Below are 56,410 nucleotides of genomic sequence, written 5' to 3' on the forward strand. Positions count from 1 at the left end.
CGTCGAGGCTGATGCCCCACGGCACACCGTGCGCAACGCCGCCGGCCAGGCGGGCACGTACCACCATCGGGACCATGCCTTCCCCGGTCACCGCGGGAGTCATGCCGGGAGGGAAAGCAGCATCGCGACGGCCTCATCGCGTCGTGCGGCGACGATCTCCCGCCAATCGACCACCGGGCCACCCGAAGCGGGTTCGGTGAGTGTGGTGGCGATCTGGCCGTGCCCGATCCCGGTCCGCCCACCCAGCCAGCCGGACCGGGTGAACTCGGTCAGCACGTCGGCGGCGAAGGCGTGATCGAGGTCCGAGCCGCGGCTCAGCTGCACCCAGGACTCGAACCGGGTGCCCGGCGCCAGGGTTTCGATGTCGTACCGCATCACCGGGGACCCGGAACCGGAACCGTCGTCGGTGGGGTCGGTGAGGTTCCGGCCGGTGGCGACGTCGTCGAGGTGTGAATAGGACTCGAGGGCCTCGATGTCGAAGCGGGACGGCAACGGGCCCGGATACTGCCGCCGCAGGATCGGGGCGGCTTCGGTGACGATCGGCACGACATGCCCGACCCGTAGGCAGCCGTCGATCGGTGCCGCCCCGACCGCACCGCCGAACACACTGATCTGCGGGATCAGCTCCCGCAGCTGCTGCAGGCGCCGCCCGGTGACCGGTTCCGCCGAGGTTTTCACGATCGCGCCGCCGTTGCGGAGGGTATGTGCGACCGCCAGGGGCAGCTGGTTCTCGTAACCGAGGACATCGCGCAGCAGCTCCTCACCGATCCGGCGCAACACCCCACGAAACGAGTTGCCGGAGATCACCGGAACCAACTCCACCGACCCATCCTGTTGCAGGATCTTCATCCGCCGGCCGATCGCGGTGGTGCCGATCAGCTCCCCGCGGTGCGAGATCGGGGATTTCGCGGTCATCTCGATCTCCCACACCCGGGACACGCTCACGACGCCACCCCGTGCTCGGTGCGGGCGGCGCGGACCGCGTCGGCGACGATCCGGGTCCGCAAGGTCAGCGCGGTCGTCTGATCGCGCATCACCTGCAGCACCGGCCGCGGCTCGTAAGTGAGCAGCACGGCCAGCTCGGCGCGTTGCTCGTCGGTGCGCGGGGACGAGCCGAGCCGGGCCGCCGAGGCGGTCCACCACTGGTGCAGATTCACACTGTTGTAGGTGGCCAACCGGATCCGGGTGGGCAGCAGGTTGTCCCAGTAGTCACCGCGGCGGGCGGCCACCCAGTTCCCCTCCGACCAGTCCACTCCGTAGTGCAGCAGCAACATCAACCGCTCCGCCACACGGGCGGCCGGATCCAACAAGGCCGGCAACTGCGGCACCGCCGCAAGCCAGCGGTCGGTCACCGAAATCGTGTTCTCCCCCGAGGTATTCATTGCTGCCGAGCGTAGAGAATTACGCGGGATTTCTCGAGTCGCCCACCGAACTGAACAGGGCGTCCCCACAGATGACCGCCGCACCCGGTGACCGGCACGGAGTCGTGCTCACCCTGCACCGGCCACACTGCTGTGCGCCGGGCAGATGCCAGCCCTCGCGTAGCGATGGAGGGTTCTGCGCGCCCGCGAGTAGATCACCAGGGTGCGGTATTGCTTCTTCACTCCTCATCCGGTTCGGTGGAGGGGTATCCCTCGGGTGGTTCTAATCGCTCCAGCATGCGCGCGTCTAATGAGGCGGCATCCCATGGCTTGTCGGTCGACAGCAAGCTCCGAAGCAGATAGCGGAGTATGAACCTGCCGGCATCGACTGCACCAAATTGGTCATTACCGAGCTTGAGAGTCCAATTCTTTGGCGACACCCCATGAGCGATACTGGATCGAATGCCATAGAACTGCTTTACCAGGCTGTAAGTGTCCCCCGGTGGGATGCGGTCTGCCAGCGCGACAGCGGCTCGCTGGGCCATACGGTGCGTCAAAGCGTCCTTTTCCTTACCGACGAGTGCTTCAATCCCAATGGCCACGTCCAGAACGATGTCCTCGGGGTCGTCTCGGAATGAGGTACGGCGACAGCGACGAGCCGCGATCAATACGTTTTTGGGCGCGGTCTTTAGGGCCTTCGCGATCTGTACTATTTCGTCGATTTCGGCTTTCGGGATAGGGATTCTCGCCTTATTCCATGCTCGATCAGTCATCAAGTCCTCGGGATACGCCCGCCCGGTCCACGCGGACCACAGCGGTGGCAAGTCCAGCCTCCACTCGGTGGCCCAATCCCGCGGTCGAATAAGGATCTGAGCATGGCCGGAGGGAACCTCGGCGACGATATAGACGGCTTCCGCCACCGCACGTGCGATGTCATCCGAGATTTCGGAAGGCAGTTGGCCTGGCGGCCAGGAATGCACGACATTAGTGAACTGGACGTCTCGCAGGACAACGGCGTGGGTGGCGGCGGCGGCGACGTATGGTGACACGTTATCCTGCCGCATCCATTGCAGCGCGCGGGCTCGGTGGTCTGCTTCGGTCATTTGCTCGATCCAGGCATTGCTATCAATGTGAACTGGCTCATCGGTGTCGAAGGACACCGCTACGAGAGGGACGATCACGTCGCCGGTCAGCTTCTTGCTGAATCGTGCCCTCTCGATCTGTTGGTAAATTGACCGGAGTTCCTCATCCGTCTCGGCATCAATAGCGTCCGCTCGGTTGAGTATCTTGCCAACCAGTCTCGCGGCAGTCTCGAACTCAACCTGCTCCCGTCTCTCTTCTCTTGTCTTCCCGTCCATCAGCGGTGCGAGACGACTGACGCCTCGCATCAGCTCGTCGTCGTCCATTGCCCGACGACTGACCTCCCGAACAGCCTCGGCCAACCGGGGAACTTCCGAGACCGGAATGGTCGTGCCGAATCCTCCGCTGAGCCCGAAGACCTCCGTCCAGTCCACACGGTCACTTTTCGGACCCCCGAGGAACCCATCGGAGGAGACGAGAGGCCAACCCGCGTCGCTCTCCGCATACTTGATCAAGGGCTGCATTGGAACGTGCCGACCGCTGCGTGCGTACTCGCGTCCGGCCTCGCGTGCAGCCCTGATAGCTGGCAAGAGCAGGTCCCACAGGTCTGGACGCAATAAATCCTGTTCGATAGCTGTCACACGCTCAGCATGCCCGGCCCAATCGGACTGACCGACATCGGTATCTACAAGCTGACGAGATCCTGCGCGACTGGATGCCCTCTATCGACTGGCACGCAACCCCACGTCGAACCATGGCCCGGCGTGATGCCAAGGGGTGAGATGGTTCCAGTCGTCGAAGACCTGCGGCCACTGGTCGGCGACGACCCGGCTCAGGACCGAGTAGGCCGGACTGTCATCGCGGAGCATGGTTTCGGAGAAGCCGTGTGCCCGCAGGCGGCGCACCACCTGCAGCCGAACCGCATCCGCTGCTGTCCAGCTCAGGGCCGTGTCGTCGACCGTGACCTTCCCCCACCGGGCATCGGGAAGTACATGTTTGCGGCCGGGCCGCAGCGGCACGAGAACCGCGGTGTCCGCGTCGACGACGGTGGAGAGCACCTGGCGCAGCTGTTGCGGGCCTGCGGGTGTCAGCGTGACGGGCGTGCGCGTGACGATATGCGCTTCGGTGCGCAGCGGACGGTGCCGGTAGACCCACACGCACACTTCGCACAGCTGGCGGCCGGCGAGATTCGTCCACGACTCGAACCCGGTGAACCGCCGCGAGATCACCCTCCCAACCGGGATCATCACCGCGGTCACCCTGCCGCAGCGCGCGCACCCGGTCTCCCGGTCATCGGGTGTGGCGACCTCGGTGGGTCCCTCGGCCGCCGTGAATGCGGCCAATGCCACGTCGGCAACAGCGGTGATCGTCATGGCCGGCACCGTAACCTGCCCACCGCGGTCGTGCCGGGCGCGGTCCGGGTGGCACGGTCACCCACACCGTGAAACTCGAACGCACGCCCATCTACACCAGACCAAAAAGAAAGCGGGTCAGGTGCACCATCACACCCGACCCGCTCCCTACCCTTGTCCGGCGGCCGGTATCACCGTGTCCGTGAAGGGGTCGACGCGTAGAGGACTGCGGCAAAGATACCTAGGAGCACCACGCCGATCGTCGTGGGAATCCAGGCGGCCACACGGTTGAGGCCGTCGTACCCAATTGCGATGAGACCACCGACGGCAGTGGCGATCGCCGCACTCCGCCAGAGCCACGGGTGAGCCCGATCTCCGGCCTCTGCCTCCACCACGCGAAACTGCGCGAATGCCGTCACACCGACCGCCACGATGACCGCGAATATGGCCCATTTGAAGCCCGGCAGATGTCTGGAGATATTGATCAACGCACCGGTGAAGGCGATGAACGCCAGCAAAGCTGACCCGGCCGCTGCGGCGAACCAACCGAACCCGTCTCCGTGCGACCGCTCCGCTTCCGATCCCGAGTTGGCCAGGGACAATGCGACCAGTGACAGTCCTCCGGCCGCAATCAGAATCAATGTCCACAGCATCCAGTGCCAATGCGACCAGTCGCTGAAATGATTGACTGCTACTTCCCCCACGATGATCTCCTCCCGAAATCGTTTTGAGTTGTCGCGCAGGACGCTATCGGTCACGACCGACACGTCGCTACCTGAGTTGCGGGCGACGACCTGCCCCATTCCAGTTCAGCGAGCGCGAATTCCGACGCATCCCCTGTCGGCATCCACGGGACACGGCGGCAACGCGGGGTGGGGCACGACTGCGCACCAGTAGCCTCGGAAACGTGGTGACAACACCGGAACCAGGACTCGACCTTGCAACGCTGCGAGGGATGCGGCAGGCCTCGACCAGATCCGGTCCGTCCTCGCTTGAACAGATCGGCACCCGGATCCGCGACCATCTCGCCCATCACGACGGGTATGTCGCGTTCTCCGGCGGAAAAGATTCACTTGTTGCGCTCGACCTCGCGCGCCGGGCCGATCCGGATGTGCCGGTGGTGTTCTTCGACTCCGGACTCGAATACCCCGAAACCTACGATTACATCCGTGAGCTCGCCGTGGCGTGGCAGCTCGACTTGCACGTCATCGCAGCCGAGCCGCCGCTCCTCGACGCTCTGGTTGCTTCTGGGCTGTGGGATCACTCAGCCCCGCATGCCGATGCCCGGATCGATCTCCACGACATCCTGATCGGTGCCCCGGCCCGACGCGCGCATGAAATGTTCGGCCCCGGTGAGCTGTGGGGTGTGCGGGCCGACGAGTCCGCCGGCCGCCGACACCTCTACACCCGTGGTGGCCGACGCGACGGAATCATCACCCGCACCGACGGGACCATCGCCTACGGGCCGATCTGGAACTGGACCACCCAGGATGTCTGGGCCCACATCTCCCGGAACCAGCTACCGGTCAACCCGGTTTACGACGTTCTCACAAGGATCGGCGTGCCGCCGGCACAGCACCGCCTCTCGCACCTGATCGACGGCGCCCATCTCGACCGCGGCCGGTTGACCTGGCTGCGCCGCGGCTGGCCACAGCTGTACGAACAACTCGCGGACGCGTTGCCGAGAATCCGGCACATGACCTAACCAGGCTGACGACCCGCCGGCCGACTACAGGTCCCGCTTGTCCGGCGGCAGGACGACGCGGTGGCGAAACTCTGACCGACCGGGCGGACTCTTGGTGCCGCTCGTGCCGGGTTACCGGCCGATTAGCCTGGCCGCCATGACTGAAGACGCCACTCCCCAACGCCTGCACTTGATCGACGGAAAGACCCGAGAGCATTTAGAACGACTTGTCCCCGCGATCAATCAATATGCGGACCTGTTATGTGACCATTCGAGTCCCCGGCCGGGTAGCGCGTTCGCGGCGGAAGAAGGCGTGCTCACTATCCGATCCCCGCGCGACGCGGTGACCGTGGTCGGGCTGAATGCGCTGGACCACCTGCACCTTGCCGCTACGTCGGTATTGAATAGCTCGCGTATCACGGCGTTTGCGACGTTTACCCTCGTTCGATCCGCGATCACGGCGGCGGGACTTGCGGGTTGGCTTCTCGCCTCGGATGATTCGATCGTTCGCCAGACACGGACGCTAAACCTCACCTACCACGAGCTGAAGAACGAGCGGACCGCCGCTCGTGAGTTGGTGGGGCAAGACAAGCCTGACCTGCCGGAGCACGCCGTCTACAACGCGCGGCACAAGTCGGCGTCCGCCGCGGTTGAACGACTTACGGCGCGCCTTGAGGACGTCAAGATGGACGCCGTACGGATCGGGGCCGCAGCCGATATGTCGAAGGAAGCGCTTCTGTGCGTCACCGACAAGCCCACCGACACGTCCATGATCGGTGAGGCCACCAAGTTGGTCCGAGCACAGGAGTACTACGAGGACTTTGGAGCAAAACAAGAAGTAGTGCGTGTCTGGCGGACAATGAGTGCCCATGCACACGGTTTGAGCTGGGCCGCCGAGATGACCACCGCCCGCGGGACTGATGCAAATGGCCGGGAAGTAACTCTCTGGAACCCGCAAGGGGAGGACCTCCTGCAGGGCATTCAAGTGGCGTGGGATCTCCTGTATGGAATGGCGGAGAAGTACATCGAACTCCTGGGCGCACGGCCTACAGAAGGCGAAGTTTCCGGGACGGATTAACGCATCGTCTCCCATCCCCCACGATGACCCTAACGGTTCCGTCACCAGCCAATTCATGAGGTGGCTCGGCCGGTAGGCGACCAGGCGGATCTCGCGATGCCTGGACCGGAGCAAGCGGTGGCCGCTTTGGCATTCGTGATCGGAATTCAGAAATACCAGTAGAGATCCGCGTGGAGCCGGTGGTGTGCCGGGCGCGCAGAATCGCTCGCCTCCGCCTGGCATAACGACGCGGGTTCGAACCAACGACGGAACCTCTGTGCGTACTACCCATGGCACGCACAGAGGTGAAATGGCGTGGGATGTTCCAGCAAAGCTACGATCAGTGGCACTGCAGATGCACTGGATGAGCCGGAGGCGTCACCCCTCTTCGGTGGGTACGTCTCCGGTCTTCTTTTTCCGCTCACGTTCTTCGGTCATACGTTTCTTCAGCTCCCGGCGGGCGCGTTGCTTCGGCGTCTCCACCGGCTCGGCGGCCGGGCTGTCGTCGACGGGCCGGTAGACGGCGCGGCCCAGGATGATGTCGGGGTTGACCACGAGTTCGGGTCGGCCTTTTCCATCGGTGAACAGTCCCATCAGCTGACCTTTCCTACTCCGGTGATATCGCGTAGCTGAACGATCATGCGGCGTCCGATCGTGCCGTCCGGTCGACGGTAGCGCCCCGGTCCTGCGGAGACGACCTCGAACCGCATCCCCCGGGGCAGCAGGTGCGCGGTGTCGTCGACCTTGTCCGAGCGCCCCAGGTACATGCCCCGGTCCGTCTCGATCTCGAACACGACGTCGTGCTCGGTCATCGTCTCGTCCAGCTGGTGGACAGCGTGTGTGGTCATGGTGAAGCGGTCGAAGTCGAGCATCGAACCCTGCTGCAGCGCGGCCGGCAGATTCGTCCCCGATGCGGGCACTGCGTGCGGAAGCCGGGCCGCGCAGTAGAGGACGTGTCCGCGGTCGTTGGCCCGTTCGGCGGTCTGGATCGCCCGGTCGATGCGTTGGACCTGGGTGCGGGTCTTCTCGTCGAGGTGCTGGGCGTCCCCGCGGGCCGCGCTCAGCGCCGTGCCGAGCTGCGACCAATGATCGGTATCGCTGATCAGGGTGTGCACCGCCTTGTATCCGACGGCCGGAAGCTGTGTCTGGGCGATGTTTTTGGTGACCGAGCGTGCCTTGCGTTGCCGCGCCGAGGGTGGGATCCGGATCGAGTCGGGGATCGGTAGCTGCCGGCGTTTACGCGCCGAGACGTCGGTGACGGCAGCTCTGGGGAAGGCGCGCTCGAGGTCCTTGCGGGCCCGGGTGAACGCGCTGTCTTCGACCATGTCGTCGAGCTCGCGGGCCGAGGAACGTTCCGCCGCCCGGTCCTGGTGACTTGCTTCGGTGCGGTAGCCGACCGGTTTGACCGCCGGCGAGCTCGACTGCCCGAGCTCGGGGTCGAGGTGTGCCGGTGGGCCGTCCGGGCTGGCGCTGTAGCCCACTCTGCATCTCCCCCGGATCTGTGTAGGCGGGCGGACCGACCGCGGAAAGTAGAGGGGCGTGGCAGACGGAAACGTTCCAGTTGGCGTCTGCCACGCCGGGCGAGGAACACTGGTGCCGGTAACCAGCCGGCGGCGCCCCCGCCCCGCAAGCATACCCGAGAGCCGCGAACACCGATCGCAGGAGACTACCGCCGGGGACATGTCATCTGCGCAGGTAGATTACCTATTTCGCAATCGCGCCATGTCATTTGGGGACAACGGGATCAGCTGAGGACGCGGGCTTTCCGGGCCGCGCGTAACCAGTCCGGGTACTCGCTGAGGAGTAGCTCGTACAGGGCTGTGTCGGTGAGCTTGTCGATGTTCTCGACCGCGAAGAACCCGGCGTTGTCGACGAGACGGCCGGTCAGGGTGTCGAGTTTTTCGAGGATCCCGAAGCTGGACTTGCCGATTCCGATGAACTGCCAGAACGCCGGCAACGCACTGGCTGTCCGCATCAGGGCGGTGATCTGCGCCCTGGCGTTGAATCCGCCGTCGGTGAAGAACAGCACCAACGTCGGGACCGCAGTGGCTTTGTCGAGGGTGCCGATGATCTCTTCCATGATCGGGATCTCGTTGTTGGTGCCGCCGATCGCATCGAAATCGATACCGCCGTGGCGGCCACGGAGGTGGACATAGGTGTTCACCCAGGTGTCGGCGTCGGCGACGGTGACGTCCGGCAGCTTCACGAACCGCTGGGCGTAGGCGTAGGCCTCGAGGTTTCCGTCCGAATCGAGCTGGGTCGCGACCGGCACCATCCGCTCGATGATGCGTTTGACCTCACCGGACCGGTACCGCTTGGACATCGACCCGGTGTTGTCCATGACCAGGACGACCCGGCCGACCGGGCTGGCGGCACCCTTGCGCAGGAGGACTTTCGCGACCTCCCGTTTCTGCAGATTCAGCTTCTCCCGCTTGACCAGGGAGAGCGTCGCTTCGCCGGGCACCGTCCGCACCCCCTCCCCGTCGACGGTCGCCGAAGTCGCCGCCGCGACAGCGGACTGTGCGGGTTCGGGTGCCTGTGCAGGGGTTTCGTCGACGCTGACACCGTGCTCGGTGACCAGGGCGTCGAGTCCGCCGCTCCAGCCGGCCGACCGGTTGCGGACCTTCCAGGACCCGTTGCGCCGGTACACCTCGAGCAGTACCGCGGACCGCTCGGTCGTGAGGCCTTCCGCCGGGATCGCGAACGAGGTTCCGCCCGCCTGGGTGAGAGTTACTGACAGGCCCGGGACCTGGGCGAGGCTGCCGGGCACGTTCTCATCGAGTGCGACGGCCACGGCGAGGGTGTCGATCGCCGCGGGCACTGCCGCGAGGTGCAAGGTCACCTGCCCGCCGGTGAGGGTGACCGCACCTTCCGGGGTGCTGGGGTTGTTGAAGAACACCAGATCGGCGTCGGTCCGGACCTTCAGATCGGCGCCGAGCTGGAAGACGAACAGATCGACCGTTCCCTGCCGGGCGCCGGTCACCTCCACCGTCGTGGTGGCCGTGTCGATCGGGCTGTTCGCCCCGCGTGTCAGAGAGGTCATGGTGTGTTCCGGCCCGCCAGGGTGGGGCCGAGTCCTTTCGTCAAGGGCCGCGAGGCGGTCGGTACGCCCGCGAGCAGGAGCCTAGTAACCGGATTCACCGGGTACGCACGTCGGCGCGCCCACAGACACGTGGGGTTGTGGGTGCGGGAGTGCCCGTGTGGGAGTGCCGGTGCGGTTACCGCAGCACCGCGACGTGGTTGCTGCTGGTGTAGCGCGGGCTGTCGTGTTCGATGCCGTCGTCATCGCGCAGACGCAGAATCCACACCGTGCCGCCGCGCGGTGACTCGGTGCACGGCTCCGTCCGCACACCGATCAGGGTGCGGTAGGCGCCGGTGCAGGTCTGCGGATCGGCCCCGGTCTTCGACCACACGCTCCGGCCGATGCAGCGACCCAGCATGACGGGTGGGACGACATTGTGCGTGCGGAAGAACTCCGCGAGCCGTGGATCCGTTGCCGGCAGCGGCGGATACGCGTCAAGCTCGGGCTCACCGAACTCGTCGAACAGGGCGGCATTCACGGTCGCGGCCCGGCAGGGTGCGGCTCCCGCGCTTCGGCGAGGACCGCGGTGTACAGGTCGAGGTGCCCGCACGGGTTGTCCCAGCGATCGCAGGTCAGCCAGTGGCCGTCCTCGTGGAACCTATGGCTCTTCGGGATACCGCGCGGCCCATGGCAGACCGGGCAGACCCAAGTGAGAATGACCGTGCGGATCTGGGGGTAGGCGGCGCTGGTCCCTCAGCCGCTGCGGTCAATGACGCGGACAGCGCGTTCAGTGAGGTCATGGTCTACGGGTACGGGCATGTCAGCCTCTTTCATGAAAGGGGGACGTGTCATCTACGCAGCTAGAACGGGTTTTCTGGATCTTGCTGCCCCTGCGGCGGGATTCAGAACCGGCCGTCCGCGATGGCCTGAAGAACACCGCGAGCGGCTTCGGCATCGCCGCGGGCCCGGTGGGCGGCGCCGAGCCGGATGCTCTTCTCGACCCCTTCTGCCTTGGCATCAACGTCACCGACCCCCGCGAGCACCCGGTCACCACATACACCCCGAGACGCACCGTCCACGACACCATGTCCCCGATCGCAGGTTCCGCCGGGACTGCATTCACTACCTGAACCATCGAAGTCCCTCTTTCGCTGCACTGCAGATGTTCCGTCACTTACCTTGCATCGTTACATTGTAATGTAGCAAGGTGTGAGTGTCACTGCTTCATCGACATTCCACCCCACCCCTCAGCCCCATACGTCACAATTCGGCGTTGCATGGTTGTCATCATGAGGGCATACCACCGCACCACGACACGAACGGAAGGGTTCGTTACAGCACGGCGTTGTAGGGTCTAGGGCATGGACACCTCACCCGGCGCGGCACCGGCACGCCGCCACCTTTGCCACTCGGCGCCGACGTCGCGGCGTGGCCGGTCTACACCCCTCACCACTACCGACCCGGACGGGAAGGTCTGAGAAACATGGTCAGCCCGCACCGCCTCACCACCGACCAAGTCATCGACCTGATCAAGGAGGAAACCGGCACCGAGCTCTCCATCTCGACCTTCCGCGGATATGTCTCACGCGGCCAAGCGCCCGCGCCGGTAGAAAAGATCGGCCGCACCCCACTGTGGAAGCGCTCGGACATCATCGAATGGGCGCACAACCGGCCCGGCCAGGGCGCCCGCACCGACATACCGAAGCGGCGGCGCCGCACCCAGTGACCGGCCGCCGCATTCCATCCCGTGTGGCCATGCGGATGGTGCCGGGGAGTTCAGGTGGCGGTGTCCACGCGCAGCCGCGGCAGCATCCGGTGCACCGCACGGGCATCGCGGCGCCGCAACGACCCCTCCGCCAGCAGCTCCCGCACCGTCTCGACCACACGGGCCGGAACGGTCACCTCGTGCTTGACCGCCCCGCCCAGCGCTTCGATCAGCGCCTGGTGGACCTGACCGGTCTCGAGTGAGAAGCTCACGTGATCGAGCGTCGGCGCCGGTAGTACGGGACGCAGTAAGGCAATCACCTCACGCGCAAACTTGTTGGCCCCCTCCATGCCTCGAGTGTGACACACCACACCGACACCCGCAGGTACTGCGCTGCTCCGCTCCACCCCGCGCGGCGCATATGCCCGAAAATCGGATCAACCGATCACCACTGACCGCCGCGAGCCGGCATGACCCAGGGACGTTCGAGTGCCCCGGTTACCGCCCCGCTGTGGAAACGGTCAGCGGACCACCTCTACGAGACAGCAACAGGTCGGGAGCTTCCGGTCAAGGAACCTCTAGCGGAATGCTCCGGTCAGGCTTCCGCCTACGGGTCACCCATCAGAAGCGGCTGACTCAACGACCGATTGCCAGCTAAGAGACCTGCGTGATGACGTCCTCGGACGCTTGCAGGGCGATGTGCTCGTCAATGAGTACACGGCGGCATCCATCGATCTCAATGAGTACCGGCAACGGTTCGACATACTCTGGCCCCGCTAGTGTCACTGTCGTGCCGGCCGTGAGGCTCGCGTCCGACGAACACTCGGTCGCCGGCGGGAGTGAGAAGAACGTCGGCCCCGGGCTGTCCTGGATGATAGTCCCGTCCGGATCGGTGGTGTAGCGACAAACTGCGCTGCCGACCCAGTACTGGTCGGCTAGAGGCGCTGATTACCGATTTTTGGCGTCACTCGCCGCGTGCTGCATCCCATCAGCTGTTGCAGCGAATCCGGCGTGTGGCGGACGTAGTGTTCGATCCGATCGACCTGGACTAGTTTTTCGATTTCGCGGAGTCCACCGATCTTGAGGAATCCACAGTCGTCGACAGGGTAGGACGGGCGTAGTGCGCGACCGTGCGCGTCGATCAACCACAAGTCCGGTATCGGTGCCAAACTCGCCGTTCCACAACTGTTCTGATCCAGACGTTGGCCCTCAGACGGGGCATTGAGCTTGTCGATAGCCGCAGCGAAGTCACCCTCCCATCGGTGCTCGGCAAAACTCCCGGTGAGATCAGCGGCAACCGAATTCGCGAGCCATTCGTCGCAGGTAATGGCGGCGACCGGCTTGAAATCCGACGGCACCGTTCCCGACCGCGGCGCCGCGTGAGGGTGGATGGAACCCAGTAGGTTCCGCCCACCCTCACGCTTACGGCAACAGGCTAGTGTTCTCGATCCTTACCGCCCCTGGGGTCTGAATCGGCTGATGTTGCTGCCCTTCCCCCCGATACCTCGGACGGCACTGCGCCAGTCGGCGGAGGCGGAAAGGGCTTATGACGATGGCCCCTGCCGTGAGCACGGCTTCCCGCTAAAGCAGGACCGAGGTCGACGGGCGGAGCTTCTGGCGCGGATGTCCCAGGGAACTCGAGGGGTCAGTTAGGTTGGCCAGGGTTGACACGGTCGGCCCGAATTACTGTGTTGGTCGGCCCGTTGTAGATGAGTCCACCTCCCACGAAGAAGCTCATCCTTTGCCCGACCGAGGTGAATCCAGCGGTGGTCGCCAGCTCATCCGAGATGGGATAGCCCATGGGTCCGTTTTCGTAGCCGAGTTCCGCCCACTTCTCGAAGATACGACCGCGTACCGACTGAGCTCCGATGACGGGATGCCAATAGATCCAGCCTCCTTGGAACTGTTGCCGCCGCCCCTTGCCGTCAGAGTTGGGAAGGTCACCAGCCACGGGATAGCCCAGTGGACCTGTCTCAAAGCCTAGCGATCCGAACTTGGTGAAAAACGGAGTCGTCATTATCTGGGCGCCGGTTGATGGGTGGAAATAGATGGCGCCTCGTTCGAAGCTGTTCATCCGGCCTTGACCGTCGGGAAGGACCTTCTCATCGGAGGTGGGATAGCCGAGGAGGCCGCTGTTGGTTTCAGCGCCGACCGTGTTCCACTTGGATCGGATTGCGCCGCCGATCGAGTAGGCCTCGTTAAGCTTCCAGTAGATGGCCGCGCCTTGGAATTCCTGGCGGCGCCCAACGCCGTCGGCATTGACAATCTCATCGGTCGTCGGATAGCCGATATAGCCGCCCTCGTAGCCCTTCCGCGCCCAGGCTGCGAAGAAGTGGTTGACCACGGGATGCGCGCCGCTGGCGGCGGACCAGTAGATCGGTCCGTTGACGAAGGTTTGGCGACGTCCGAATTGGTCGGGATTGACCAGTTCGTTGCTGGTGGGAAGAAGAAGGAAACTGGTCGAGCCACCGAGAGAGTCGTACTTGACCCGGATCGCACCGCAGACCTGGTACCTCCACTCGGGGAAGTAGGTCATGCAGTCCGTGGGGGCGGCCGCAGCTATAGCGTTGGTGGCTGTGGTACTGCTGCGCGCGTTCCGCGACTTCGATTCCGCCAGAATTCTTGCCTCGGCCATCTCGGCTTTGTCGGCGTCTTCCTTGGTGTAACCCTCGGGCAGTTCTTCGCGATCCGAACGCATCTTGCCCGGGACAATGGTCGCGTTGGGGTTCTCGGTTGGCTTGCCTGTGTAGGGAATCTTCTTCCCGTCGGTCGGCACCGCCTCTGAGCTCGATGCCGGTGGTGTTGTGGCTTCGCTCCTCTGAACCGAGCTCGGGTTCGGGGTGGAAGGGGCCGCCGGAGTGGTCGCCGGAGGGACTTCCGCTGTCTTGGTGGACGCGCTCGGCGTAACCCGCTGCGCCGGGACCTCGGCCGACGATGTCTCGGGCTGGAGGGTTGGTGGTGTGGTGCTACTCGAGCTGGGCGGTGTGGTCGGCGTTGTAGTTGTCGGCTGGGCGGTCGTAACAGCGGGGCAGACAAGAAAGATTAAGGCCACGGCTATGCCTTGGCCTATCCAGAACTTTGGTCGAGACACTCTAGTCATTAGCAGCCTTTTCCAGTTCGAGTGTATTCCTATGAACCCGATTTGCTAGTCCTCCGAGCGCCGGCAAAGTTCACCTTGTGCCGGAACTTCCTCGCCGGGATCGAGCGGATCACAGTGGAACATTGCGGTCTTTACCCCAGATGTTTGGTAATCGTCGTCGAGGTTCGCCGACCAGGCACGAACTGCGACTTCGATGTTCTGACCGGCATAGTTGACGTCGTTATCTATTTGGAAAGTTCCGGGGTTGTTGCATGAAAATGGATCACTGTTTTGGAAATCCATCATCACGCCGTTCACGAGGAGATACATCGTGAGATGCGTGTCATAGTCGAGGTAGGGGAACGTTTGGGTGATCGGTGAATACACGCACGTCCAGTCGACGACTGGACGTTTCGACGTCATCGTGACCCTGAATTTAAAGGTCAACCTATCCGTCAGCTCATATCCCCCGCCTTCGACCTTGAGGTAGGAAAGGAGCTCAGTGTTCATGTCTTTCCATGCCGAATCAGGAACCAGTGAGCCTCTGACAGGAAAGTTCGTTGGGGGGTAGTCCGGGTCATTAGTCGGGTCCGAAGGAATGACCGGAATTTGCTGCGGAACGGGACCCAGTTGCGGAGCGGGACCCAGTTGCGGAGCAGGATCCGGTGGCGGTACTGGCGTCTGAGGGGTCTCTTCGTCAGCTGTTGGATTCGGGGGCTCGGTCGGTGGTCCGGGGAAAACTGGCAGCGGCGGTGAAGGCTCGACGCCCGTTTCAATGTTCGGTGCAACAGGGACTGCGGGTGTAGTCGTCGGTGCATCTGGCGCAGCAGAAGCTATACCGCCACCGCTTATTGCCAGGACGATCGAAAGAGCTGGAGCAAGCCAAATGGCGCGATTGCTCGTAGCCCGTGACAAATTCCACCCTCGTGTGCGTACTGCCATCTGACACCTGTCTCTCTGAGGGGACTTCGGTCAGCGGCGGGCCCGTCGCTCTTTAGCAACCTAAACCAACCGTTCGCTATTTACTCAGCAGTCACAGATGTCACTTTGGTAACAAACTGGACGGCCGCTCACTTCTTCTCCAGTCATGGTTCGAACCTGGAGGCCCGACCGGTTGAGGAGCACAGACCGGGACTATGTGTCTGAGCGCGTGAAGCGTGTGCAATCCAGTGCGATCGAAGATGCGCGGTCAATCCCGATCTCTGGATATGCAATCGTGAAGACGAGCTCACTGGAGTCTTCTGGTCTGGGACTCAGGAAGTACGTGGCCCCCGTTTCGGATTGACGGCTGTAACTCTTACCGCCATACAACCAGGGTGTTGTGAGGTCGTCATCCTCTGGGGCCTGGGGCGGGGTGCATTTCTTGTTGGTGACGATCTTGCCGTCCGGAAGCACGATTCCTAGGTAGATGCGGTGTTTGAAGGGTCGGCGGATGCGATGGGTGAGATTGATTCGTTCGCCGATGAACGTGGCCTTGCCCTCATCTTGCTCACGTGCGATCAGATCGAAGCGGATCCCAGTGGGATAGACCCGCAGGCGGGACAAAATCAATTCCACATCCCGGTTCTGATCCTGAGCAAAGACGACTTCCTCATCGGACCAAGAGACCAGGGTGTCATTGTTACCTGGGGGCTTGCGTCTGGCCGGAACATCTTTCCGGGCGGCGAGCCGGGCTTCCTCGGCGGTTTTGCGCGCTTGTAGGCGCTCAAGATGCGCTTCGAACTCGGGGGTGTGTTCGAACCCTATTGCATAGTTGATCCTGGCCACCCCGGGATCGTCTGGGTTTACTCCTTCAACGAACTTCACCATCAATCCATAGTGTCAGCATCCCGAGAGGTAGTGCGCGCGGGTGGACGGCCGAGATGTGCCAGCCGCCCACTGTTCACCAGGGGTAGGTGATCACGACCCCGCTCGGTGGGATGTCGAACTCCGGATAAGACACGATCATCGTCAGCGACGAACTGATCGGTCGCGGGGAGAGGAAGTACTCGCCCCAGGTCGCCATCCCAGGGTTTCGGCGGCCGCTGCCACTGATCCCGCCGGCGAGCCACAGTGTGTCGGGGTCGTCCGGGAATGCGCCAAAATGGGCGGTGTTGGTCAGCAGAGTGCCGCCGGGCTCGGCGTATACGAGCAGACGGAGGCGATGAGGCTGGTCCGGCCGGAGCCTGTAGCTGAAGTTCATCACGTCGGCGCCGGGGCGGACGTCTCCTACCGGATCCGGCTCGAGCGCTTCGATGCGGAACAGGATCCCTCGGTCGTAGACGCGGAAGTTTCCGACACCGAGATCGAGTCCCTCCCGCTGGTAGATCGTCACCTGATGATCGTCGGTAGCGGTGGGAATCTCGGCAGGCTTGGGTGGGCGCCGCCAGTCGGGCAAGTCGCGACTGCGGATCAGCAACGCGCGCCGGTCTTCCAGTGGCAGTTGCTTCTCGCTGGCGAATTGCTCGGCCAGCGCACGATCGGGGATGGGTTCACCCAGGATATCCAGTGCTCGGGCACCCCACTCTCCGTGCCCGAACCAGCTGTCAGGTGTACCTGAGAGGGACACCACAGCGATGGAGGTCTGCTCCGCCATCCAGGTCCCTCCCACCAAGCGCATGAAAGCGGCGATCTTCAAAGCAGCGTATCGACGATGTCACTGCTGTGAGAACGAATCCACCAGACCATCGCTGTGCGAGCTCCAACGAGAATCGTCGACGTCCGAAAGCGGAACCAGCACCGGGACGAAGTGGTGCGTATGCCGGCGGCTGTTCGGTCCCGTTCCGTAAGCGGATCCGCATACGGAACGACCCGACTCCGGCCGGCCGCGCTGGGGCACCACTTCGTCCCGGTGCTGGTTCCTCTATCGGAGGCCGGGATTGTCGGGACTGCGACACGGAATGGATTTTGCAGCGCGCCATGCCAGAGACGGTCTGACTCACACGCGTCCTCGACGCCACGTCCAGACGCACCAGACGATCCCCGCTACGGCTACTACGGGGAGCACCTGCCTCGCCCTCCCCATCGTGACAAACCGGTGGTACTGCTCACTCGACAGGAATTGCATTCCGTGTGCGTTGTCCGGGGTGGACAGATCCCACCAGAAACTCCTCACTCCGCTCACTGCATGGGGCCACGCAGTGAAAGCGCCTACCGCGGCGGCGACCACGAGGCACGTAACGGGGAAGGCCACCCAGAACCAAGGAAACCCAGGGGCCCGCTCGAGTCGTGCACGCCTCGGCAAGACCACACGCGCGACCAATGCCACGACTCCGAGCGCAAGAAATAGCAACCACGCCACGACATAACGGTAGTGGTTTCACTCCCTGCCCAAGCCTCGAATGCCTTGGAGAACTTGAGCCGGCAGTTCGGAACGAACACGCAGTACGGGATTGCCCATCAGCGATCCTTCTCGGGGGCTCAGACTCGTACCCAGCGGTCGTCGCATCGTCGCCACAACGCTGGCTCGACCTCGACGTGAGCGACGTCGTTGTTCAGCCACCACGTTGCGTCCGGGTTCCACCCCCGGATGAGGATCCGCTTCCGGAACAAGCACCGACTGCCGTCACCTTGCCCCGGCGGTCGCGGCTCGCTCTTGGAACTGGGCTGGGGCGGAGTCATTGCCGCAAGCGGCGGAATCCAGTCTGGCTGAAGCTTTCGCGCACGGGCGGCGGCAGTCTCCGTCCGTGCAGGGGTTGCATCGAGGTTCGGGTGTAAACTCGCTCTCTTCGTCTCCGGATGGAGTCTTTGGGAGCGATACGCGATGCCCGAGCACAAGCAAATGCAAACGGTCGCGTGGCTGATGAGCCGCACCGCGGAACTCGAGAGTAGGGACCATGTGTGATGGCGTGGACCGAACACCCGCTCAGCTGGCTGCGGTAATACACGGCCGAAGTGACGTCGAGCTCGGACCAATGCGCAACTACCTGTCCGCCGTAACCGATCCCGACCGCACACCGGTGCATGAGGTCGGTCCGGCGTTCACCGCCCCGAGCGTCGAGATGGCCGACGTGCGCGTCACGGTGTCCCTGGGATGGCAGGATCCCCAGTTCCTGGGCACGTTCGACAGAACCGCCGCCACCCGCATGATCCAGGTGGCGATCAGCGCACGTTCCACCGGCAGCAGCGCGGAGGAACCCGACATCAAGTCTCGGGCGGTGGATCTGCCGGTAAGAGAGCAGATCGCCTGGGTGCGGGTGGTGTTGGGTGAGCTGGCGGACTACGCGTACCGAGTCCTCAACGACATGGCGCAGCTGCGGGTCCGTCCCGCGTTCTTCGCCGTGTTCGTCGATCCCCCCACCCCCCGGCTCGCGCCCAGCGACTTCAAGTGGCTCCTCGTCTGTGGAGGTCGCCGTGCCTACCCGGAGAAACTCGTCCCCGAGAATCGGGAGCTTCTCACCTACCTTCGCCGGCACGGCGACATGATCAACGCTGACCTGGTGCCCCACCCGCAAGCGCCCGCCCCCGAGGTGTGGGCATTCGAGTTCGTTTCCCAGCTTGCCGCCACCTTCGCCGACCGGCTCGGCCGGATGGGTGATCGCCGATGGTTCACCTTCGAGGAGGTGAGCCTGCACGGCCGCGACCGGGTCGTCGTCCGCTACACCTGGCATCTGGTCGACGGAGACAAGAAGATCGCGTTCGACATCGACCTCGACGGTCTCCGCGCACGACACCTGCGAGAGTTCGACGACCCTCGGGCAAGCATGGCGGCATATGCGGTCGGCTACACACCGTTCGACCAACCGCACTTCCCCTCTGCCACCCTGGTCGACGGGGTAACCTGGGTCCGATTCGGCGACTCCGACTGAACCGCGGAGGGATCCGCTTACGGAACGAGGTCCGACTGCCGCCGGCAGGCGCTGGGACGCCACTTTGCCTCGGTGCAGGTTCCCATGCCGGGCAAGCTACTAACCCGACGCAATCACCTGAGAGTGTCTGCCCGTTCGTCAGTGACGAGCTGTGTGCCGGTCAACTCGGCCAAGCGTTCGCGGGTAGCGGCCACGGCAGCGTGTTGCCGAGCCAGGTACGAGCGCCAGGCTGCTGCCGGACATGCGCTGGCGCCGACTATCGGGACCTGCCACAGGTTCCCCACCGGGGCGCTCGTCTTCGGAGGAGACTTGGTTGTGAAGCTTCTGAATCAAGGGGCGAATGCGGGGACAATTCAGGTCAATCGAGCCCGATGAGGACAACCTATGCCTTCGACTTTCGGTGTGGGCTCGTCGAGGTTCACCGAGAGGTCAGAGCAAGCAATCATCAAGTGCGGGTTCCTTTTCCACAGAGTGCGTGAGGTAAGCCGGGTGAATGTCACCGCGGACTGTTCGGAAACCGACTTTACAACGTAACGTTGTATAGAACAAGCGGGGAGACCCTGTCGTGCAGACGCTTCCACCCGGTTGCACTGTTTCGTCGCATTACTTCCCCCGCCGGTGCACGAGGTGGGGACGTGTCATCTACCCAGCTCAGCGGGCCATTTTGGAATCTCACAAGCCCTGGATGGCATCAACGCCTGAGGGTGCAGGGACACCGATCGTGGGATGTGATCGGGCGCTACCGGCCCCTGGGGTCTCGCGGCCGCGCTACCGTTCCCGGGTATGGGGACGACATTCCACGGGCCGAGCCCCTGGCCGCATATCACCGCGGCGATCAGAACGAAAGGCCTCCGCCGGGCCGCGATCGCCTACCTCGGCCAGGACGCCCCGACCCTGCTTCCCCTGCACACCGGGGACGTCCTGGTCGTGAACGCCTCGAAAGCGGCCCTGCGCGCGCATGCCACCTCACCGGCCGCGCTTGCCCACTACGTGGGCGCCGGGGTGCGGGTGCTGTCCTCACCGAACCTGCACGCGAAGGTGATCGTCACCGACCGTCGGGCGGTCATCGGCTCCGCGAACGCCTCGCAGAACTCCACCGTCGTCGACGAAGCGGTGATCATCACCGACGACCCGGACCTGCTCGCCGCCGCCGGCGCATTCATCGACGCAATCGACGAGATCACCGAGGTCGATGCGGCGTTCCTGGACAACGCCAACGCCGAGTGGGCGAAGGGGCGGGCGCTCACCATTCCCGGGGTGACCGGCCGGATCCGGCCCGAACCCGACTTCCTTCCCTCACCGGTGCCCCGGATGTTCGTGTGGCAGACCGAAGAGTACGACCCCAGCGCGTCCGAGCAACGCGAATGGACGACCCAACAACGGCGCCAGCGGCGTAACGCCGGACCGACCGCGAGGTACCAGCTCGAATGGTTCCGCCTCGACGAGCCCGGCCACCTGAAACTCGGTGACGTCCTGATCCAGGTCACCGACGACTGGGTTCATCCGCCCGCCGTGGTGCACTCCGAGGCCGTGACGATTCCCCGTTCCCGCGGCGCCATCGCGCACTTCCTCCGCACCCGCATCGATTTGGAGCCCATCGGGTTGTCGGACGCGGAGAAGACGCTCGCCGATCTCGGGCACCACAACCCGCGGCTGCGGACCGACCACCGCATCGTCTCCCCCACCCTGCGGGCCGCCCTCCTCCGGCTCTGGAACCTCTGACCGCTCCCCAAAGAGAAGGGGACGTGTCATCTCACCAGGTCAACGCACATTCGGGCCGACACGTAGATGTCAGGATCGTGGTGACCAGGGCTTCCACTGCCCCTCCGCGGGCGGTTGCACCGGCTGGCCTCGTATGACAGCGCCCCGGATAGGCTCCTCCCGAGAAATGGGGAGGGGACCAGTGCCGATGCGCGAGCGATCGTCAGTCTTCCGGGGGGCATGGACGCGGGAGGAAGTGGTGGGTGTCGTCGTAGGTGCTGCTGAGATGGCGGTGGTGATGGGTGCGCTCGTTGCCGGAATGGCCAGCGTGGCACTCGCGGTCGACGAAGATACTGGTGCAACCGCGGTAGTGGCAGCGTTGAGCGTGTCGGTTGTCGCGTCCACGGTGATGCTCGCCGACCACCGCAGCGGTCACCGGCTTCCGCGCTCTGCCGCATGGGCGCTCGGCGTGGTGGGAATGGCGGCGGTGTCTGCCCTCTACGTCGCCGCCCAGCTTCTCGTCTCGACCACCGGGTCGGATCTGCTGCTGCTGTTGTCCTCACTGCTAGCCACCATCCCTGGACTGCCCACCATCGTGTACGTGTGCGAGCTCCACACAATCGCCCAGCACGATCGCCTCAAACGCCCGGTCGCGATCCTCCAGAGCCGATCAGAGTCGCAAGTGGTCGAAATCCGTACCAGTGACGGCGCTCTGCTCGATACCTGGACACTGGATGCCGTATCCGGTGATCTGCCGACAGTTGCCCGCACCGCCGCTCGAACAGCGCTCAGGAAGCGGCGGTGGGCCCCTGTGGGGGCATGGGTTCCGCACGCAGATGGCTCGCTCCGCCAACGGGTCGAGCTCACCGCCCGTAGCCGCTGAAACTCAGTCCACACCGAGCGAACACCCACGTTTGTCATCATAATGTTGACAAACCTCTCTCTGGTCAGCAAAATGATGACGCATGAGTGGGATGGAAAAGCGTAGCGATACCGGCGACGTCACGCGCTTCAGCGGATCCGCGACGAACGAACAGGTCGTCGAAGCGCTCCGAACCCAGTACGAGGCCACGAATCTCGCCAAGTGGACACTGGGGCAGATCGTGGCCCTCGCCCGACGGCGGGGGATCAGCTGGGCTGAGATCGGCGAGGCGCTGGGCGGGATCACGAAGCAGGCAGCGCAGCGGAAGTATGCACCGGTGATCGCCGCCGAGCGGGAAACCGAAGAGCGCAAAGTTGCTGACCTGCTGCGACTGTCAGAGGACCACGCCGAAATCTTGCGCAGCTGGGAAAGCCCGACAGCCTGAACAAGTGCACCGACAACACACGAGGGGGAGACGATGGACGGCAACGGCAAGGAGAACGGCGATGAGTCGGCACCGGTGACCGGCAGCGGTCTCGAGCGCGGTCGGCCGGCTTCAGTGGTGTCATCGACGGAAGTCGAGAAGCTCATTCCCGGTATCTCCGAATATGACTATGCGACCAGCTACAAGCTCAGCGACCTGAAGCGGCTCGACCGGAGTTCGCTCACACCGGAACTGACCCGCAAACTCGACGAACGCAAAAAGGCTGGCGTCAACGATCACTGGGCGTGGGCGCCGAAGTCCGGGTGGGGAACGACCGCGGCCCTGGCCGTTCTGTCTCTCGTGTCCCTGCTGTGCGCCATCGCGATCGTCGCGGCGCAAGGGGAACCGAGTCCGCTGACGACGACCATTCCGTTCCTTCTTCCCACGGGTCTGGGCATCGCGGCCGCCGCTCGCGGTCGACGCGCCGCCCATCATCCCTTGCACCTGACCACGGACGAACGCATAGCGATCGAGGAGGCCTACAAGGGCACGGGTTTCCCGGCAGAAGCGCGGAAACAACCCCGCGACGCAGAAAAGAATCGCCTACGTCGCAGACCGAATCATCACCGACATCCGCAAAAGCGCAGCGTGGAAGTCGCCACTGCTCGACGAACACCGAATCCGGCTGGACCTCGGGCGGGAACGGTTCGAGATCGCGAGCAGCGCGGCACTCTTGGACAAGCAACAGCTCTCGGCCGCCATCGACCCGGAGGTTCTTGAGGATGAAGGCCCGGACGTCGAGCGCCTCCGCCGGGCAGTCGAACGCAGCACCGGACTGATCGACGAGATGCGGGCCAGCCTCGTGAACCGAGTTGCCGCCCTGCTGGCGTACCGCGACGAACTCGCACCGCTGGATCGACTGATCAAGCAGATGACGACCCTCGACCAGCTCGAAGAGCAGCAGGCGAGCCTTCACCAGGCGTACACGCAGATCACTCGCAACGAGCTCGCCACGGCCGAAACTCAAAGGATGGCCGACGAACTCACCGCGCTGCGAGCGAACCTGACCGCCCAGATCGAGTTCGTACGCGCGAACGTCATTAACAGCCCAGTCCTCGGCGCTGGACTCACGCTGACCGAGGGGACCCACATCGACCTTCCGCCCAAGAACGCGACCTCAGTGTGAAGCAGGCCTGCTAGCACCTCAGAGTGAGGCCATCGCGCAACATCCCGATCAAACCGGGCGTGACAGACACAGAGGGGGAGTATGAACACCGCATTTACGGTGGGGCTTGGAGTCTTGCTCGCCGGAGGTCTGCTCGGCGGACCCGTCGCTCAACGATCCAGCAACCCCTGGCGGATACGCGAATGGGCTCTCGCCCTCGTCATCGTCGCCTGCCCCATCCTGATCTACGCCGCGATCACCTCGGACGTCTCGACCATCCTCAAGGTCCTCCTCGTCGCCACCATGACGGGCCTGCTCGCGGTCGGCGCCTGGACGCTCCGACGCATCTCGCGGAATGAGGGATCAGAGGCGGGACGACTCAACGCCAACCGGCCGGACACGACAGGGAGGTCGTGAAGATAGACAACGAATACCGCACCGCGCCCGCCTCGGACGCGCTCAGTAAGGCGCAAAAGCTCGAACAGCTGCGTCGGAATATGGCGGCGATTCCCGCCCGATCCGACGGTACGGAACCGGCTATGCCTGCGGTGATGCTGCGGTCCGTCGACGAGCCGACACCGATTGTGGCCACCGCTCAGACCACGCTGCGATCCCGTGCCCTCTCCGATCGCGGAGCTTCTTCCGCGCGGAGGACTCGCACGAGGAACACGATCGGAAACTCCCTGGACAAGCTCGGGGAAACGCTGCAGATCGATGCCCCTACTGGCGGTCGCGCCTTCACTGGGGGATCAGGTCCTGGGACGTGTCATTCCGCAGGTCAGAGCATGGCTATCGGGTGTGGACGGTCGCTGTGAACCCGTAGCTCAGCGGTGGGCACAGGGCGAGGGAGGGCAGGAACGTGGGCACCTCCGGTCCCCACGCGTAGTACAGGTTGGCGGGAAATCCGAAGATCCGGCACACCATCTCCACCTGATGGGTATTCGCCGAACCCGGGGCACACGTCGACATGCCGCCGAGGACGAACCTGTGCACTGTGCACCCGGGTGCGTCGGGTGGTGGTGCTGCGCGTGCGTGGCGCGGTCAGGGACAGGGCGGCCGCGGTGGTCGCGATGAGGGCCGGGCGCAGAAACCGAGACAGGGGATCCTCCGGTGGTGCGGGCCCGACCCGCACACAATTCGCGCAGGTCAGTCGGCATCGCCGTGGCCAGTCCGGCGTCTTCGCTCGCGGCGGGCATGTCTGGTGATCAGTTTCTGCCGGTTGCCCGGAGCTCGGTACATCTCGTCGAGCATGCAGGTTTCGATGCCGGTGTGCTGGCGCAGGATGCGTGTGGCGGCCAGATACACCAGTTCCTGCCGGGTCGAGCCGAGCCGGCCGGCGAGGGCGTCGAGGTGCACCAGGAGTTCGTCATCGAGAGCGACAGCGATCCTGGCCTTGGGCGGCTCGGGCCGCAGATCGTGCACGGGGGCAACGGTGGTGAGGTCGGCCGCCAGGTTGCCTGGGTTGTCGAGGAGTCGGCGGATCCCCACGCGCACCAGCGCCGAGACCCGGCGGGGCCCGTACTCGTCGGCGAGCTCGTGCAGTCGGCGTTTGGTGTCCTCATCCACCAGGAACGAGTGCGGCTTCCCGAACGGGCGCCCCGCCGGGGACGGCGCCTTCACCGCTCCGGCGGGCACAGCGCCGGCCGCGGTGGTTTTGCGGCGTTCGTTGCGGGCTAGGAGCTGACCGCGGTTCGACTCCCCCCGGTAGATCTCCTCGGTCACCGCCTGCTCGAGGTCCCGCGGATGGGCCAGGAGCCGGTGGGCGGCCAGGCGCATCAGTTCGCCGCGATCGGACCCCAGTTGGCGGGCGAGGGCGTCGAGCTGATCGCGCAGTTCCTCATCGAAGTGCACATTCGTGCGCGGGCCGAAGACCTCCGGTGCCAGGTCCCGGACCGCCCCGATCGCGGCCAGGTCGGTAGTGAGGTCGCCGGGGTCGTCGAGGAGCCGGCGCAGTGCGACCCGCAGCGCGGCGGAGGTGCAGACGTCCCCGTTGCGGCCGGTCAGCCGGTCCAGCCGGTCGAGCGTGGAGCGGTTGACGTGCAGGCGGGTTCGGCAGGTGAGATCGCCGCGAGCGTCCTCCCGAAGCACGTAGGGACGGAATCGGCCCGCCGCGGCGAGAAAGCGGTGTGCGGCGACGCGGAGGATCGCGCTGCGTTTGGTGTGATGGGCCCGGGCCAGCTCCTCGAGGCGCCGGTCGGTTACCGGATCCAGATCGAAGACTATTTCCACCCGTGGCAGGCTCCGGGCGGCGGCGGAGACGCGACGGTACTCATCGAGTGCAGTAGGTACGCGGTCCGGGTCGGCGAGGAGGCGGTGGGCGGCCACCCGCACCAGAGCGCCGAAGCGACGCGGCCCGATCCCGGCGGCCACCTCGTCGAGTCGCTGCTTGACCTGCGGATCGAAGCGGAGCGGGATCGGATCGCCGACAGGGACGCGGCCCATGCTGGTGGTCTCGGTCATCGCTGTCATTCTCCGTGAGGATGGTTTGTCCGGAACTGGTTCGGAAGGGGAAGACCCAGCGCCGGAAGAATGGCTGGTCGATGGAACGCAATCCGCCCCAGCACCGGGGGCACTGGGGCGCGAACGCGTACACACACGCGGCTCAGCCGCGGCAACCGCCCGCACCCACACAATGAGTAACGGGGCCTTCGCCGTCAGAGGGGACAATCAACCTCGGCGGTCCGAGGGTGAGCCGTGGTTCGCAGCGGAGTCCTCATGTGCCGCATCAGGTAGACGGGTCCTCGACCCGAATAGCGCGACCTTGAAGTCGCGGCTTCGCTGCCGATCGTCCTGAGTAACTCGCTTTTCCTGCATTGATCCTCCGTAAGTGTCCTGGCTTCTCGATGGCTCGTGACTCATCGATCTCCGTCCAGATTTCCGGCGGGTCCTTTGCCGCCGCTGCGCAGATCCGGTGTCGGTGCCAGGGCGTTTAGCCAGGATGGGAGCGGGACTGCGCACGCATCACGGGCAGCGGCTGACCACTGAGCATCGGATCGGGATCTACTCGACAATTTGATTCACCCGGGGTGACGGGTGCGGCATCGGATACAGCTCCGCCACACGTTCGTTGCCACATCTGAAGCCGAACTGAACAAGCCTCAGGAAACTCCCGGGTGGGAGCGCGCGATCACAATATCAGCCGAATCTCTTGCATGCAGTGTGCTGCCGAGCACCTGAATAACCCCGTCTCCAGAGGCAGAGCCCCGCGCTCGCCGGTCATTCGCGTGGAGTCAGGCCAGGAGGATCACGCCAGCATCTCTTCCCTGCGGAAGCAGGGAGGGGCCATCCACGCACGTACCGGATTCGGCGCGGTCCTGCGCCGTGCGGACCGAGATGAGAGTGCGACTGACTACCAGACTTCCCCGATGAGTACGACAGTGACCAACGCTTGATCTTCACGACTCACCGTTGCCGGCGAGCCTCCGAGCAGTGACTTGAGGAGGCCGGGGTCTTCACGAACTTCGTCGGTGAGAATCGTTGTGGTGTGGGACGTATTTACTGGTTGCGCTTCGGCGCCGAGGTCTTGGTACATCGTCGACGTCGCGACGTCCAAAGCTTTCTGCAAGGCCTCCGGGACGGTGCTGGCCGCGGCCCAGCCCCAGTAGGCAGCGCGCTTCATCGATCAGCGTCCGTCGCATCCCGCTGCATCGGTACCGCAGCAGGTGTGTCGGCAGCAGGATCAAGCAGGACCGTTCGGCGGCCAGCGAGAACGTCCCCGATCTGGGGCGCGATAGCCAACCGTCGAGCGGTGTCGCTCACATGAATAGGCGTCTTGACGGGCAGCGGAAGCAGCTCCTCGGCGGAATGCGTTCTCGGGAAGCGGGAGCAGAGGTCCGCGGGATCTGGGGCGTTGCAATCGTTCGGAAGCATTTCGCTACTCCTGGTTGTTTGCCTGACACATTACCTTACATCGTAGCGTTGCATTGATACGCTGCCGGTCCACGCTGTAATTCCCAGCGCTCCAGTCCACTACAACCGCTGCGGCACTGAATAGCGTGAACCGCGCACTAGTCGGCCGTATCCCGCCCGCGAGACCACGCTTCGGCGTTGATGTCGGTCGAAGGCCCACCCTACGACCAATAAGGGGACATGCCATTTAGCCCGGTCAGAAGTTTATTACCGACCTACCGGCGGGTGAGGTTGGCGGATTCGACCCACAACCACAGGTCCAGCTGACTGCAGCCATTCGCTGAGCTGGCAGGCACACAGACTTGGGCGAGCCACCGCCCGTCCGCAATTCGGAGCCAGGCATGCAGGGTTCCGGGCATCGTGGATTCAAGGAGGATTCCGCCCGCGCGGACCCGGAGCGGAAGCGTGTCGGCGCGGGTGAAGCCTGCGGGACCAGGAAGGGTGTGGGCGATGTCGACGACGACCTCAGTGGGGGTGTCGAGTCGGCGAAGGATGGGCGCGCCGGGGAACGGCTCGGCCCAGTCTTCGAGGCCGCTTCGCCTGCTCATTGGGCGATCCTCAGTGTCGACTCGCGGTGTGATGCAGGGACCTCAGCCTCTGCGGTCGTCCATGCGGCTACACCACGACTACCCGAGATGGTTACCTGGGCTCGGTGCGGCAGCTGTCCGCGGGGTGTCGCTTCGACGTCGAGGTCGATGCCGGTTACGCGGCCGTGGGCCCGCCCGAGTCGCTTTGTAGCGGGAGACCTTCGCGCCCAGACGAAGGTCGACGTTCGGCCATTGCCCGTCGACCACGAGCACAGTGCCGTTGCGGCGAGCTCGGGCAGTGACCGCGCGGACGCGACTGGGTGGGGCGTTGAGATCTCCAAGGGACAAGACGACGAGATCGAGGCCGTCGACGAGGACCGCCGCAACGGCCACCGGATCCTCCCCTGGGTTCGGAATGACGGCGCAGCGGCTCAGATCGGCACCCATCTCGGCTGCGGCGAGCAGTCCGAGATCCGGGCATCCCACGACCGCCGCCCAACCACCAGCACCGGTCACCGATGCGATCAGGCCGGCCTTGAGGGACGCTGCGCCGGCGATCTGAACGACCGAGCCCCGCACGAGGCCGCCGTGCGGCAGCAGCTGCGCGAGCGGGGCAGGGACGGGAAGGGTCCGCAGCGACGAGGGCGGGGTCCGGGCGGGGTCCGGTGCGGCCGGCTCGACAGGAGTGAGCCGCGGTGGGCCGGCCGAGCGCGCCGGGATCGCATCCATGCGTCGACGCAATTGCTCGATACGGTCGGCCCTCGGGTCGACCGTTGGTCCGGCCCCCATGGCACCTCCCACACACGACGTATTAGAACATATGTTCCCATACTCCCGTAGTTCACTGCACCGACGCGTTTCGGGCAGCACCGGATGTCACCGCGGCCGCTCCACTCCGACTCCAGACGGCGATGGCGCAGAGCGCCCTTACAGGTCGCCGACCTGCACAGATGGCACGTCCCCTGGGCTATGCGATTGTGGGCAGCGATCTAATCCCACTGACGAAGGCCGACAGCATCAATTCGGGCTTGCCGGTCGCCCGAATTCTGGGATGGGCGGTGAACAGCTCTTCCAGCATCACACGCAATTCCATCCGTGCGAGGTTCATGCCCAAGCAGTGATGGATATCTTTCGCACCGAAGCCGAGGTGTTTGCCAGCGTTGTCTCGCAAGATGTTGAACCGGCCAGGGGCCTCGAAAACACGTTCGTCGTGGTTCGCGGATAGGTACCACATCACGACTTTGTCTCCCGCCGCGATCTCGGCTCCTCCGAGTTCGGTATCGACGGTCGCGGTCCGGCGCATGTAGGGCACCGGGGAGGACAGGCGAATGACCTCATCGATCGTGTTGTCGATGCGGCCGGCGAAGTCGGCGAGCAGCAGTTCTTTCTGATCGGGGTGTTCGCTGAGAAGATGCAGGGCCCAGGCCAGAGCTTGACGCGTCGTGTCGAAACCGGCGGTGATCAGCAGAATGACGAAGGAGCCGAATTCCGCAGGGGTGAGGTGCTGCCCGTCGACAGTGGTGGTCATCAGGCGCGAGGTCAAGTCATCGCCTGGGTTTGTCTTGCGCTTCTCCCCCAGCTCGAGTGCGTAACCGTAGATCTGGAGAAGGCCGGCGGCGCCGCCCGGGGCGGTCGCAAATTCCTGTTCGCTCCCCCCTGACACGACGTCGGCCGCTGATTGCACGATCATCGGCCGGTCGTTGTCTGGGATTCCGATCAGCTCGCAGATGACCTGTACTGGTAGTCGGGTTGCGACGTCCGGAACGAAGTCGAAGACCTGGTCGCGGGGGAGATCGGCTGCGAGTTGAATTGCGTAGGCGCGCAATCGATCGGTGATGCCGCGCACTGAGGCAGCGGTAAACGCGGATTGCACGATTCCTCGCAGGTGGTGGTGCCTGGGATCGTCCATCGCGATCATTGACATGGCGAACTCGCGGATCTCGGGCGGCACATCATCGATCGTGAAGCCTTCGGCCGAGGAGAAGACATCCGGATTCCGGCTGACCGCCACGACATCGTCGTATCCGACTACCGACCAGAACCCGGGACCGGCTCTTTCGGTGTGGAATTCGATTGCCGGTTGCTGCCGTAGCCTCTCGAACAGTGCGAGGCGGCCGATGAAGCTACGGTCCCAGAAGTCGCGTGCTCCAGGAGAGATGCCCTCCTCAGATGCAGAACTAGCCACCGGCCCCCCTCGGTCGTTCATACAGGTGCCTGTGACCCTACTGCGGGAAGCGGTTTTCAGCGGAATTCGAGGCACGCTACAGTCCGTGTTCGTCGCGTTCCCGCACTCTTGGTACACCTAGACCGAATCGGCGTCATCGCAGGTCAAAAGCTATGATTCGAGCGTTCTTCGGCATTGCGTCGGAGAAGAATCGGGGATTGTCTGTGACGTTGCGATTGCGGCTTGGTGAACCGCGAGATGTGCTCGATCATCCATTGGGCGTTGCCGAAATCGGCTTCCGGCCTGATCTGACCCAGCAGGAGTATCTGTCCCGAGGTCGTGGCCCATTTCCGGGCGACGTCGGCACCCACCCTGAACGAGAGTTGTTCGTCGCCGGTCCCGGTGATGTGGTCCGTGCAGTCGCGACCATCACGACGATCAGACCTCATGGCGACCAGTTCGTTGTCGATGGTGAGTTGGTCGCAGACCACGAGCGGGTGGGGACGACATTGTTGGCGCCCGCACTCAAGAACGTGTTCTCATGCGCCGATGAGGATTCAGCGTGGGCAGAATCGATAGAACGTGTGCGATGGCTGTATGTGCGAGCTTTGGTTCAGATCGCGACGGTCAAGACATCCTCCTTCGATCGCCGCTTCGACAGTATGGATTCGGCCGCTGATCCGGCGGAGCGCCTGGCCAGAGCTACTGAGGCAATGCAGGTAGTGCCCCGGTACGTGATGATTCACCGAAGCGGGAAGCTAAGACTTGGTGGACCGTTTGCTGATACCGCTGACTGGGACAACCATGTCGAGCCCTGGACGAACTACGGCTATGTGGACTGCCTGCGGATCGACGATGTCCTGGGAGACGGCGCCGACCCTGACGTAGACACGCTCCGAGCTCTCACCTCACGGACCGCCGCAGCTCAACTTCTCGCGTCGATGGGATGGGACAACGTAATCCGCCGCTTCGTCGACTCCCGCATCCCAGCGCCGTAATCCAGCCCTGTTACGCCCCTGAACTGCGAATATGGCCCGTCCCCTGAACGGAAATCTCAGGCGGGGGCAGCGGCGAAGTTAACCTGCGGCCACTGGGCGGCCCTCGACCGCGATTCCTCCAGTCACCAACCGGCTTAAGGCCCGCCCAGCACGAGATAGGAAACCGTCAGCATTCTTGCCCCCACAAGTCCAGACGTGCGGCGTCCTCGTTCGAATCTATCGCGCGACTCCGACGTTTCTGGGTCATGCCGACTTCGGATGCGACTCTGCCGCATCGATAGCGGCCACGCCTATGGCAGCGATGTGCGCGAGGCGTTGTTGCTGTTCTCCGATGCCGCGGCAACCCGCGAGTGGAGTGCGGGCGTGTGGGAAGACCGCGGTGACGATCCGGCTGTAGTCGCGACCGGAGGACGATCACGTCGTCGGTATCGAGCAAACCATGTGCAGCGGCCTGCTCGTGAACGGTGTCGGCGGTAATCGAGCCGAGCTCGCCCAGCCGCATCTCGTACGGGGCGGTCACGGTGTCGAGGTTGAGCAACCCGTGCAGCCCGGACAGGATGCGAATGTGCTTACGTGGGGTGAGCCGAACGGCCGCCTTCTGGCACAGCCGGTGGTAAGAGCCGAGGTAAAGGGCACCGGCCGGCATCGGTACAGCAGTCTTTCGTGCCCCACAAGGAATCACTACCAACGGGGGCCGGCTCACCCGCGGTGACAGGGACGACGCCGTGCGCCAGTCCTGTGGTGACATTCGTGTGGTGGTCGTGCATGACGTGGTCGGCGAGCGTCCAACCCAGCCATTCCCAACCCGGACGGTGCCGCAGGTCGAAGACGCCGTGTCGGTGACCGGCGATCAGAAACGGGGAATTCCAGAGCAGCAGATCGGTGTTCGGCAACCGCATCTCGATGCCGTCGTGCCGGCGCAACAGCGTGGTGGTCGGGCCGACGGAGAGCGGGACACCGCCGTGCTGGCCACCGCCCTTCGGGCCGATTCCGGGGCGGGAGAACACCAGGCCAACTTCCATGATCAGGGCTCCGCCCGGCGCGGGCGGAGTCAGAGTCGGGTCGGTGTAGCGGTAGGTCGGGCGAATCAGCGCAGGCATGGCGGGTCCTTGTCGGTGGCGGGAGGTGGGCGCGCGTCATCGGCGGCGTCGGGGTCATCTCGTCGAGGCCGGGCACGCGGTGTGGGGTTGGTGCCGTATGTCAGGCGGCGGGTTCGAGGGTGTCGAGCTTGGCGCGGGTGACGACGGTCTGGTCCTGGTCGCGGAACGTCTCGTGGTCTTTGACGGTGGCGCGCAGGATCCGCACCCGCTGGCCGGGCTCGTAGTCTCGCGCACCGGAGGCGAACCACTTGATCAGCTGGTTGCCGTCGGTGCGGAGAACGAGCAGGGTCTTGGATCCGTAATGGCCGTCGATGATGCGGGAGACGGTCACGGTGGCGTCGAGGTCGGCGACCTTGGCACCCTTCGGCGCGACGAAACCGGGGACGATGGTGGCGCGTTCAGCGGCGTACTGCTGCTGCCGGGCGTAGACCGCGACCAGCGATGCGGCGATACCCACTGACTTCGCCGAGACGTATTCTCCGGCGAGCAGGGTGCGCAGGTTCATCCCGTAATCGGTGGTCGGGTCGACGGTCTCGGCGGAGGCGAGGACGGCGTCGATCAGCTCGGGCTGCTCAGCCTTGATTCGGTGGGCCTTCGCTACGCCGTCTTCGAGTTCACGGCGCACTGCCTGGTTGCGGATGGACGCCAGTCCCCACACGGCGGTCGCGATGGTGTCGGCGGTTGCGGGAATCTCGCGGTCACGGGCTCTGGCACGGGAGATGTAGCCGCGCCCGCCTTCGGAGAAGGCCAGTGCCAGGGCGATGGTGTCGAGCTTGTGCAGCGACCGGTCCCCACCGGCTGCCGGTTCACCCCACTCCTGCCCGCCCAGGGCGGGCAGGTGCTCATCCAGGTCGTATTCGAGGGTCCACAGTCCGGCGACCTTCACCCCGAGGAACAACGTGATGCAGCTGGCGCCGACCTGCTTGATCTCACCGGTTTCGGTGTGGCGCAGCACGTACAACTTGGCGCGGCGGCGGGACTTGTCGCAGTAGTCGCAGTGCGGGGTCTCCGGGCGGCTCCATCCGTCCAGGTTCTGGCCGGGAGCGCAGAAGGTGACGTAACCCGCCTCCTCCTCGACCAGGCGGGCAATGAACACCCAGCCGCCGAACCCGATTCGCGGCGCGGACAAGGTCAGGCGCACCCGCTCCTGTGCGATCGTGATGCCGAGGGCGTTGGTCTCCTCGTGGGTGTAGGGGTCGAGGGCGTAGGTGAACCGTTCGGCGATGTTGTTGCGCGCCAGACGGGCGTTGGCCTTGTCGATCTGCTCTAGTGCCGCCGTCAGATTGGCCATCGGCAAGTCGTACATCACGTATCCCCCTCAGTAAGAACCCTTCGGCAGAACTTTACAATGCCACATTGTTATGTGCAATCCCGGCGCCATGCCGGGGGACCCGGAGTCATGGTGAGCCTCCACATCGGACATGGCATACGAGCCACTTCCCAACACAAGGGGTGAGCTCCTGCACACGCGTGCCATCGGCGGGCCCTCACGGACAGGGGTCACCGATCGCCCATCATGCTGATTTAGCTCCGCGAGCAGTATCGATATGGAACTACGCCGCCCCTGCCGACCCCGTGTGCTGCACGTACGCTTACCGGTATGTCCGCTGACCTCGGCAGAATCCACGCTGACTCTCACGAGTCGCTGCCGGACCTAGTAGCTGAGGACGGCGCGGCGAATCCACACAGTGTCACGGCGAGGGCTCGGACCGGAACGAATGTCGAGTTGCGCATTCACACGTCTACCGCACCGTTCGATGTCGCGGCCGAGGCGTGGGTTCCGGCGTCGGCCGGGACCGTGGTCACAGTCGTCGTACGTACCGTTGATGCGTCGACGGGACAACCGCGGCATCTGCCGCCGGCGGAGCCCAATGAGTGGGCTCGGGCAATCTTCTCGACCGTCGACTCCACGAGTGGTTACTTTCTCGGCGCTGTCGACCCGGATACCGGAACCCACCGGAGCGGACAGTTCGCGTATCGCCTTTACCTCGACACCGCCCGGCGTGCCATCCCGGTGCCCAGTCAGGTGGTCACCTGTCCGCACTATCCTCTGTCTTCCGTCGACGGCCAGCCCGAAACCACTGTCCCAATGGTCGACTGACCGAATCGTTGCGCGGGTATGTTCCGGATCCGGCGCTGCCTGCCTCGTCGACCAACGCAACAGCTGTGCCCATATGGGTACTTATCCGCTCTATGGGGGCTAGCGGCGCCTGCGGCGACTCAGGAACGTGTCGTATCCCCTGGTCAAGACCGCTTACCCTGTTCGGCCCAGGGTCTGTGGTCACCGGGTGTTCGGTGTTCCCGGAGGCCGGATCGCCGCGGCGGCGAGTTCGGCGGAGTAGCGGGGCTCGAAGAGCGGGTTCATGCCGGCGCTGTTCCAGTAGTCCTCGGCGGTATGGGCTGCGCCGATAAGCCCGCCGGCGATGCACGCGATGGAGTCGGAGTCGCCGTTGCTGGTCGATGCCCAGGCGAGGGCCTCGGGTCCCGTGAGGGCGGCCTCATCCTCTGCGGTTCCCAGGTCCGCGACCAGCAGGGCGAGAGCGACGGCGCTGGCCGACTCCCAGCCTTGACCGATTCCCGCACATGGGTCGCCGAAGTCGGCCGGCGGAAGGGTGCGTAGTTGTTCGAGGCGTTCCGCTGCGTGGGTGAGGATCTCGCAGGTGCCGTCATTCAGACCGTCTACCAGGTAAGACGACACGTCCCCGGTGATCGGGGCGAGGACATCGCGCAGGTAGGAGTCCTCGGTCCAGGTGCTGGTGCCGTTGTAGATCTGTGTGGCCGCAGTCAGGGCGTGTTCGAGGAACCGGCCGCGGCGTTCGGGGGCGTGGCGGGTTGCGTCGGCGAGGAGCAGCGCCGGGACGACAGCGCGCGGGTGCTTGTGTGTGATCACGGCCTGCAGAGCGGTCAGCCCCAGCCAGTAGGGCTCGGGGGCGAATGCGACTGGGACCAAACGCATCACTGCCCCGCAGCCGGCGGATTCGACGGCCCCGTCCGTGTCGTACCAGCGAGCGCCGGCGCGCAGGTTCCTCAACGAGGTCATGCAGGTGCGGCCGGGGGCGCGGGTGTTGTCGGGGTCGACCTGCCAGAGGAGGAAGTGCCGGGTGATCGCGTCGGTGACCGCGTCGATGTCGCCGAAGTCGGTGACCTCGACCAGCGCGTGGTGCACGGCGAGGGTCATCTGCGTGTCATCGGAGAGCACCCACTGCCCGGATGGCGGGGCGACCGGGTAGGCCGGCATCTGTGCGTAGCTGGTGAATTCGACCTGATACCCCCACGCGTCGCCGGCGGCGAGGCCGGTCAGTGCATTGGCGTACCGGATGGCACTGTCCTCGGTTGGTGCCGCGTCGGGGTTGATCGAGGGTGTCACTGTCACGGGGTCTCCCCCCGCGAGAGGGCAACCGCCGCTGACCGGATGGTGACGATGTCCATGAGGTCGAGGTCGGCGACGCGGCCGAGGTAGTCGGCGATCGCGTCGGGGGTCATGCCTTCATCGAGGTGCCGACGGATCTCGTCGAGCTGCTCGTCGTTCAGTGCGGCCATCGTGGGGTCCTTCCGTCTCGCCCCTCCGGGGAGGGGACGTGTCATTTTTGCTGGTACACGGCAGTTTATGCAGCCTTGGTGGCGGAACCGTCACCGTCTTCGGCCTCGGCGACTAAGTCCTCGGCGACCATATAGACCGTTGGCCGGCCGCTGATCCCGTGATGGTCGACCTTCACGCACCGCAGGTGGGTCCCCATCGGCAGGACGACCTCATCCTCGGACGAAAAGTTCGAGATGGACTTGACGGGCAGGCCGTCGCGGGTGCGGACGACCATCATGTACGGCGGGTGGCCGGCGAAGTTGTGGGCGGTGCTGTGGTTGGTGCTGAAACTGGTGACCTTGCCGATCTCCATCCGCGACCCGACGGTGAAGGCCGAGTCGATGTACTCCTCGGTGGTGCCTTTCCACCCGCTGGGAACTTGGGTGCCGCGGACCAGAGTCATCGGCGTCTTGTTCGGGTTGTGCGCACGGAACTTGTCGAACGCCGAGTCCAACTGGGACACCACGGTCTTCACGTGCCCGGAGGGGTTGGCATCGCGGCCGGTGATGGCCGCGTTGATCGAGCGGTAGCTGCCGCCGGTGTAGGTCGTCAGGGCACTGCGTTCCTTGTAGCTCAATACCTTCTGCACGAACGCCGTGTTGGAGGTGGTCAGCGCCCCGATGTTCGACGTTTGCACCTGGCCACCCGGCCCGACCTGGAAGCCCCACGACTTCAAGTCGCCGGCCCGTTGAGAGATCACGGCGTAGTCGTCGGCAGTCTCCCTGCCATAGGCGCGGATTCCGCTGCGCCAGAGGCTGGCGTGCTTGTCCGCGCCGAGACTCTGCGGTGGGATGTCGTGCTCGAAGTGCGGAATCGTGCCGCCACCGATTGTCGGTGTACCCAGAGCCCGCCGGTGGGCCTTGGCGTAGGCGGCGTCGGCCTCCGCCTTGTTGGCGCCATCGGCGAGGGCCTTCGCGCGTGCCTGCTCGCCCGCCTGCACTGCAGACTGTTGCCGTAGCGTCCGCCGATGCCGTTTGATGCCGTCGTGGATGTCCGCGCGGACCGGGCCGCCCCCGGCGGAGTCGGTCAACTTGTCCTTCGCCTCGGCCATCTCCTCGTCGATGACGGCCTGCTGCGCGGCCGGAGTCGACGCATATCCGTCAACGGCCTTGCGGGCGACTTCGAGCCCCACGTCGCCCTTCATCGCGTGCGCCTGTTTCTGCAGCTCGGTGGCGTTCGCGGGCAGCGGATCAGGATCGGTCAGTTTCGGGATGCGATTGGCCTTCGCGAGCGCATCGTTCTTACCGGTGGCCTGGCCCACCGGATGGTAGGCGTCGCCCTTGCGCTGCAGGATCAAGAAATCCGAGGAGCCGCGCCGGTAGATCGCGGTGCCGCCGTCGAGGATGCGGCCCTCGACCTCGGTGACGCCGGACCCGGTTTCCATCGCGATGGTGCCGGCGGTGTAGACACTGGTGTCCCGCGGTGTCGATGCCAGGGTCGGCTGTCCACCTTCGGTGAGCGCCTTCGCCGCTTCTGGTGCGGCGCGGCGGTTCACCGATCGGGCGATCGCGTCGATCTCGTCGTCGGACAGGGATGCGTAGTATGCGTCGCGCTCGGCGCCGGTGGCCATGTCCTCGCGCAGACCGAACTTCGCGGCCGCTAGGTCTTCTCGAACCTCGACCTGCCGGCGCTTCGCGTCCAGGTAAGCCTGTTTCGCGTCGTCGAGATCCTTCTGCTTCGCTGCGATGTCGTCTGATGAACCGGTACCGTCTTCGGCGGCCTTCTTTGCCTTCCGGAGCCGGGCTCGAATTCGGTTGACTGCCTTGCGCGCTTCCTCGGCCTCGGCATCGACGTCGAGGACGCGTTGCTCTGCTTCGTCGAGGGCGGCCTGCGCTGAGGTCATCTGCGGGCCCTTTAGCTTCGCGCGTTCGGCTTCGGCATGGGCGATCAGGAGTTTCGCCGACGGCGGGTTGGCGTGGGTACTCGGCATCGGGATGTCACCGAGGACAGATTTGTCGATTCCCAAGGCGGCCATCAGTTCCGGCAGGATGCTCGGCGGTGCCGACTGTACTGCGGCCGCTGTTTCCGTCAGGCCTTGCTCTTTGAGGTGGTCGACGACTTTCTTTCGGGCGTTGCGGCCGTGTCGACGGTTTGCGTTCGCTTTCGCTGCGGCGCCGTAGCTACCGCATCCTGGGCACCGCCGGGCTCCATGTGATTTCGACCGACACATGAGGGCAGAGTACTGGGGAGATGACATGTCCCCTCCTTTGCGGTCTATGTATCAGGTCATTTTTGTTGCCAAGCGAAGATGGGGAGCAGTGGCCGTATTCGTACCGGCGGCTCTGCGTTGCTATTCCGTAAGTGGTGTGCCCGGTTTCGTGGGATCGAATTTCAAGTCGATTCGTCCGTCCGGGTACACAGTCAGGTCTATTCGTCCAACGCCCCTGAGCACCGTCGGGGCATTCGTGTCGAAGTTCGCTTCGGTGTTGGTGGTCTTGTCGAACCACTCGAGGAAGTTGGCGATTGAACCGATTTTGGCGATTCTCTGATGTAGCGCAGCTTGGTCGTGACCAGGAACGAAGAGGGCTCCATGGATTTCTGTGCCGCATCCGCACAGGCATGGGCGCCCGAAGCCTGGAGTGTTGTCGTCGATGTAGGTGATCGGATTGCGCGCGCTGAGCGACTTTTCGGGTGCACGGTGACCGACGTAGGTGTCGTGAACGGGGTGACCTTCCGCGAGGAGGTCACCTTCAATGATTCGCCGGTTCGGTTTCCCTTCCGCGTCGACAATGGTTCTGATCTTCGCAGCCATGACGACTTCGCCGGTTTCGTTGTAAGACAACAGGACGTAATCCTGGAGGTCGGCGCGCGCCCCGAGTGCCCAGTACCCACGGTTGGCGTCCCAGTTCTCCTGAAGAGTTCTGCGCTCATCCCATCCATAGAACTCCCGAGGCAAAGGGTCAGTCGGATCAGTGGCTTTCACAGCCCTGGTCAACTTGATATGCAGCATTTCTATACCCCTAGGGCTTGGAGGCTCGGTTATGCACCATTCCTGCTAGTTGGCTAGTTTGCCACTGTTGGCGCATAACTACAAACCCAGGGATGAAAGGTCTATCAAGTATCTATGGGGAGTGCTCAGATCACACGGTTGTCTCACCGTGGCGAGTTGGTGTCCCGCCGAGGAGGCCTCACAGGAGCGATACTTGCCCACGCGACGTCGAGCGCTAACGCATCACCCAGCCCACAACAAGTGACCTGACCTGTAAAGACACATGTCCCCGATGGGAATATCACTGTTGCCATAGCCGTTGAAGGGGTGGACGGTGTCGCGCATACCCCGGGTACCACATCAGAATCGTCGCCGCGAGCGACCACATGCCGAGAGGCGATATGGCGGCACCGTCATCCTGACCGGTCAGACCTTCATTGCGAAGCGTGCCGGGAAGGAACGAAGCCGCTGACTCCATCTGGAGCCAGCGGCTTCCTTGTCCAGTTCATCCCTGACGCCGATCAACTCCACCGAGTCTCTTTTCCGTACACATCCCAGCGGTCGTTCATTTGTTGGCCGAGGTCGGAACGTTGGTGGTCATGAGCGATTTCGTAATCGAACCGATCCGGCTCGGCCATCGCTTTCATGTTCATCCAGTCGCGGGCCCGCTGGAACAACTCGCGCACACGGCGTTTCCTGCGTCTGCGTATATCTTGCGCGGTATCTCCGGGTTCACCTGGAATAGTTAGGTAGATCCTGATCTCGCGTTTCGCCATGATTCGAGCCTGCCCGCTCACGGCCTCTGATGATGTCGCTTCAAAGCAATAGATGCCACTGAACATCATGGTGCGAGACGTCGGCCCTGATCCCTTTGAATGACGGGTGCCTGAGGCCTGCTCCGGTGAATTCTCGATACTCTACGTCGACCACCAGGCGCGATTCCGTCCAGTGCACACCCTTCGAGTACTGGTCAAAGCCACGGAATGGACTCGTCGGACGTTCCCACTCGACGAGCCGGTCCCGAAGCTGCCGCCGCATGGAGTTCGTAAATCCAGTTCCCACATGGCCGACATAAACGAGATCGCCGGAAAGATCATAGGCGCCGAGCAGCAACGATCCCACCACGTTTCGCTGCATACCTGACCCAGCGCTCCACCCACCAACCAACAGGGAGGCCCTTCGCCGGATGACGGACTTCACCCACGATCTCGACCGGGCGCCGGGCAGGTAGATCGAGGTGACCTTCTTGAACACACACCCTTCGAGCGCGTGCTGACGTGCCACTTCGAGCATGGTCCGGCTGTCCACATCCACCCAGTGCGGCGGCACCTGCAGCCGTGGGCCGGGAAGGTTTAGGGCGGCAAGCGCGGCACGGCGGTCGAGGTACGACTCACGGGTCAGATCCACCCCGTCGGCCGACAGAAGGTCGAAGGCGTAAAAGGTGACCGCGAAGCGCCGGCACAGCGACGCGGTCGGCCGCGTCACGTTCATTCGATGTTGCAGTCGTCCGAAAGACGGCCGGCCGTGGTCGAGAGCAACGAGCTCGCCATCGAGGACAACCTTCCGCTCCCCCACTGCAGCCGCTAACGCTGCCACAACCTCGGGGTAGGACTGTTCGACGCTGTTCCCGCTTCTGGACCACAAAACCGGAGAATCACCGCAGGTCGTGACAATACTTCGGCACCCATCCCATTTGAACTCAGTGGCCCAGCCCTCACTCTCCGGCGGGAGCCCGAGAGTTGCCAACATCGGAGCGATCGGCTGCCTCCCAACTTCGCTCATTTGCCGATTGTGCTCCGCGGGCAGCCGCCGGGCGAGGGTTTCAATGCTTTGAACTGGCGTTATGCCGCTCGTCCGACCCCGTGAGGGCGGATGCGCCGAAGACATACGTTCGAACGTATGTGCGATAATGGAGGGGTGATGGCCGTGGAACCCTCCCCTGACCTATGCCCAAACGGGCATCGCCTAGTTGGCGGGACCTGCCTTGTCGGCTGGGAGGTCTGTGGATGCGAGGACGCGGCGAACGGTGGTCACCGAACGTTCTTCTGCCGAGGTTGTCTCGCAACGATACGAATACCGCCATGTTCAGGACCTCAACCTCAGGCCGACCGGTGGTTTACGCCCGATAAGCCGGGGCTCTGAGCGGAACAAAAGTTCCACCACAGTGCGTGCGTGACGTCCTTTCTGTTCAATGCTGGCTCCTCGGCGGAAAGCGGTCATGGCGTGTTGCCTTCGACGTCTGCTTGCCTGAGCGGTCCACCAGCCGCCCGCGCTCTCGACTGCATTCCGGACTCCCGGTATTGGGGACGCGCCCCAGCCGATCTACAGCTGGGGCGCGTCCGGCGCGCTCACCGGGGGGAGGCAGAGCGCCCTGAGCGGACTCGGGGAAAGCCCGCAACGCCCACCAGACCACGAAACAAGCGGCGATTCAACACAAGTTCCAAGTTCGCCGAGAGTTCGGGCGGTTGGTTCACCGGTCGGCGTTCAATGCCAACACCCGTGACCGCGCTTCCATGTAACGGGCCAGCAGGGTAAGCATTTCGACATCGGGGTGGGTTAGCTCAGGCAAGTTCTTCGCCTTGATGATCTGACGATCTAGAACCGCTATCTGGCGGCGGCATTCTTCGATTGCGTCCGGTGTAATCGGGTCGGCGTCGAGCCGGTCGGTGAGGTATCCGATAGCTCCGCTCAGGCTGCGGCCGGGGTTCTGTGTGTTGTTGCCGTTGCGACGGGCGGCGACCATCTGCCACCACTCGTCGAGTTCCACCAGGAGCGCTGGATTGTCGGCGGCGACCCGTAAGGCGCGGTCGACTGCTTGCGCGTCGGTGATATCGCCACTCCAACACTCTGTCTGAGACAAGATGTGTCCGAGCTGATAGTTCGCGAGGTCATCGCCACGGCTCCACCAGTACGACACCATGACGAACACGTGGGCCCGCTGGTTCGACTCCCCCACCGCCTATCCCCTTTCGCTGACAATTGGTTCCTCATGACAACACTGCACATGCCCGGTCGGCTGGGTTCCGCTGTCTATGGACGCTGCTCGGGTGGCTGCGCACATCGGGCAGCGCGTGAGTTCGTCGATGATCCACCCATGTGTTCGCGCGAATGCGACAGCGTCGTATTGATCGGCCACCGCGGCAGCGAAACGGTGCTCGCATAGGCCACAGTGGATCGTCCAACCGCGTCGTCCAGTGGCACGCAGCAAAGTGTTCAACAGTCATGTCCCCCCACACGTTTTCACGAACTGCAGGGATCAGCATCGCACACATCTATGCCGCAGGGGGAAGTGAGAAATCGAGCTGACTCAAACACAACACGGCCCCGGGCGGGTGGTAGAAGCTAGTCGCCCGGGGCAGTGACGTGTGGGGTCTAGCCGAAGAGACCGGTGCCGGGGACTCCGCCGATTCCGAGCAAGTAGAAGATCCACATGAAGAGCGGCATGGTGGGTGTTCCTTTCACGAACAGCGTTAACACCAGCCTGTGTGACCGGTGAGCGTCGTTGTGTTCGTGCCGGTTCTCCGATCGCATCTCGTTCGAGTAGTCCAGGCGGCTTCGGGGGAATATCAGGTGGACGCCGGGTTTGCCGCCAGATGGAATTCCATGGGTCGCGAGGGGTCCCATCCCGAACCGGACCTTGCCTCCCGCGGGGCGGGCGTAGCCGGCGCCGCGGTGGTGCACCTCGGAGTCACCATGCGCCACCAGGCGCGAGGCTCTGTTGAAGCGCAGTTCGCTGGCTTTTGACCAGCGTACGGCGATCGATCGTGCCTTCACTCAGTGCGGCCGGACGGTGTCCAACGTGGTAGAGCCCGGCCGTGTGAGGGCAGGGGAACACTGCGAGCGACTTCTGGGTCTGGTGGCGCTTGCGAACCTTTTTCGCGTCAGCGCGCGCGAGGTAGCCGCGGTGCTCACAGTGCGCGCACCAGGTCCAGCGTGCCGCGGGGTTGTGTGATCGGGGGATAGCCATGACGATCGCCTCTCGCTTGCAGGTTTGATCTCGGAGGCGATTACGCTGCCCGGCCGATTTGAAGGTTGAGCCAGTCCGAGAGCCACTGGATGGCGTTTCGCCCGGCGTTGTCGACGACCAGGTTGTTGTAGTCGGTGTGGGCACCAGAGGTGAAGAAGGATGCGGCATTGAGGCCTTCCCCGACGAGGGCTGCTAGGTCGTCGGCGCCCTGGGAGCTGGCCATCGTCGTCAGCGATCCGGTCAGCCCTTTGAGGTCAAGGTTCTGTGCCTGGCTGGTGATCGCGTTGGATGCGGTGTGTGATTGCTTTCCCAGCAGTGCAGGGTCGGTCTTGGTGGCCTTACCGGAGAGCATGTTCACCGCCACTGAGGCGAGGTCGAGGCCGACCGGCAGTAGCCCCGCCATCGCTGCGCCTGCGCCGAGGGGGTCGGGTGCCTGTCCCGGCGGTGGCAGCAGCCTCTCGACGGCTGTCCAGGCGATCTCTTGGATCTGGCCAACGATGTTTGCGAGCCGAATGATGTCGACATTTCCGAGAATGGACGTGACGAGCGCGGCGATCTGGGTGTAGCCGGTCGGATCGGGAATGACGGAGAGCACCTGGGAGACCCACTGCAGGTCGACTCCAGCAGCCATTTTCACCAGCGGCGAGAACTGATTGTTCAACTCTCCCGCAATGTGATGTGCCCCGCGCGCGTCTAGAGCTGCGACTTTTTGTGGAAGCACGGCGAGATTGTTGAGGATGGCGGGCAGGTCGAGTGCGGTCACGTTGGTCACCACGTTGAGCGCTTGACCCACCACGACACTGGGTTTGAGCACCGACAGCACGCTCGACGCCGACGCGAGCGCATCTGCAGGTGTTGCAGCAAGTGGCGCGACCTGTGTGCTCAGAGTCCCGGCCGCCGACGACAGCGCGACCGCGTCTGGGGATGAGGCCGACAGCGTGGTGGTGCCCGTTTGAGTCAACGACGATGCCGTGTCGGCGAGTTTCGCTGCGGTGGTCAACGCACTCGATAGATCGGCTTGGGTTGCAGTGTTGAGGACCTGGCCGGCGGCATGCTCTGCCGTTCCCGGCGCGGCGGTGGTCAGGTTGGCCGTTGCTGCAGAGTTCGCGGCCCCGGTGGCGAGTAGATCTGCCACCGGGGTGAGTGTGTTCATCACTGACGTTGCAGACCTCGCCAACTGCGCGACATCGATCGTCTCTGCGGTGGCCTGTTGCGCGAGAGTCTCGGTGTTCGAGCCCAGTCCTGGCAGATCAGCTTTGGAGAAATCTGAGGTCAACGCGGTGGCAACCGTTGAACTCCCTCCAGCGGCGGAACCTTCGCTCTCAGCGCTGGGCGCCTTACTCAGGATCGATCCCAGCGACCCCAGCAGTGGGCTCGAGCCCTTCTGGATTGAGCAGTACAGGTCTTTTCCGGAATAGCAGATTGAGGCGACACGGCCGGAGAGCTTGCCCATCCCCTGTGGGCGAGGGTCGGCGATCCCGGTTCCGGTCGCGCGGGGCCCGACGACGGCTTCGCCCTTGGTACCGGCGCCGGGGTCAGCGAGCAGTCCAACCGCAAGCACCCGCTCGGGTGGAATCGGGCCGTTGTCGTTTCCGATGTCGGAGGCGAGATCGCCTGCAGCGTCGGCGCCCTGCGAGTATCCGGTGATCGTGTATTTGGTGCTTTTGCATTTGGCCGCAGTGTCGGTCAGCACCTTGCTGGCTTTGGCATGCGCATCGGACTTGCTGTCGGCGTAGGTCTTTCCGTTGTCGAATGCACGGGCCATGTACGGCAAGGTGTACACCTCGGCGCGGTTTCCCTGTTTGGTTTTGATGGCGTCGGCGATGGGCTTGAGCATGCCAACCGGAACTGATGGGTCGGCTGTCTCGTTGGTTTCCCAGGTTCCGGGGATCATCAGGTTGAACACGGCCGCGCAGCTACCTGGATCGGCGCTTGCCACCGAGGGAACCGTCAGGGCTGCTGTTCCGGACGCGAGTGTCGCGGCCACGGCGGCGGTGAGCATGCGGCGAGCGTTCGGACGTGTGGCAGGCAATCGGCACCTCATCTACCGGCGGACAGTGAATCGCCTGTTGGTGGGAACAACTGCTGTGACTGCCAGTCATGCCACCGCGAGGCGAGCGCCCACAGTGTCTGATTTGGTGCCTGAATCTCAACGTGATCTGTGGATAACTTCGGTTCGCCCGTCTAAGTAAGAGCGCCGAGGTTGGCTAAGTCCAGTCGATGTGCACAGATTCGATGGAGTCGAAATGGAAGCCGAATTCGTCGCTGTACTTGTCGAATCCCTTGTTTTCGGGGTAGTCGAGGGTGGCGTGGCGTTCCAGGAGTGCGACGACCCGGGCGTGATCGTCGTTAGCCAGCGCTGCGGCGAGCTCGCGAGATTCTTCGGTGCTGAACGGGGTATCGGAGTTCGCGAAATTCAAGGTGCGGACTCGATAGTCGTATCCCTCGTCGGATCCGTTGCGCACCATCACTCCGCCTTTGACGCGAATGGTTGCTTTCTTAGGTGTCCCGTCGGGGCGCAGGACTCCGGCCCGTTTCATCGTGTCCTCGGCCTTGACCTTCTTCAGTTTCTTACTGGCGTCGGCACGCAGCTCGTTCGTTTCACCGGATCGGTATCGGGATACAGCGGAGCGGGAACGCCCGATTGCGGCGGCCACCGCGTCGATGCCACCGAGCCGTTCGATTGCCGCGCGGCGTTGCGCGCGCTCGGCAACGTCGGGGTGCGGGATGTTGCCTTTCTGCGCCCAGCGGCGCAACGTCCGGTCGGACGGTGGTTTGCGGCCGGCGTCGATTGCGGCCTGTCGAAGACCCTCATTGCCGATCTCTTTGCGAACCTGTTGAACCGTGACTTTGCTGGTCAGCCCGGCTAGTCCCCCGCTCTTGACCTGCTTGGACTTTTCGATCCCGCTGGTAGCCGCATTGGCGACGGACACCTTCAGACCGTCGAGGCCGACCGCCTGTTGCGCCGGTTTCTTGCTACGCGGCTTCGGGAGGTGCAGTGCCATCAGTCATCCCCCTCCTCGTCCTCGAATGCCGCCTTGATCGCGAGATTCACATCGTGCACATCCTGGGCGTTCGCGAACGCAGAGAGGAGGGTATCGGTGAGGTCCGACTCCTTCTCGATGACCATCTTCCCGAGCGCGGCACTGTCATCCGCGATGTCCTCGTCAGCGAGGAGGTACACCCAAGAGTCGGTCACGGTGCGCACCGGCCAGCGCCCCGTCTCGCGTGCGATGCGCATGGCCACGCGACGACCGCGCCACCGGCAGTGCGCGATGATCGCCGCCCGCCACAGAGGCTGATGGTGGTGCACCATGCGGTTGGACGTCCACATGTCCGGGTTGACCATCCGGCCGATATAGCCCTTGTAGCAGGCCCCGAGGAACCGCTTCATCGCGGCGTCTTCGGTATCGCCCGCAGTCCGTCGCGCCTCTCGCAGGATCTTCGCCCACTTGTCCAGCACCCGGCCCTGTTCGGGGTACACCCAGGCCTCGGCAATCTCGAGGTCGTCAAGATCGGCGCCGATGCCACCATCGGCGATCGGATCTCTGAGGGCATCAAGGGTGACAGTGGTGACCCAGGTCTGCACCGGCTGGTCGTCGAGCATGTATGGGTGCGGCAAGGGCAATTTCTCAGGTAGTGCCAGCGTCTGTGCGGCGGGCAAGGTGATGCGCCACAGCCCGAACGGGGTCCCCTTCTCTCCCACTGCTGCTGTGGCCGCCGCATCACCGGTCAGGTGCTTCGGCTTCCCATAGCCGAATTCGAGCATCCCGGCTGAGGCCAGGTAGGCGGCGCGCTGGTCGATCGAGACCACGCGGTGGGCGCCGGCGAGGTCGGCAGCCTCCGGGACGCGGGTCCAGCCCACAGCCGGCTCGAGGTCTCCCCGGGGTGCGCCGTCGAGGGGTGGAACAGGCCCAGCGGTCGTGACAACGATGCCTTTCCCGCTACGGGTGCGCTCTCGTTTGATCTTGTCGATGACAGCGGCCCCGGTGCGCGCCGGGGTCGGACCGGGGAGCACCCCGAGATGTTTCGCGCACCACGCCAGTCGACGGCCCAGCTCGCGCGCTGCAGGCAGATCATCGTCGGGAAGGTAGGTGCCGGCGGTGGGTGAGCCGAGGACACCCATGTCACCGACCCGGTTTCCCCATCCGAAGTCCTTGTTCCAGTAGGTCCACACGTACGGCTCGATGACTACATCGACCATCGACGTGAACTTGCCGATGGCACGCGAGAGGTGGATCACGTGGCCCGGGTCGCCGCGAAGCTCCCATCCCGTGCTCAGGAGCGGGGTGAGCGTGGCGTGGAGGATGTCGGTCAGCTCGGCGGCGGCGCGGGTGCGGAGTGCTTCCATGTCGTCGACGTCGTCTTCGCTGCCGGGGTCGATGACCCACCCGAGGAGTTCGCAGGCGTCGATTCCGACGACCCAGATTTGGGCGGGAGTGCCCAGAGGGGTGAGCGATGCCCATCGGATCAATTTGTCGAGTTTCTCGATCGAGTTGACCGGGCCGGCCAGCTTTTGTCCGGACGGGGTGTAGGTCCCGGTGGCGGTGACGATCAGGGCGTGCCCGTCTGCGTCCTCCCCCACGGGCAACGACTCCCACACCGGTGTGGGTGTTGCGGCCGGCTCGGTCGTATCGTCCGCAACGCTGGTGTCCGTTGCGGTCTCGTCCGACGTTGCTTGATCGTCGACTGCCTGGGGTGCAACGTCGCCTCCTGTTGCGTCCGCAACGGGTGCGTGTTGCAGCGCAACGTCCGATTCGGTGGTCGGTGTTGGTGTACCGGGGTCCGTCGCCAACTCCCTTTTGATGTCCTCACCGGCCGTCAGGTCAAAGAGCGCGAACTGATCGTCCCCGCTCTTGCCCGGGCGGGACATCAGCGTGCCCCCACCAATGTGTACTGCTGGTCGGGCGTTGCCGCATTGCGGCTATCAGTTGCGTCGTCGACCTCGGGCAGCGGCGGGGTCCGGAATCCGGCCTCCACCGCGCGTTGCTCTACCTTGACGAAGCGGCGCATTGCGGTGGATGCCGCCTTGGCCCGCGTAATCGTCGCGATTTCCGCGTAGCTGAGGTTCTCGGTAATCCGCAGACGCGCTGTCTCCTTGACGACGGGCTCGAAGTCATCGCAGGAATCAATAAAGTTGAGGAGATTCTCGATGGTCTGCTCCTCATCGGGCAGCACGTAGATCTCCTGGGAGTCCTCGCCCGGCGCATTGCGTGCAACCTCCCACTCCCCTGCCTCCGCAACGTCGGCAACGTTGTGGGTGGCCGCAACGACCGATTCGGAGACCGGCGCAACGTACTGCGCAGCGGGCGCAATGGTGTCCGAGTCCAACACCTCGGCAGAAGCCGAGGTCACTCGCGGCGCCAGGTCGGCAGCCCCAGTAATCGGCGAGTACGCAACGTTCGATGCCGGCGCAACATCGTGGGCCACATCGGACCCCGCCCCGTAGCGTGTCGAAGCGGAATAATGGACCATCTCGTTGAGCTCAGGGGCGCTCTTGTCGATTGCGGGCCCCAACCGGGCGGCGTCGACGACCTCTGAGTACTCGCTGTGGGCGGTACCGATGGCCTTGATGAGGATGCCCACACCGTGGGTGAAGGCAAGAACCAACAGGGGCGGGATGACCGCAATGAGAGCGGCCCCCTCAGGGGCCAGCGGTATGTAGCCCAGGTCGAGGCCGGCCGCAACGTTGCGTGCGGAGATCTCCGCCGCCTTGTATGCGTGTACGGCATTGCCGACCACACTGATCAGTACGACTGCGATGGCAAGTCCCAGAAAGAACCTTTTGCCGGCCGAGCTGCCGCTGATCTTACTGAGTGCAACGACGGCAATCGTTGCGCCGAAGATTGCGCCGTCGACGATCGCGGGGAAGATCCAGGTGAGCCAATACGGCATGGTGGCCTGCAACGCGAGGTCGCGAAGCACCGCAAAGGACAGTACGAAGGCACCTGCCGTGATGCCCACCGCAATAAGGATCGCAACGACCAAGGCAGCGATCAGGGCGCCGAGCTGGATTCGTGCGGCCTTGAGATTAAGGTCATTCATAGATCGGGGTTTCCTTCCACGGGGTCCCGGTCGATGAGGCCCCGCCGGCTAGGCCCCGGCGGGGTCTCTCTCGTTGCGGCCGTTGCGGCCGTTGCTACGCAATGCTGTTTGTGCTGGCAGAACCCATATCCGTTGCGGCGCAACGTTGCGCCATATCGCCCATATGGAACATCCCTGCCCATAGTGGTTATATGGCGATCTCGTCAGCGGGCGCGGGGAACGGCTCGCCGTTGTTGTACTGCGTTTCGAGCTTGGTGCACAGCTGGTCGATGGCGGTGCGGATGAACTGCTGCTGGCTTTTGATTCCGGTGCGTGGGCGGGTGTGGTCGAGTGCGGCGACCATGCGGTCCTTGAGCTCTTCTTCCAGCGACAGCAGGATGTCGGTGGTTTGAGCCTTGCGCTTCTTCTCTGTTGCCTGTTTCGCCGGCGTCGATGCGGTCTTGCGTTGCCGCGGCGTTGCAGACGATGTTGCGGAAGGAGCCGCTGTGGCGGGCGTGTCAGGCAACGTTGCGGTCGGCTCCGATGCAACAGGCTGCGCCGTTGCGGTCGTTGCCGCGGCCTGAGCGAACGTGTTGCGCGCGCTGCGAGGGGCGGGTCGGGCAGGTTGGGGAATCTTGCTCATCAGAGGGCCACCTTCTCCAGGATCGAGATGAAGTTGTTGTGGAGGTTGCGGGACCAGACCGGGTTAGCGGGGTGCTCATCGAAACCCATGCCGACGTTGGTCAGCTTCGAGATATCCGCCTTCTGAATGATCGGGTCGCCGAGCAGGGCGATACCGTCCGCCGACGCGTACTCCTTGAGGTAGGCGATGACCTCCGCGTGGTCGTTGCGACGGCCGTCGAGCTTGTTGATGACAATCCCTGCGATCGGCAGGACCTTGTCCATGTACTCGGCCAGGTCTTCGAGAGCTGTCTGGATCGAGTTGAGGCCGTCGACTGCATCCGGTTCCGGGTTAACCACGATCAGAAGGTTGTCGGCGGCGTAGAGGGCGCTCCGGGAAACGAGGTCGATTGCAGGACGGCAGTCGATCAAGATGTGCTCGTAATCGCTGGACACCGGCTTGAGAGCGCGTGCGAAGCTCATCTCTCCCCTGGCTTGGTGCCGAGCTGATCTGAGACAGCTTGGAGTTCAGCGAAGCCCGAAGGTACAACGTGAATCTCTTCCCGTCGCGCGGCGACGATCGCCTCGCGAATCGGTAGATCCGTCTGGCGGTCGAGAACATCTGCGAGCGAATGCGGCGGCGGCTCAGCTGTCGTATAGCCGGTCAGATGCTTCGTGGAGTTGCCCTGCATGTCCGCGTCTACCAGCAGGATCGTCCGCCCGATTGCGGCCGCGGCATGCGAGAGCCCGTTGGCGACCACCGTCTTCCCCACGCCGCCCTTGAGGTTTGCGATCGCAGTGATCGTCATGCCCCTCCCCTCTCTTCCCATATGGGAGCTTATAAATGCTTATATTAGCTTATATCAGCTAGCGGTACATGTCGTTCTCTTGCCTTACCTAGGGTGATCCTAGATTTCCTAAGAGGAGATAATCTGGAGTGACATGCTGTTATATACAGTTATTTCAGAAGATCTCTGCTAGCAAAATGTCCCGTAGCCATAGCTGCTCTGAGGTGAACTCTGCTCATCAGAGATCCAATGGGGAGATATAGCGCCAGCTGAGATAACGCCGCAGAAGCCCTCCAGAGGGGGCGTTCCCCCGCCGCACCCCATCCGACACCAGCTAGGCCCCGGCGGGGTCTCTTCGTTGCGACCGTTGCGGGCCGTGCCTACGCAATGCTGTTTGTGCTGGCAGGACCCATATCCGTTGCGGCGCAACGTTGCACCATATAACCCATATGGCGCATTCCTGCCCATAGGGGATATAGGACCAACCCCCACGCTCGACTTCTCGAACGCTTGGTTTCAAGGTGGGGATGTCGATCTCCGTAATGCGCGAGTCGAGTTTGGTGCGGTAATCAGATTCCGTAGCCCGCGCAAGTGGGAGAACCCGCCCAAGGGGGGACTGGGTCAACGAACCGTCACCCGAGTATCTGGATCCGCCGACCTGGCCACCTCCTTTGTTTTCGTCGGGGGACGACGAACCTGATCTCGAGAGCGGTGTTGGTCCTCAATAACGCAAACTACCAGCGCAAACGACATGTCCCTCCGCCCCTCACTGCTCCGCGCGGCGACGATTGTCGCGCAATACCTGCCGAACAGCGGCGAGCGCTGCAGCTCGATGCTCAGCGGATGCAGCCTGCACGTCGCGATGTTCACGCTCGGCCGCACGGGCGGCCTGCTCCCGCCGACGCTCGGCGTCTACGAGAGCGCGGAGTTCGCTGGGGGAGGCCTTTTTCCAGTCCATGCGAGCGAGCCGCCAGCGAAGAAACGCAGCCGGGGAATCGACACTGTTCGGCCAGATCCAGCCACGTGCAGCGGTATCTCGACCGAGTTCTCGCGCGATGTCTCGGCCTGTCCAACGTGTGATGTCGATTCCTGACGCCACCAGTGCGTCACAGATAGCCCCGATATGACCCCGCGGGTTCAGAGCAGGAGCATTGGCCACAAGGCTGGCCGCGGCCTTCTGAAGCTCGATAGAGCGCTGGTGCTCTTGGTGTGCTGGGTTGGATGAATCTTCGCCCGCGCGTGCGCGTTGGTGAGTACTACGTAACAAGAGATCTTCTGAAGAAAAGTAAGAACTTAGGGATAGGGTGTCACGGCCTCTGATCTGGGGATTCTCGGATCCGGCTTTGGCTGTCTTCGTTGCGTGGCGAGCGAGGCGTGCACGGTAGTTCGTGAGGCGTTCGGCCGCGCGGGTGCGCTTCTTGCGCTTTGACTGCGGGGCTGGGGGAGTGGCCGCTACGACCTCTCTCGGCGAGCTGAGTGCCCACACTGAAGCCGCCCGGTGTTGGCGGCCGCCGTGGTGCAGCTCGGCGGCCATGAACTCGCGGCCGTTCAGGTTGCGGCCACGCGCCAGCTCGACGCCCATGCCTAGGTCTCGCAGGACGCGACGGCCACGGTTGACCGTCGTTTCGGAGACTCCCGCGTACTTTGCGATCAACTCGCGTGATGCGGTGATGCCTCGGCCGGTTTTTGATTCGGCGAAGTGAGCGTGTGCGGTAGCGACGGCCATCATGCGTTCCACACCGACTTTGTGTTTCGACACGGATGTCCGGCCCGTGTCGCTGTGGGTGATCTGGTGGCGGAGTTGGCGCAACCATTCGGTGCGTCCAGACCACACCGGAACGCAGGCCTCTCGGCCCGGTTCGACGGGTAGCGCGAAGGAGCGGCCGCGCTGTCCGGTTTCCCGATTGAACTCGTGCAGCTCGTCGACAGCCCGGGCTGCGGCCTCGACGGAGGCTGCCCAGGCGTCGACCTCGGGGGACTGAGGAACATTCGCGTCACCGCTGTCGGGCGACACGAAATCAATGGGCGAAATAGAATGTGTTGAAGCTGGCCCAGGACGTGAGCTAGCCTGAGACGAACCGGTCACGGTGTCCCTTCGGGGAATGCAGTACGAGCCAGGAAGCGCCAACTTCCGAAGCTCACCTCTCGAAAGTTTGAGAAGACGGAGAACCTGCCACGTTCTCCCTCTGAAGGACCTGCCAGTCCTTGTGTCACCGCAATGCGGAACCTGATCCCAAACCACCCCCACCAGGGGGCTTTGTTTTTTCGAGGGTCTGCGCTGTTTAGTTAGCCATCGAGGTACTCACGATGTGACTAATCAAAAGGCCGACCTCCTCTCCATGCGCTCCGGAGAGATCGGACAGGGTTTCGAGGCGGAAGACCTGGGGCCTCGAAAACTTGTGGCGTCGCGACGGCCCGCTGGGATTCTGCAAGTGCGGTTCCGCCGATCCGTGCGATGGACCGCGCTGACATGGGAATGTGGCCATGCTGTGCCAACAGTGATATGCGAAACGTCTTCGCAGGCAGTCCGGTATTGCGGCTCTGCGTTATCATCGAGAAAGCACCGACTCTTCCTTTCGAGGTAGGGGAGGTCACCGCCTCTTCCTTCTGAGGGTTAGTGGTGGTCAGGGAGCTGGGAAGCTCCCAAAATTGCATAAACGGACAACCCCCGACGCCGCCAAGCCCTGGGGGTTGTTCGCTGTTCAGGGCACGGTCACGCGCCCATCGCGAGCTGCTCAACGCGCCGTAACGACCCCGCTGCCTCGATCTCGAGGAGTCGAAGCTGCTCGGGGCGAAGTTTCGCGCTGATGTAGTCCGGGATGTCCAATCCGTGCGTGATCGCGAGAATGAGCACGGAGTAGTCCCCAGTGTCGAGGCCGAGCTCGGCTGCCCGAGCCTCGTAAAACCTGTGGTGTCTGAGGGGTGCACGCGTGGCGATCTGACCGCGGGGTCCCTTGTTGCGCTGTGCCATGTGGAAACCCTAGATCGAATCCGTAACCGATACGGGTAACCAAGAGCGTCCGGTGTGTCGGCTGTGACGGAAGTGGTCACCACGGTCCGCCCGCCAGACCGCTCCTTCTATCCCCGGTGGCCTGTTGCTGCAGGGGGAACGGTGCAGTGGGCCCCTGCAGCAGATGTGCCCGCCTTGATACGCCCGATCGGGCCAGCAGGAGCTGTGCCACGGCGGCAACCTCGCGGACCTGTTCAAGGGAGGCAGTTTCGGGATCGGAGGCGACAAGATTCACCACGTCGGCGAGCGCTTCGTGAGTTCCCATGGAGAACGCCGGCCGGCAAGCTGAGATCAGGAGCGGCCCATGCTCAGCGAGCAATTGCTCAGCCTGCAGAATCGCCGTTTGGTCACCGTCCGCGATGAGGCGGGCGCCTACCCCGTCCTTCGTCGGCATGAGTTCCCACTCATGCCCCTGGCTGTCGGTTGCAGTGAGTCTGGTCATGCGGCTTCCCCCTTGGCTGAATCGTGGAGACGGCCGCTCCACGCGTCGATAGCCGCCGTAATGCGGGCCTCTGCAGCTGCAATCGGGTGGACGGCGAGGTGTGCCCAAAAGGCACTGGTAGTGGTCTCGACCCCGCTGAAGTCGACGCCGAGCAGGTAGTCGTGTGCATCGATGGCTGAATTGGCTACCGCTGCCCATACGTAATCGGATTGTGTGCGGCCGAGCTTGATGGCGGCGAGCTGCTCGAGCGCGTCCCAGCGGGCGCGAATAGTGCTGACCGAGCCGATCGGTGTGGCCCGGCAAAGTCCCGCGACTGTTTGTGCCTCGGCCACGGAGACGCCTGGGAGTGTGATCAGACCCCAGTGCGGGTTTGAGTAGAGGTCGGCGAACCAGCCCCAACGAGTGACTGCGGGTCCTTCGGTGGCGGGTGCCTCCACCTGACCGGCAGCCATCAGGTAAACGTGATCGACGAGTGAGGTCATGCCGCTACTCCCCGGTTGGCATCCCGTTGGCCATCCGCCCTGTTGAAGTAGGCGCGCAGGGCTCGGTCAGTGGGAATCGCTTTGCCGTCGTGTCGATAGGCAACTGCTGCCCAGATCATTGACTGTGGGGGAGTGCCGGCCTTGACCATTTCCATGACCATTTGCCGGCAACTTGCGAGCTCCGGGCATAGGAGGCATCCCGTTTTCGCGTCGAGTGCGGCTGGGAAAGATCCTTGGTCGAGGTCCCATAGCCGAGGATTGGCTGCACACGGCGGGCCTGGCAGAGACGACTGTGCGGTCATGCCGCATCACCTGCGGCAGTCGCCGTAGCGTATCGACGTGGTTTGCGATTGCGGAGGACCGCATACGGACGTAGGCGCTTGGCCGGCACGTGGTCGCCGTAGTAGTCGAACGCTTCTCCCGCGACGATCTGATCGTGCGGTGTGTCTCCCTGAGCGATCCGGTCATTCAGTTCGTCGCGGCATTGGGTGAGGAACGGGCAGTGTTTGCACGATTCGATTGCTCGTTGCCATGCCGCGAAACTCTGCCCTGCCAACTCCCATGTCGCGGACTTTCCGGCGCAGGGTGTGGAGTCGGCATCAGGCTGCGTCAGCGGGATCATTCCGCGGGCTTCCAGTTCCTGACGGATCAGGCGTAGTGAGGGGCAGTCTTGGCATTGAGCTGTGTAGGCGAACCCGCATCGGTGGCACCGGCCGGCGGAAGTGGGGCGGTGCGCACTCGCGGTGACCAGGAGGTCGTTGGTCGACAACTTCGACAGCTTGATCGAGCGAGTGTTGGGGTGCGGATCTCGTCGCAGCAGCTCACCCAGGGCGGCCGCAGCTACCGGGCACATCGGCTCGGTGACGGTCGGCTCGTAGCCGCAGCCGGAGCAACGGCCGTCCACTGTCGAGTGTTGGTAAGTGAGGCGGCCCAGTTCGGCTGTAGTGGCTGCGGCCAACGATTGTGTTGCGGACAGGTGCTTCTTGGGGCGCTCGACGTGAGCGCCAGCTAACGTGTTCATTGCAGAGGTTCCAATCTGCTATGGCCGCTATGGGGTTGCAGCCCCTCGCGGTCCGAGGCCCCCTGATCGTTGGTAGCGATTGGGGGGTTTCTTGTTGTGTGAGGAGCGGTCCTTTCCCCACGGGTTCTTCTATATTCTTACACTTATCGCTTCTTGTCTATAGCACTTGTGTGTGACAACAGTCCAGGAGGTCGGGCAGCATGACTCGATATGCGAGGGTGCCCAGAATGAGCCGACGAACACTGGAGGGATTCGTTCCCTCCCGGCTTTCCATTGCCCGCATTGACAAGAAGTTGGCCCAAGGTGAGCTGGCTCTTCGCGCTGACGTCAGCACGGCCACGATCTCGGCATGGGAAACGGGTCGATCGACCCCTCAGGTCGATCGACTGCTCAGGGTTGCGGAAATCCTCGGCCTGCGAATGGACGAGTTGATCGATGTCCCAGCCGACAAGCGAAAACTCGGAACGCTCCGTGAGCTGACTGGTCAAACCCAAGCCCAGCTTGCCCGCAGCGTCGGTGTGTCGACGCCCCTCCTTGCTGCCCTCGAACGTGGGCACGCGAAGCTCGGTGAGGCTATTGCTGATCGTCTTGCCAAGGAACTTGGCGTGTCTGTGACGGAGGTGCGTGAAGCTTACGAGCGCGGTCGCGCCCGACCACCGCTCGATTAGACCTCGTGCCACTGAGGGCACGACTGATAGGGAAGCGCTTTGGCCGTGTAACGCGGGAGGCAAAGCCGACGATTCATTGTTCGATCCGGAGAGCACGTCTGCGCGTTGCGGCAGTTCGAGAGTTCCGCTCGACATAACCCACCCCGGGAGTCGGTGCAGCACATAGATATAGGTGTGCCACACGTTCATAGCCACATCTGAAGCCGAACACGACAAGCCTCAGGAAACTCCCGGGTGGGAGCGCGGAGATCAGATTAGCAGCACCCCGGGAGTCTGCAACCGTTCGACTCCCACCGTGTGTCGATCTCGGTTCCTCGGCTTAACGGCTGAAATCAATTGCCCCCCTGGTTGAATCATGTACTACCAGAACTGTGGGCTCGTTCCTGGGCGTACTAGCACCGTCGACTGTGCGACCGTTACGCCGTGTTCAGCACTGGCGGTAGCTACTCCAGTGATGGTCAAGTCCGCGGGTGTCCACGCTTCCGATTCGGAGAACCGCACAAAGAGCACCAGGTCGACGCTAAGGGCCTCGCCGTTGCGAAGTGATGCCCGCGCGCGATCGAGCTCGGCGCGACTCTTCTCGTGAATCTGGGCGACCTCGGTTGCCCAACGGGCGAGGGGGCCGGGCGGCGGGACGTCCCATTCCAGGAACAAGCCGGTGATTAGCTCGAGGTAGCCGATGCCCATTGGTTCGGACAGCGACTTCTCGAGTGCCATCACCTGCGTCTTGCTGTACTCGCGGTGAAAGTCTTGTTTCGGAGGGGTCTCGTCGGTGATGTCGTGGATGAGGCCACCGACAGATTTCTGGCCAGCCCTTTCGATGGAGCGAACCGTCATGTGTACGCAGCGGAAACCGCCATCGTCGCCCTTGAGGCTGATCTCGGCGGCGAATGGCGCGCCA

General features: G+C 63.9%; 60 protein-coding genes (2 of these 60 running past the window's edge). 14 read left to right on the forward strand and 46 right to left on the reverse strand.

Translation table 11 applies throughout. The features are described from left to right. The 6 genes from JQT59_RS36180 to JQT59_RS36205 form a co-directional block, all read right to left on the reverse strand. Positions 1-103 carry the 5' portion of a Csf3-related protein gene (locus JQT59_RS36180; RefSeq protein WP_213578561.1) on the reverse strand. The gene continues 638 nt to the left of window position 1, outside the view, so the window shows 103 of its 741 coding nt (coding positions 1-103); it begins with the start codon at positions 101-103; its stop codon lies off the left edge, out of view. Then, positions 100-945, reverse strand: a complete 846-nt coding sequence (locus JQT59_RS36185; protein ID WP_213578559.1) for an RAMP superfamily CRISPR-associated protein — start codon at positions 943-945, stop codon at positions 100-102. The genes JQT59_RS36180 and JQT59_RS36185 overlap by 4 nt, the downstream gene beginning before the upstream one ends. Further along, positions 942-1,382 carry a hypothetical protein gene (locus tag JQT59_RS36190; protein ID WP_213578557.1) on the reverse strand — a complete coding sequence of 147 codons (441 nt, stop codon included), beginning with the start codon at positions 1,380-1,382 and terminating at the stop codon, positions 942-944. The genes JQT59_RS36185 and JQT59_RS36190 overlap by 4 nt, the downstream gene beginning before the upstream one ends. A gap of 218 nt (positions 1,383-1,600) precedes the next feature. Then, the gene (locus JQT59_RS36195) at positions 1,601-2,875 is read right to left on the reverse strand and encodes a HEPN domain-containing protein (protein ID WP_213578555.1); all 1,275 of its coding nucleotides are present in this window, start codon (positions 2,873-2,875) and stop codon (positions 1,601-1,603) included. Between the two features lie 288 nt (positions 2,876-3,163). After that, positions 3,164-3,814 (reverse strand): hypothetical protein, encoded by a 651-nt coding sequence (locus tag JQT59_RS36200; RefSeq protein WP_213578553.1) that lies wholly within the window; start codon positions 3,812-3,814, stop codon positions 3,164-3,166. A 170-nt stretch (positions 3,815-3,984) separates the two neighbouring features. After that, the gene (locus JQT59_RS36205; RefSeq protein ID WP_213578551.1) at positions 3,985-4,497 is read right to left on the reverse strand and encodes a hypothetical protein; all 513 of its coding nucleotides are present in this window, start codon (positions 4,495-4,497) and stop codon (positions 3,985-3,987) included. A gap of 203 nt (positions 4,498-4,700) precedes the next feature. Here JQT59_RS36205 and JQT59_RS36210 point away from each other — a divergent pair, with 203 nt between their 5' ends. Then, the gene (locus JQT59_RS36210) at positions 4,701-5,498 is read left to right on the forward strand and encodes a phosphoadenosine phosphosulfate reductase domain-containing protein (RefSeq protein ID WP_213578549.1); all 798 of its coding nucleotides are present in this window, start codon (positions 4,701-4,703) and stop codon (positions 5,496-5,498) included. A 136-nt stretch (positions 5,499-5,634) separates the two neighbouring features. Beyond that, positions 5,635-6,555, forward strand: coding sequence for a hypothetical protein (locus tag JQT59_RS36215; protein WP_213578547.1), 921 nt, complete (start codon positions 5,635-5,637; stop codon positions 6,553-6,555). A 357-nt stretch (positions 6,556-6,912) separates the two neighbouring features. Here the strand turns inward: JQT59_RS36215 and JQT59_RS36220 are convergent, their stop codons facing one another. The 4 genes from JQT59_RS36220 to JQT59_RS36235 all read right to left on the reverse strand — a co-directional run bounded on the left by JQT59_RS36220 (position 6,913) and on the right by JQT59_RS36235 (position 10,094). After that, on the reverse strand, positions 6,913-7,128 hold the full coding sequence (locus JQT59_RS36220) for a hypothetical protein (protein ID WP_213578545.1): 216 nt from the start codon (positions 7,126-7,128) through the stop codon (positions 6,913-6,915). Then, positions 7,128-8,015, reverse strand: coding sequence for a hypothetical protein (locus JQT59_RS36225; protein ID WP_213578543.1), 888 nt, complete (start codon positions 8,013-8,015; stop codon positions 7,128-7,130). The genes JQT59_RS36220 and JQT59_RS36225 overlap by 1 nt, the downstream gene beginning before the upstream one ends. Before the next feature lie 263 nt (positions 8,016-8,278). Continuing rightward, entirely contained in the window at positions 8,279-9,577 is a 1,299-nt protein-coding gene (locus JQT59_RS36230) for a vWA domain-containing protein (RefSeq protein ID WP_213578541.1), read from the reverse strand. A 175-nt stretch (positions 9,578-9,752) separates the two neighbouring features. Beyond that, positions 9,753-10,094 (reverse strand): hypothetical protein, encoded by a 342-nt coding sequence (locus JQT59_RS36235; protein WP_213578539.1) that lies wholly within the window; start codon positions 10,092-10,094, stop codon positions 9,753-9,755. Between the two features lie 307 nt (positions 10,095-10,401). On the opposite strand from JQT59_RS36235, the gene JQT59_RS36240 reads away from it, so the two are divergent. Further along, positions 10,402-10,686: a hypothetical protein gene (locus JQT59_RS36240; RefSeq protein WP_213578537.1), complete on the forward strand. Its 285-nt coding sequence runs from the start codon at positions 10,402-10,404 to the stop codon at positions 10,684-10,686. 353 nt (positions 10,687-11,039) lie between these two features. Continuing rightward, positions 11,040-11,282: a helix-turn-helix transcriptional regulator gene (locus JQT59_RS36245; protein WP_105419015.1), complete on the forward strand. Its 243-nt coding sequence runs from the start codon at positions 11,040-11,042 to the stop codon at positions 11,280-11,282. Positions 11,283-11,332: 50 nt separating this feature from the next. Here JQT59_RS36245 and JQT59_RS36250 read toward each other — a convergent pair whose 3' ends face one another. The 6 genes from JQT59_RS36250 to JQT59_RS36275 all read right to left on the reverse strand — a co-directional run bounded on the left by JQT59_RS36250 (position 11,333) and on the right by JQT59_RS36275 (position 16,915). Then, positions 11,333-11,611, reverse strand: a complete 279-nt coding sequence (locus tag JQT59_RS36250) for a hypothetical protein (RefSeq protein WP_213578536.1) — start codon at positions 11,609-11,611, stop codon at positions 11,333-11,335. Positions 11,612-12,196: 585 nt separating this feature from the next. Beyond that, positions 12,197-12,619, reverse strand: coding sequence for a hypothetical protein (locus JQT59_RS36255; RefSeq protein WP_213578534.1), 423 nt, complete (start codon positions 12,617-12,619; stop codon positions 12,197-12,199). Between the two features lie 287 nt (positions 12,620-12,906). Beyond that, positions 12,907-14,037: an LGFP repeat-containing protein gene (locus tag JQT59_RS36260; protein ID WP_249354714.1), complete on the reverse strand. Its 1,131-nt coding sequence runs from the start codon at positions 14,035-14,037 to the stop codon at positions 12,907-12,909. Positions 14,038-14,406: 369 nt separating this feature from the next. After that, the gene (locus JQT59_RS36265) at positions 14,407-14,850 is read right to left on the reverse strand and encodes a hypothetical protein (protein WP_213578530.1); all 444 of its coding nucleotides are present in this window, start codon (positions 14,848-14,850) and stop codon (positions 14,407-14,409) included. A gap of 624 nt (positions 14,851-15,474) precedes the next feature. Beyond that, entirely contained in the window at positions 15,475-16,149 is a 675-nt protein-coding gene (locus tag JQT59_RS36270; RefSeq protein ID WP_213578528.1) for a hypothetical protein, read from the reverse strand. Positions 16,150-16,222: 73 nt separating this feature from the next. After that, positions 16,223-16,915, reverse strand: a complete 693-nt coding sequence (locus JQT59_RS36275; RefSeq protein WP_249354713.1) for a hypothetical protein — start codon at positions 16,913-16,915, stop codon at positions 16,223-16,225. Between the two features lie 1,252 nt (positions 16,916-18,167). Here JQT59_RS36275 and JQT59_RS36280 point away from each other — a divergent pair. The 7 genes from JQT59_RS36280 to JQT59_RS36310 all read left to right on the forward strand — a co-directional run bounded on the left by JQT59_RS36280 (position 18,168) and on the right by JQT59_RS36310 (position 23,696). After that, complete coding sequence (locus tag JQT59_RS36280) at positions 18,168-19,127, forward strand: hypothetical protein (RefSeq protein ID WP_249354712.1); 960 nt, start codon at positions 18,168-18,170, stop codon at positions 19,125-19,127. 783 nt (positions 19,128-19,910) lie between these two features. Then, complete coding sequence (locus JQT59_RS36285) at positions 19,911-20,849, forward strand: phospholipase D-like domain-containing protein (RefSeq protein ID WP_213578518.1); 939 nt, start codon at positions 19,911-19,913, stop codon at positions 20,847-20,849. A 238-nt stretch (positions 20,850-21,087) separates the two neighbouring features. Beyond that, a complete protein-coding gene (locus JQT59_RS36290; protein WP_213578517.1) occupies positions 21,088-21,711 on the forward strand; it encodes a hypothetical protein in 624 nt (207 codons plus the stop codon). A gap of 82 nt (positions 21,712-21,793) precedes the next feature. Then, complete coding sequence (locus JQT59_RS36295) at positions 21,794-22,135, forward strand: hypothetical protein (protein WP_213578515.1); 342 nt, start codon at positions 21,794-21,796, stop codon at positions 22,133-22,135. 33 nt (positions 22,136-22,168) lie between these two features. Next, complete coding sequence (locus JQT59_RS36300; protein WP_213578513.1) at positions 22,169-22,894, forward strand: hypothetical protein; 726 nt, start codon at positions 22,169-22,171, stop codon at positions 22,892-22,894. Beyond that, positions 22,848-23,300: a hypothetical protein gene (locus JQT59_RS36305; RefSeq protein ID WP_213578511.1), complete on the forward strand. Its 453-nt coding sequence runs from the start codon at positions 22,848-22,850 to the stop codon at positions 23,298-23,300. The genes JQT59_RS36300 and JQT59_RS36305 overlap by 47 nt, the downstream gene beginning before the upstream one ends. Positions 23,301-23,381: 81 nt before the next feature. After that, positions 23,382-23,696 carry a hypothetical protein gene (locus tag JQT59_RS36310; protein WP_213578509.1) on the forward strand — a complete coding sequence of 105 codons (315 nt, stop codon included), beginning with the start codon at positions 23,382-23,384 and terminating at the stop codon, positions 23,694-23,696. A 372-nt stretch (positions 23,697-24,068) separates the two neighbouring features. Here JQT59_RS36310 and JQT59_RS36315 read toward each other — a convergent pair whose 3' ends face one another. From JQT59_RS36315 to JQT59_RS36345, 7 genes are all read right to left on the reverse strand, one after another. Then, positions 24,069-24,272 (reverse strand): hypothetical protein, encoded by a 204-nt coding sequence (locus JQT59_RS36315; RefSeq protein ID WP_249354717.1) that lies wholly within the window; start codon positions 24,270-24,272, stop codon positions 24,069-24,071. 153 nt (positions 24,273-24,425) lie between these two features. After that, positions 24,426-25,739: a ribbon-helix-helix domain-containing protein gene (locus tag JQT59_RS36320; protein ID WP_213578507.1), complete on the reverse strand. Its 1,314-nt coding sequence runs from the start codon at positions 25,737-25,739 to the stop codon at positions 24,426-24,428. Between the two features lie 889 nt (positions 25,740-26,628). Then, the gene (locus JQT59_RS36325) at positions 26,629-26,898 is read right to left on the reverse strand and encodes a hypothetical protein (protein WP_213578505.1); all 270 of its coding nucleotides are present in this window, start codon (positions 26,896-26,898) and stop codon (positions 26,629-26,631) included. Then, positions 26,895-27,149, reverse strand: a complete 255-nt coding sequence (locus JQT59_RS36330; RefSeq protein WP_213578621.1) for a hypothetical protein — start codon at positions 27,147-27,149, stop codon at positions 26,895-26,897. The genes JQT59_RS36325 and JQT59_RS36330 overlap by 4 nt, the downstream gene beginning before the upstream one ends. 254 nt (positions 27,150-27,403) lie before the next feature. Then, positions 27,404-27,736: a hypothetical protein gene (locus JQT59_RS36335; RefSeq protein WP_213578503.1), complete on the reverse strand. Its 333-nt coding sequence runs from the start codon at positions 27,734-27,736 to the stop codon at positions 27,404-27,406. A gap of 78 nt (positions 27,737-27,814) precedes the next feature. Next, positions 27,815-28,504, reverse strand: coding sequence for a DnaE2-dependent mutagenesis accessory factor ImuA' (imuA', locus tag JQT59_RS36340; RefSeq protein ID WP_249354716.1), 690 nt, complete (start codon positions 28,502-28,504; stop codon positions 27,815-27,817). Between the two features lie 178 nt (positions 28,505-28,682). Then, a complete protein-coding gene (locus JQT59_RS36345) occupies positions 28,683-29,900 on the reverse strand; it encodes a cytochrome P450 (RefSeq protein WP_213578501.1) in 1,218 nt (405 codons plus the stop codon). Between the two features lie 203 nt (positions 29,901-30,103). Between JQT59_RS36345 and JQT59_RS36350 the strand changes: the two genes are divergently transcribed. Next, a complete protein-coding gene (locus JQT59_RS36350; protein ID WP_213578613.1) occupies positions 30,104-30,877 on the forward strand; it encodes a hypothetical protein in 774 nt (257 codons plus the stop codon). A gap of 166 nt (positions 30,878-31,043) precedes the next feature. Here the strand turns inward: JQT59_RS36350 and JQT59_RS38120 are convergent, their stop codons facing one another. From JQT59_RS38120 to JQT59_RS36360, 3 genes are all read right to left on the reverse strand, one after another. Beyond that, positions 31,044-31,523: a DUF6884 domain-containing protein gene (locus JQT59_RS38120; protein ID WP_349307044.1), complete on the reverse strand. Its 480-nt coding sequence runs from the start codon at positions 31,521-31,523 to the stop codon at positions 31,044-31,046. After that, positions 31,447-31,977 (reverse strand): hypothetical protein, encoded by a 531-nt coding sequence (locus tag JQT59_RS37545; RefSeq protein ID WP_249354710.1) that lies wholly within the window; start codon positions 31,975-31,977, stop codon positions 31,447-31,449. Before JQT59_RS37545 ends, JQT59_RS38120 begins: the two co-directional genes overlap by 77 nt. Before the next feature lie 100 nt (positions 31,978-32,077). Then, a complete protein-coding gene (locus tag JQT59_RS36360) occupies positions 32,078-33,268 on the reverse strand; it encodes a hypothetical protein (protein ID WP_249354709.1) in 1,191 nt (396 codons plus the stop codon). Positions 33,269-33,577: 309 nt separating this feature from the next. Here JQT59_RS36360 and JQT59_RS36365 point away from each other — a divergent pair, with 309 nt between their 5' ends. Next, positions 33,578-34,078, forward strand: coding sequence for an N-formylglutamate amidohydrolase (locus tag JQT59_RS36365; protein ID WP_213578500.1), 501 nt, complete (start codon positions 33,578-33,580; stop codon positions 34,076-34,078). Positions 34,079-34,258: 180 nt separating this feature from the next. Here JQT59_RS36365 and JQT59_RS36370 read toward each other — a convergent pair whose 3' ends face one another. From JQT59_RS36370 to JQT59_RS37560, 19 genes are all read right to left on the reverse strand, one after another. After that, positions 34,259-35,350, reverse strand: coding sequence for an ADP-ribosylglycohydrolase family protein (locus tag JQT59_RS36370; protein ID WP_249354708.1), 1,092 nt, complete (start codon positions 35,348-35,350; stop codon positions 34,259-34,261). After that, positions 35,347-35,517 (reverse strand): helix-turn-helix domain-containing protein, encoded by a 171-nt coding sequence (locus JQT59_RS36375; RefSeq protein WP_005574598.1) that lies wholly within the window; start codon positions 35,515-35,517, stop codon positions 35,347-35,349. Before JQT59_RS36375 ends, JQT59_RS36370 begins: the two co-directional genes overlap by 4 nt. A gap of 65 nt (positions 35,518-35,582) precedes the next feature. Further along, positions 35,583-37,532, reverse strand: coding sequence for an ADP-ribosyltransferase (locus JQT59_RS36380; RefSeq protein WP_249354707.1), 1,950 nt, complete (start codon positions 37,530-37,532; stop codon positions 35,583-35,585). Between the two features lie 315 nt (positions 37,533-37,847). Beyond that, entirely contained in the window at positions 37,848-38,507 is a 660-nt protein-coding gene (locus JQT59_RS36385) for a hypothetical protein (protein ID WP_213578499.1), read from the reverse strand. 500 nt (positions 38,508-39,007) lie between these two features. Next, positions 39,008-39,262 (reverse strand): hypothetical protein, encoded by a 255-nt coding sequence (locus JQT59_RS36390; RefSeq protein WP_213578498.1) that lies wholly within the window; start codon positions 39,260-39,262, stop codon positions 39,008-39,010. Between the two features lie 40 nt (positions 39,263-39,302). Then, positions 39,303-40,373, reverse strand: a complete 1,071-nt coding sequence (locus JQT59_RS36395) for an ATP-dependent DNA ligase (RefSeq protein ID WP_349307045.1) — start codon at positions 40,371-40,373, stop codon at positions 39,303-39,305. A 583-nt stretch (positions 40,374-40,956) separates the two neighbouring features. Then, positions 40,957-41,406, reverse strand: a complete 450-nt coding sequence (locus JQT59_RS36400) for a hypothetical protein (RefSeq protein ID WP_213578603.1) — start codon at positions 41,404-41,406, stop codon at positions 40,957-40,959. A gap of 1,087 nt (positions 41,407-42,493) precedes the next feature. Then, positions 42,494-44,455 carry a cutinase family protein gene (locus JQT59_RS36405; protein WP_213578497.1) on the reverse strand — a complete coding sequence of 654 codons (1,962 nt, stop codon included), beginning with the start codon at positions 44,453-44,455 and terminating at the stop codon, positions 42,494-42,496. 205 nt (positions 44,456-44,660) lie between these two features. Then, positions 44,661-45,458 carry a hypothetical protein gene (locus tag JQT59_RS36410; protein ID WP_213578496.1) on the reverse strand — a complete coding sequence of 266 codons (798 nt, stop codon included), beginning with the start codon at positions 45,456-45,458 and terminating at the stop codon, positions 44,661-44,663. Beyond that, entirely contained in the window at positions 45,458-47,326 is a 1,869-nt protein-coding gene (locus JQT59_RS36415; protein ID WP_213578495.1) for a hypothetical protein, read from the reverse strand. The genes JQT59_RS36410 and JQT59_RS36415 overlap by 1 nt, the downstream gene beginning before the upstream one ends. Further along, complete coding sequence (locus tag JQT59_RS36420) at positions 47,326-48,498, reverse strand: DUF2637 domain-containing protein (protein ID WP_213578494.1); 1,173 nt, start codon at positions 48,496-48,498, stop codon at positions 47,326-47,328. Before JQT59_RS36420 ends, JQT59_RS36415 begins: the two co-directional genes overlap by 1 nt. A gap of 187 nt (positions 48,499-48,685) precedes the next feature. After that, entirely contained in the window at positions 48,686-49,120 is a 435-nt protein-coding gene (locus JQT59_RS37550) for a ParB family protein (RefSeq protein ID WP_249354706.1), read from the reverse strand. After that, the gene (locus JQT59_RS37885) at positions 49,120-49,581 is read right to left on the reverse strand and encodes a ParA family protein (protein ID WP_213578588.1); all 462 of its coding nucleotides are present in this window, start codon (positions 49,579-49,581) and stop codon (positions 49,120-49,122) included. The genes JQT59_RS37550 and JQT59_RS37885 overlap by 1 nt, the downstream gene beginning before the upstream one ends. Then, positions 49,578-49,907 carry a ParA family protein gene (locus JQT59_RS37890; RefSeq protein WP_213578590.1) on the reverse strand — a complete coding sequence of 110 codons (330 nt, stop codon included), beginning with the start codon at positions 49,905-49,907 and terminating at the stop codon, positions 49,578-49,580. The genes JQT59_RS37885 and JQT59_RS37890 overlap by 4 nt, the downstream gene beginning before the upstream one ends. A 745-nt stretch (positions 49,908-50,652) precedes the next feature. Further along, positions 50,653-51,900, reverse strand: coding sequence for a Rep protein (locus tag JQT59_RS36440; protein WP_249354705.1), 1,248 nt, complete (start codon positions 51,898-51,900; stop codon positions 50,653-50,655). Between the two features lie 699 nt (positions 51,901-52,599). Continuing rightward, the gene (locus JQT59_RS36445; RefSeq protein ID WP_213578483.1) at positions 52,600-52,857 is read right to left on the reverse strand and encodes a hypothetical protein; all 258 of its coding nucleotides are present in this window, start codon (positions 52,855-52,857) and stop codon (positions 52,600-52,602) included. 76 nt (positions 52,858-52,933) lie between these two features. Then, positions 52,934-53,338 (reverse strand): hypothetical protein, encoded by a 405-nt coding sequence (locus tag JQT59_RS36450; RefSeq protein WP_249354704.1) that lies wholly within the window; start codon positions 53,336-53,338, stop codon positions 52,934-52,936. Beyond that, entirely contained in the window at positions 53,335-53,820 is a 486-nt protein-coding gene (locus tag JQT59_RS36455) for a hypothetical protein (protein WP_213578482.1), read from the reverse strand. The genes JQT59_RS36450 and JQT59_RS36455 overlap by 4 nt, the downstream gene beginning before the upstream one ends. Positions 53,821-54,118: 298 nt before the next feature. Further along, entirely contained in the window at positions 54,119-54,841 is a 723-nt protein-coding gene (locus tag JQT59_RS37560; RefSeq protein WP_249354703.1) for a hypothetical protein, read from the reverse strand. Positions 54,842-55,068: 227 nt separating this feature from the next. Here JQT59_RS37560 and JQT59_RS36465 point away from each other — a divergent pair, with 227 nt between their 5' ends. Then, a complete protein-coding gene (locus tag JQT59_RS36465; RefSeq protein ID WP_249354702.1) occupies positions 55,069-55,509 on the forward strand; it encodes a helix-turn-helix transcriptional regulator in 441 nt (146 codons plus the stop codon). A 360-nt stretch (positions 55,510-55,869) separates the two neighbouring features. On the opposite strand, the gene JQT59_RS36470 is transcribed toward JQT59_RS36465, so the two are convergent. After that, a protein-coding gene (locus JQT59_RS36470; RefSeq protein WP_213578480.1) for a GAF domain-containing protein crosses the window boundary here: on the reverse strand, positions 55,870-56,410 show its end. The gene runs 590 nt beyond the window's last position; only the last 541 of its 1,131 coding nucleotides appear in the window; its start codon lies beyond the right edge, outside the window; the stop codon is at positions 55,870-55,872.

It is taken from the genome of Rhodococcus sp. USK13, from assembly GCF_018343855.1.
Lineage (GTDB): Bacteria > Actinomycetota > Actinomycetes > Mycobacteriales > Mycobacteriaceae > Rhodococcus_F > Rhodococcus_F oxybenzonivorans.

Bases quoted from the DNA above. Each gene is read 5' to 3' on its own strand.
- JQT59_RS36190 (WP_213578557.1), bottom strand. From the start codon at position 1,382: ATGAATACCTCGGGGGAGAACACGATTTCGGTGACCGACCGCTGGCTT.
- JQT59_RS36200 (WP_213578553.1), bottom strand. From the start codon at position 3,814: ATGACGATCACCGCTGTTGCCGACGTGGCATTGGCCGCATTCACGGCG.
- JQT59_RS36215 (WP_213578547.1), top strand. From the start codon at position 5,635: ATGACTGAAGACGCCACTCCCCAACGCCTGCACTTGATCGACGGAAAG.
- JQT59_RS36220 (WP_213578545.1), bottom strand. From the start codon at position 7,128: ATGGGACTGTTCACCGATGGAAAAGGCCGACCCGAACTCGTGGTCAAC.
- JQT59_RS36230 (WP_213578541.1), bottom strand. From the start codon at position 9,577: ATGACCTCTCTGACACGCGGGGCGAACAGCCCGATCGACACGGCCACC.
- JQT59_RS36245 (WP_105419015.1), top strand. From the start codon at position 11,040: ATGGTCAGCCCGCACCGCCTCACCACCGACCAAGTCATCGACCTGATC.
- JQT59_RS36250 (WP_213578536.1), bottom strand. From the start codon at position 11,611: ATGGAGGGGGCCAACAAGTTTGCGCGTGAGGTGATTGCCTTACTGCGT.
- JQT59_RS36265 (WP_213578530.1), bottom strand. From the start codon at position 14,850: ATGAACACTGAGCTCCTTTCCTACCTCAAGGTCGAAGGCGGGGGATAT.
- JQT59_RS36270 (WP_213578528.1), bottom strand. From the start codon at position 16,149: ATGGTGAAGTTCGTTGAAGGAGTAAACCCAGACGATCCCGGGGTGGCC.
- JQT59_RS36275 (WP_249354713.1), bottom strand. From the start codon at position 16,915: ATGGCGGAGCAGACCTCCATCGCTGTGGTGTCCCTCTCAGGTACACCT.
- JQT59_RS36285 (WP_213578518.1), top strand. From the start codon at position 19,911: ATGGGGACGACATTCCACGGGCCGAGCCCCTGGCCGCATATCACCGCG.
- JQT59_RS36295 (WP_213578515.1), top strand. From the start codon at position 21,794: ATGAGTGGGATGGAAAAGCGTAGCGATACCGGCGACGTCACGCGCTTC.
- JQT59_RS36300 (WP_213578513.1), top strand. From the start codon at position 22,169: ATGGACGGCAACGGCAAGGAGAACGGCGATGAGTCGGCACCGGTGACC.
- JQT59_RS36310 (WP_213578509.1), top strand. From the start codon at position 23,382: ATGAACACCGCATTTACGGTGGGGCTTGGAGTCTTGCTCGCCGGAGGT.
- JQT59_RS36320 (WP_213578507.1), bottom strand. From the start codon at position 25,739: ATGACCGAGACCACCAGCATGGGCCGCGTCCCTGTCGGCGATCCGATC.
- JQT59_RS36325 (WP_213578505.1), bottom strand. From the start codon at position 26,898: ATGAAGCGCGCTGCCTACTGGGGCTGGGCCGCGGCCAGCACCGTCCCG.
- JQT59_RS36330 (WP_213578621.1), bottom strand. From the start codon at position 27,149: ATGCTTCCGAACGATTGCAACGCCCCAGATCCCGCGGACCTCTGCTCC.
- JQT59_RS36335 (WP_213578503.1), bottom strand. From the start codon at position 27,736: ATGAGCAGGCGAAGCGGCCTCGAAGACTGGGCCGAGCCGTTCCCCGGC.
- imuA' (WP_249354716.1), bottom strand. From the start codon at position 28,504: ATGGGGGCCGGACCAACGGTCGACCCGAGGGCCGACCGTATCGAGCAA.
- JQT59_RS38120 (WP_349307044.1), bottom strand. From the start codon at position 31,523: ATGCCGGCCGGTGCCCTTTACCTCGGCTCTTACCACCGGCTGTGCCAG.
- JQT59_RS37545 (WP_249354710.1), bottom strand. From the start codon at position 31,977: ATGCCTGCGCTGATTCGCCCGACCTACCGCTACACCGACCCGACTCTG.
- JQT59_RS36360 (WP_249354709.1), bottom strand. From the start codon at position 33,268: ATGGCCAATCTGACGGCGGCACTAGAGCAGATCGACAAGGCCAACGCC.
- JQT59_RS36365 (WP_213578500.1), top strand. From the start codon at position 33,578: ATGTCCGCTGACCTCGGCAGAATCCACGCTGACTCTCACGAGTCGCTG.
- JQT59_RS36375 (WP_005574598.1), bottom strand. From the start codon at position 35,517: ATGGCCGCACTGAACGACGAGCAGCTCGACGAGATCCGTCGGCACCTC.
- JQT59_RS36380 (WP_249354707.1), bottom strand. From the start codon at position 37,532: ATGGCCGCCTTGGGAATCGACAAATCTGTCCTCGGTGACATCCCGATG.
- JQT59_RS36385 (WP_213578499.1), bottom strand. From the start codon at position 38,507: ATGCTGCATATCAAGTTGACCAGGGCTGTGAAAGCCACTGATCCGACT.
- JQT59_RS36390 (WP_213578498.1), bottom strand. From the start codon at position 39,262: ATGGCGAAACGCGAGATCAGGATCTACCTAACTATTCCAGGTGAACCC.
- JQT59_RS36395 (WP_349307045.1), bottom strand. From the start codon at position 40,373: ATGTCTTCGGCGCATCCGCCCTCACGGGGTCGGACGAGCGGCATAACG.
- JQT59_RS36400 (WP_213578603.1), bottom strand. From the start codon at position 41,406: ATGGTGTCGTACTGGTGGAGCCGTGGCGATGACCTCGCGAACTATCAG.
- JQT59_RS36405 (WP_213578497.1), bottom strand. From the start codon at position 44,455: ATGCTCACCGCCGCCGTGGCCGCGACACTCGCGTCCGGAACAGCAGCC.
- JQT59_RS36410 (WP_213578496.1), bottom strand. From the start codon at position 45,458: ATGGCACTGCACCTCCCGAAGCCGCGTAGCAAGAAACCGGCGCAACAG.
- JQT59_RS36415 (WP_213578495.1), bottom strand. From the start codon at position 47,326: ATGTCCCGCCCGGGCAAGAGCGGGGACGATCAGTTCGCGCTCTTTGAC.
- JQT59_RS36420 (WP_213578494.1), bottom strand. From the start codon at position 48,498: ATGAATGACCTTAATCTCAAGGCCGCACGAATCCAGCTCGGCGCCCTG.
- JQT59_RS37550 (WP_249354706.1), bottom strand. From the start codon at position 49,120: ATGAGCAAGATTCCCCAACCTGCCCGACCCGCCCCTCGCAGCGCGCGC.
- JQT59_RS37885 (WP_213578588.1), bottom strand. From the start codon at position 49,581: ATGAGCTTCGCACGCGCTCTCAAGCCGGTGTCCAGCGATTACGAGCAC.
- JQT59_RS37890 (WP_213578590.1), bottom strand. From the start codon at position 49,907: ATGACGATCACTGCGATCGCAAACCTCAAGGGCGGCGTGGGGAAGACG.
- JQT59_RS36445 (WP_213578483.1), bottom strand. From the start codon at position 52,857: ATGGCACAGCGCAACAAGGGACCCCGCGGTCAGATCGCCACGCGTGCA.
- JQT59_RS36450 (WP_249354704.1), bottom strand. From the start codon at position 53,338: ATGACCAGACTCACTGCAACCGACAGCCAGGGGCATGAGTGGGAACTC.
- JQT59_RS36455 (WP_213578482.1), bottom strand. From the start codon at position 53,820: ATGACCTCACTCGTCGATCACGTTTACCTGATGGCTGCCGGTCAGGTG.
- JQT59_RS37560 (WP_249354703.1), bottom strand. From the start codon at position 54,841: ATGAACACGTTAGCTGGCGCTCACGTCGAGCGCCCCAAGAAGCACCTG.
- JQT59_RS36465 (WP_249354702.1), top strand. From the start codon at position 55,069: ATGAGCCGACGAACACTGGAGGGATTCGTTCCCTCCCGGCTTTCCATT.